The following is a 52,547-nucleotide window of genomic DNA, read 5'->3' as shown; positions in this document are numbered from 1 at the left end:
TCAGCCCGCACACGGTCCACTTCGCGTGTATCCACACATTCGGAATGCCCGCCCCCGAGCAGCCCGAACCGCAAGACCTAACGGAGTCCTACTAGTGCCGTGACCGGAAAGGTTCACCGTGTCACGGCGCCCGGCACGGCACCTCGCCGCGTCGGGCCATGTTCGCCCGTTCAGGAGCGGCGTCCGGTGCGTGCTCTCGCCGTGCCGGCCGTAAGCCCTCGTACTGGACGTACTTGGGCTTTCGGCCGGTGCGGCGAGAGTGCGTGCCGGACGCGCGGAATGTCCGGCGCCGTGCGCGCGTTGCAGCGACCGCACACCCACGACGACCGAGCAGGCCGGACGGACCGAACGGTCCGGCAGGGCCGGGAGGAACCGATGGACACGCCGATGGACCCGACGCCGACCGCGCAGGACCGGGCCCAGGCCGGGGCCGCGGCCCCCGCCGCGTACTACGAGCAGGGCACGGCGGCCGAGCGCTGGACCCGCGCGGGGCTGTTCTTCGACGCCAAGGAGTACGTCCCGGCCGCCCGCGTGCTGGAGACGCTGACCGCCGAGGCCCCCGAGCAGCTGGCTCCCCGGCTGCTGCTGGCCCGCACCTACTACCACTCCGCCCGGCTCTCGCTCGCCGAGCGCGAGCTGCGCGGCCTGCTGGAGCGGTGGCCGGTGGAGGACTACGCCCAGCTGCTGCTCGGGCGCACCCTGGAGCGCCAGGGGCGGGCGGCCGAGGCGGCCCCGCACCTGCGCATCGCCGCCGCGATGGCCGGCGAGTTCCCCGAGGCCCGGGAGGCGGACCGGGCCGGGGAGGCCCGTACGGACGCACCGGCGCCGCCGGGTGCGGGCGCGGACCGCGCACTCGGTTAGCCTGGGTCCCATATGAACCGCCTCACCACGCCTTTCGGCTCCCACCAGCTCACCCGCTTCCCCGAGGACCCCCGCGACCGGCTCCGCGCCTGGGACGCCGCCGACGAGTACCTGCTGCGGCACCTCGCCGCCGGTACCGGCGAGCGCCCGCCGGTGGAGCTGGACGGGCAGATCACCGTCCTCGGGGACCGCTGGGGGGCTCTGGTGACGGCGCTGGCCGCGCACCGGCCGGTCCAGATCACGGACTCCTCCCTCGCCCACGAGGCGACCCGCCTCAATCTGGCGCGCGCCGGGGTGCCCGAGGCCGATGTCCGGCTGCTGACCACGCAGGACGCCCCGCCGGAGCGGATCGACGTCCTGCTCGTCCGCGTGCCCAAGAGCCTGGCGCTGCTGGAGGACCAGCTGCACCGGCTGGCCCCGCACCTGCACGCGGACACCGTGGTCGTCGGCACCGGCATGGTCAAGGACATCCACACCTCCACGCTGCGGCTCTTCGAGCGCATCATCGGCCCGACCCGGACCTCCCTCGCGGAGAAGAAGGCCCGGCTGATCTTCGCCACGCCCGGACCGCAGGCCGCGCGCGAGGCCGCCGGGCCCGGGCCCTGGCCGCTGACCTACACCCTGGACGAGGACTCGGGCGTGGCCTGCGGGCTCACCGCGGTCAACGAGGCCGGGGTCTTCTGCGCGGACCGGCTCGACATCGGCACCCGCTTCCTGCTCCAGCACTTCCCCCGGCGCACGGGCGCCGCCCGGATCGTGGACCTGGGCTGCGGCAACGGCGTGGTCGGCACGGCCGCCGCGCTCACCGAGCCCGGCGCCGAAGTGATCTTCACCGACGAGTCGTACCAGGCGGTGGCCTCGGCGGAGGCGACGTACCGGGCCAACGTCCCGGAAGGCGACCGCAGGGCCGAGTTCCTGGTCGGCGACGGGCTCGCCGGGGTGCCGGACGGCTCCGTGGACCTGGTGCTGAACAACCCGCCGTTCCACTCGCACCAGGCGACGACCGAGGCCACCGCGATGCGGATGTTCGCCCAGGCCCGCCAGGCCCTGCGGCCCGGCGGCGAGCTGTGGGTGGTCGGCAACCGCCACCTCGGCTACCACGTCCGACTGCGCCGGCTCTTCGGGAACAGCCAACTCGTCGCGAGCGACCCGAAGTTCGTGGTCCTGCGCGCGGTCAAGCAGGCCCCCGCGCCCAAGGACCGACCCGCGGGAGAGTGAGCGCCCCCACCGGACGGCGACCGGTGGGTACCCGCCGGTACCGGCCGGGAGCGTCCTGATCACGTCCTAGACTCGGCCCGTGAGCAGCAGCAGGGTCGGGCCGACCCCATCGGCGGGCGAGCGCGCGGGGCACCGCGACGACGGGCCCGCGGCCCGCTACCGCCGGGAGGAAGTCGCCCTCGCGGCGGGCGTGAAGGTGCGCAACCTGCGCTACTACCAGGAGCGCGGCCTGCTCCCGCCGCCGCTGCGCGAGGGCCGGATCGCCTGGTACTCCGACGACCACCTCGCCCGGCTGCGACTGATCAGCGACCTCCTGGGCCGGGGCTACACCGTCAACGGCATCGCGGAGCTGCTGCGCGCCTGGGAGGAGGGCGGCGGGATCGGCCGACTCCTGGGCCTGGAGCGGGAGATGACCCGGGGCTGGGTGCACGAGGACCCGGTCACGATGACCCTGGCCGAGCTGCGCGCGCTGTTCGGCGCGGCGGCCACCGCGCAGCACACCCGGCGCGCGGCGGCCCTGCGGTACGTCACGATCGAGGGCGACACGGTGACCTTCCCGAGCCGCGGGCTGCTGGAGGCGACCGTGGCACTGGTGCGGCAGGGGGTGCCGCTCACCGAGATCCTGGACGCGGGGGACTTCGTACAGACCCAAGCGGCAGCGCTCGCGGACCGGTTCGTGGGGCTCTTCCGATCGTATGTGATCGGCCCGGCCGGGCTGGAGCACCTTTCGGCCACCCAGGTTCAGCACATCACGGATGCGGTGGCCGCCCTGCGTCCGGTGGCGGGCGAGGTCGTGGCCGCCGAGTTCGCCCGTGCGATGGCCCGGCGGGTGGAGGCCGAGGCCGCCGAACTGCTGCGTACGGAGCAGTAGGAGTCGGCCGAAACCGGGCGTTCCCGCAACCTTGCCAACCACCATTGGCACTCTTACATTCAACTCGTCGGTAACAACGGTGCACAGCCGATATATAGGGGCATCCGGTGGAAGATTCCCAGAACTTACCCGACAACGCTGTCAACAGCGCTGACGGCCGGGTCAGATGGCGGCGCTTCGCCGTCCTGACCCTCCCGGCGGTCGCGGTCACGGCGGGGCTCGGGATAGCCCTGGCGCAGGGGGCGCTGGCCGCCTCCTTCGCCGTCTCGGGGCAGCAGTTCAAGGTCTCGGCGCAGAGCCTGGAGGGCGAGGGCTTCGCCCAGTACGGCAGCGTCGACGTCAACGCCCGCAACGAGCTCATCCCGGTGGCGGTCACCGCCATCAAGGAGGCCAAGCTCCACAGCCTCTGCCAGTCGGTGGTCACCACGCTCCCGCTGATCGGCGACATCTCGCTCAACCTCACGGCGGGCCAGAAGACTCCGGTCGAGGCCAGCAACCTCTTCGTGGACGCGACCCAGCTCTCCGGCGACGCGGTCTTCAGCAACATCGAGATCGGCCGGGACGCCTCCACCCTGGACAAGGGTCCGACGGAGGCCGTGGGCATGCAGGACCTCTTCGCCCAGCAGGCCGACAGCGTCGCCATCAGCAACCTGCACCAGACGGCGTGGGCGACCAACGCCGGCACCTTCAAGCTCTCCGGCCTCAACATGAACATCAGCAAGGGCAAGAAGGAATGCTTCTGACCCGGGGCGGCGCCCGGGACGGCACCGGCCCGGAGACCGGCGCCCCTTCCGGCGGCGGCCGGCCGCCCGGGCGGTTCCGTCGCTGGAGGCGGAGCAGACCCTTCTGGGGCGGCTTCTTCACCCTCCTCGCCGGAGCCGAGATCTGCGCGCTGCCGCTGGCACCGCTGAAGATCATGCTCCAGCAGGGCGTGGCGGGCATCCCGTCCGTCCTGATGGGGATCGTCATGATCGTGATGGGGCTCTCCGCCTGGTTCTCCCCTCAGCACCGCACCCTGGCGGGGATCCTCACGACGCTCATCGCCACTGCCGCGCTGGTCCTGTCGAATCTGGGCGGGTTCCTCATCGGCACCCTGCTCGGCATCCTCGGCGGCGGTCTGATGTTCGCCTGGCAGCCTTCCGCCGCGCCCCGCCGCACGTCCGCCACTCCCCCCACGGACACCTCTCCTCCCCCCTCTCCTGCGCCCCCCACGCAGGACACCGATCCCCAAGGAGCGCAGTCATGACCCGTACGCGCACCCGCACCGCACTCGCCCTGGCCGCCGGTCTCGCGGCCGCCGGGGCCCTGACCCTGGGCTCCGTCCCCGCGACGGCGAGCCCCTTACCCCTGGCGGGCTCGACCACCGTCTCGCCCGCCGGACACGCTTTCAAGGCCACGCTCAGCGGCAAGGCCACCCTCAAGGCCGGTTCGGTCACCGTGACCTGCTCGGTCTCCGTCTCGACGGGTTCGGTCCCGGCCGCTCCCGGCAACCACAACGCGGCCGGGCCCGTCGCCTCGCCCATCTCGCCGCCGACGTACAGCTCGTGCACCTCCAGCATTCCCGGGGTCACGCCGACGGTCACCACGAGCGGCGCGTGGTCCGTCTCGATGCAGAACGGCTCGCCGATCACGGCCACGATGACCGTGCCCACCGGCGGTCTGGTCGTGCACACGACCGGCCTCGCGACCTGCACCGTGACCACCGCCCCCAGCGGTCCGGCCGCGGTCGCGGGCACCTGGACCAACGGCGCCCCCTCCAGCCTGACCTTCACGAACGCCACCGTGCCGGTCACGGTCACCGGCGGCTTCGGCTGTCCGACGAGCGCGACCAGCTCGACCTTCAACGCCGTGTACAAGGTGACGGACACCACCGACCCGGCCCAGCAGATCACCGTCGCTCCCTGACCCGCGCACGGTGAACGCGGCCCCGCCCTCCCCGGTGCGCACCGGGGAGGGCGGGGCTTCGCGCGGGGTCGGGCCGGTTCAGCGGTGCGTCGGGAACTCCACCACCTGCTGGTAGGTCGGCCGGTTCTGCCAGGTGGTCATCGGGTGGGTGAGCCCGCCGACCGGACGCTGGACGATGCCGTCCGCGCACCACTGCTTGCCGGCAGCGCAGGTGCCGTCGGCCGGGTAGACCGCGGCCGGGGTCGCGGCCGCCGCCTGCTTCAGGGTGGCGAGCAGGACGTCGCGGCAGCCGCTCAGCGAGCCGCCCCCGCAGTAGACCCGGGACGGCGGATCGGCCACCGGCCGCCCGAGGACCATCCGCAGGTCCTCGTCCGCGTAGCTCCACCAGCCGTACTGGAAGGCGGAGCCGGCGTGCGAACCGGTGGGCCCGTGGCCCGCGTTGGGTGCCTCGTCGATGGTCAGCGAGGCCCGCAGGGCGTCGTACAGGGGGGCGCCGAGACCGGGCTTGAACTCGGCTTCGATCAGCAGCGGCCACCACGCGTCCATGATGCGGATCGCGTCGGCGTTCGCGTAGGTCTGCGAGCCGGGGCTGGTCTCCTTGCGTTCGCTGCCGGCGTCGCGCCAGGCGGTCAGCTTCTGCACGGCGGCGGCCGCCGCCGGGTCGGTGACGGGCGAACTGGCGAGGACGTCGATCAGCTCGGGCAGCAGGTTCTCCCCGCGCAGGTCGGTGACCGCCGCGTCCTCCATGGCCCGGGTGAGCGAGGCCCGGGTGACCCCGCCCGCGGCGACGAGCGGTTTGACCCGGTCGTCGAGGAGGCTGGCGCGGTGCACCGCGCCCATCCCGAAGCCGGCCGCCCCGTACCCCTTGGCCTGCTTGTTGTTCCAACTGATGTAGTAGTCCTGCCCGATGGACTGCGGGTGCTGGGCCGGCGGCGTGTAGGCGGCCGTGTTCACGACGGGGTCGAAGCCCTGCCACTCGTAGGCGGCCCGGCCGAGGACGGGCAGTGCGGGATCGACCCCGGCGGCCCGGACGGGGTTCGCCCCGCTGTTGTAGTAGGCGGCTTCGCGGGAGTCGGCGTAGAACCAGTTGAAGGCGTAGCCGATGTGCTGGGCGGCCTGCTGGAAGGTGCGGGCGTCCGTCACGTACGCCGGGTCGTTGAGCATCTGGAAGCCGATCATCGAGTCGGCCTCGTGGCGGTAGGTCGAGCGCAGCGCGGTGTAGGCGACGGGCTTTCCCGCGACGCTCGCGCGGTGCGTGACGATGCCGTAGGCGGTGCGCCACACCTGCATCCGGTAGGAGCCCGCCGCGGTGCCGTCGGCGACGCTGGGGGTCCAGGCGTTGCTGTGCTCCAGCTTCTCCATGGGCGTGCAGGTCCCGCGGAACAGGTAGGAGGCGGAGGCGGTGGTGGGCGCGGCGCCGCCCGGTTCGCACAGCTCGACGGCGAAGGTGTCGGTGATGTCCTGCCCGGCGGAGGTCGCGCTCCAGGCGTAGTCCTGGCCGCGCCCGAGCTGTACGTACATGCTCACGCCCGCGAAGGAGGCCCCGCGCGCGCTCAGGCCCGGGCCCTGGAGCTCCTGGAGCATGAGCAACTGGGGTGCCAGATAGCCGGTTTGCGGACCGAAGACGGCGACGGGGTGGCCGCTCGCGGTCTTCGCGCCGGAGACGAGCAGCGCGTTGGACATGCTCTGCTTGACCGGTTTGGGCGGCGTCGCCGCGGCCGCGGTGGTCGCGGCGCCCTTACGGTCGTACACCAGCGGTTCGGCGACGACCGAGCCGGCGTCCGGGAGCGCGGCGCCCTGGGGGTTCGCCGGCTTCTGGGCGTAGGGGAAGCTCGTCCCGTCATGGACCGTCAGCACGGCCTCGGGATCCTCGCGTTCGCGGAAGGACTCCCAGACCCGGGTTCCCTCCTCCAAGCCGAACTTCTGCTGCGCGGCCAGGAGCGAGACCGCGGCCTGCACCTCGCCGCCGCCACCGCCGCCGAAGAGTCCGCCGACGACGGAGGCGAGGGCGATCAGGTCGGTGAGCTTGAAGGGTTGGATCTCCCCCGCGTTGGTGATCGAGTCGATGTGTCCGGTCAGGACGTACTCGCCGGGGAAGTAGCGGCCGTTCTTCGACTGCGTCCGGTAGTCGTTGATGCCGTCGACGTACGCCTGCGCGTCCGCCATCGCCTGGCGACCGCGCTCGCCCTCGGTGGTGCGGATCCGGTCCACCTGGGCCTGCAGGTCCGCTTCGGTGTAGGGGGCCTGGGGCCAGAACTCCTGCTCCAGGCCCTGGTTGGCGAGGGCGCCGCCGGCGAAGGGGGTCAGGTCCCCGCGGCCGACGTGCCGGAAGAGGTCCATCTGCCACAGTCGGTCCTGGGCGGCGGCGTAGCCCGCGCCGTACTCGGTGCCGTAGCGGGTGGTGCCCTTGATGTGGGGCACGCCGGACTTCTTGTCCCGGGTGATGGTGACGTCGGGGCGCGGGCTGATGGTGGAGGCCACCTGGTCGGAGGGGACGCCGAAGGAGGCGTCGTTGAAGAAGTCGTTGATCTTCGCATCGGTGAGGCCCGGGTAGCCGCCCGCCAGCGAGGCGTAGCGCGCCAGCTGGTCGGAGGTGTGCTCGGGCAGGGTGCCGAAGGCCTTGTGGAGCAGGATCTGGGCGAGGGTGGCGTTGCCGCTCTGGCCGGGCGGCAGGATGTCGGAGCACTGGCCGCCGCAGTGGTCCGCCACGGGGAGCGGGACGGGGTCGGCGACGGCCCGGGCCGCCGAGGCGGTCGCGAGGGGGGAGAACAGGGCGGCGCCCAGGGCGATGAGCCCGCCGGCGACGGCGGTGCGCAGGCGGGCGGTGGGGCGATTCATGGGTGCTCCTCCGAGAGGCGGGGAACGGTTCCCGGAGGGTACTGGCGGGGACTACCACTCAGTAAGATGAAGGAGCGTCACTTTTTGTCGCACGGGAGAAGCGGGCGCGGGAAAACCGGTTGCCCGGGGCCCGGCCGCCGGGTCAAGCTGCCCCTCATGTCCGAGAACGCGACGCAGCACCCGCCCCGTCCGTCCGCCCGCGCCGAACGCAGCCCCGTGGCCGACCTGTTCTCCGCCACGGGTCGCCTCAAGGCGGTCCCCCGGAAGCCGGCCCGCCGCGAACAGCTCCTGCGGCACCTGGCCGAGACCCTGTTCGCCCCGGACCGCGACTACACCGAGCCCGAGGTCAACGGGGCGCTGCGCTCCGTGCACGACGACAGCGCCGCGCTGCGGCGCTACCTGGTCATCGCGGGCCTGCTGACGCGGACCCGCGACGGCGGCAACTACCGGCGCGCGACGCTCCCGACCTAGGTCCTGTCGTCAAAGTGCCGTCGTCGCCCGAAGGGCGGCCCCGCGGCACTTTGACGACAGGGCCTGGGCGGTCTCTTTCGGATCTTGCCGGTTGGGCCTCAGGCGCCCGGCGGGCCCGGAGCGTCCGGTGTGCGGCGGCCCCTGCGGGCGAGCAGCCAGCCGCCACCGGCCAGGAGCGCCGACGCGGCGGCGGCCAGGGCGGTGACGGTGACACCGGTGGACGCGAGTGCGCCACCCGCGGCGCCGGAACCACCGCCGCCGACCGTGGAACCGGAAGCCGAGCCCGACACCGCCGGGTCGGACGCCGGAGCAGCGCCCGACCCGCCTCCCGCACCGCCCGCGATGCCCGGACCACCGGCGTCGCCGGTCGTGGTCACCGGCACCGGTCCGCCGGTGGACGCGGACGGGGCGGGTGAGGGCCCCTGCGGGCCCGTGGGTTCGGGCGTGGACGTGGGCGAGGGCCCCGGATCCGGGGTGGCCGGCGGCGAACTCCCGTCCGTGGGACCAGGGGTGAGCGTCGGGGTCGGCTCGAACCGCTCCAGCCGGGTGATCCGGGCTCCGGCCGGGTCGGACACGAACACCACCCCGGCACCGGGGGCCACCGCGACGGCGGCCGCGCCCAACTGCCCCTGGTTGCCCGGCAGGACGACGGGCGGCGCGGCCTCCTTCAGGTCCGCCGAGCGCAGCACGGTGAGCGTACCGTCGCCGTCGCTGCCCGGCCGGCCCGGATCCCCCGCGTCCTGCCAGACCACGAAGACCTGGTGGGTGGCGCGGTCGAAGGCGGCCGCCCGGGGCAGGTCCACTGCGGTGACCGCGCCGAGGGGCGCGCCCGTACGGTCGTACACGAGCACGGAGTGGTCGAGCCCGACCCACACCGCGCCGGTCTCCGGGTCCACCTCGACGAATCCGCCGAAGCCCTCCCCGGCGGGGAGCCGGACCGTGGCGGCGAGCGTGAACGACGCGAGGTCGACCCGGTACAGCGCGCGGCCGGCGTAGTCGACGAACCAGGCCGCGCCGCGCGCCGCGTCGACGGCGAACTCCGTTCCGCCGTCGAGCGCGAGGGAACGCCCGACCGTCACCTTGGCGGTGTCGACCTCCTCCAGTACGGAGCCCTGCGCGACGAGGACCGTGCCCGGGGTGACGCCCGGGCCGACGTCGGTGACCGTCGCCCCCGGGAGCCAACCGCCCGTCACGGCCGGATCCCCGTCCTTGGCGGTGCCGATGCCGCGCAGCGGATAGAAGAGGGCGGCGCCGTCGCCGGGCAGCGGGCCCGCGAACCGGCCGACCGCGCGCGGGCCGAGCGCGCCGGTGGGTCCGGGCGCCCGGCCGACCGTACTGCGCACCTTCCCGTCGGCCGGGTCCAGTACGTACAGCCCGTTCTCGTTGACTCCGGTGGTGTCGGGCAGATCGGCCGAACCGACGTAGAGCTTCCCGGAGTCGGGGTGCAGGAGCAGGTCGCGGGGCCGCCCCGTGGTGGTGAACTGCGCCACCGCCCGGTAGCCCGCGGTGGCGGCGGGCTCGCCGGGCGCGCCGCTCGCGGCGGACACCGCGGCGCCCGTCGCGAGCGCGCCGAGGGCGACGGCGACCGAGGTGACGGCGGTGACCGTGACGGTGACGCCGGCGGCGCTCCGATGGCGGAGTGTCATGGGGATCGACCGGTCGACCGGGGCGGCTAGTTGAAGGTCACCGGGGCGTGCACGTCGTACGCGCGGTTCCCGGAGTTGAAGTGGTCGGCGCGGGTGACGACCGCGCATTCCACCGTCTCGCCGCAGACCTGGCCGTTGCCGAGGTCGGCCTTGACGTGGAGGGTGACGCTGAAGCTGCCGCCGGGCCCGAAGGCGGAGGTGTTGGGGAGGGCGGCGCCGCCGACGTTGGAGACCCAGTGGGAGGCCCCGGTGGTGCCGGCCTGGTCCGAACCACCCAGGCACGGCGTGGGCTTGGCGGCGCCCTGGGCGCCGCTGACCGCGCAGAGACCGACGTAGACGCCCTTGGCGGTGTTGTAGCCGCTGCCGGTGACGGTGATGTTCTGGCCCGTCGCGGCGGCGGCGCCGGGCGCGGTGAGCGAGAGGTGGTAGGTCGCGCCGCCGTCGGTGACCGTGCGCGTCGACGTGGCGGCCGAGGCTGCGGTGGCCGTGCCCAGGGCCACGGCGATGGTGGCGGTGGCGGCGACGGCCGTGCGGACGGCGAGGCGGGCGGCGGTGCGGGGCATGCGGGCGGCACTCATCGGGGGAACACCTTTCGGGCGCGGGAAGTGGGGCAGGAAGGCCGAAGGACGGCTCGGAGCACGCCCCGACCATCTCGACTTAGGTAAGGCTAACCTAATGTCGATCAAGATGGGAAGGGTGGTTCCGGCCGTCCGGAGCTCGTGCCGCAGCGCGCCGCTGGGGCCGTGGCCCTATCGCGGGTAGTACCGGGCGACGGTCTCCCGCACCTCCTCGAAGAGGGCGGGACCCTCCTGCGGCACGGGCGGTCGCCCGCTGCCCGGCCGGATGCCGGCCAGCTGCTCACCGGACAGCGCGAACACCACCCGGCGCAGGCCCGCCTGTTGGATGACCGCCGCGCACATCCCGCACGGCTCGCAGCTGGTGTACAGCGTGGTGCCCGCCGCCGTGACCGCGTCCAGCTCCCGCGCGGCCCAGCGCGCCAGCTTCAGTTCCGGATGCGCGGTGATGTCCGCGTCGCTGCGGGTCGTGTTGCGCTCCTGCGCCAGCACCGCCCCGTCCGGCCCGGCCAGCAGTGATCCGAAGGGCGGATCGCCGCGCTCGCCCGCCTCTCCCGCGAGCGCGATGGCCCGCCGCAGGAGGGCCCGGTCCTCGGGTGTGGTCATGACTGCCGCTCCGTTCCCGTGCGATGCGAGGGGTGCAGGTGCGCGGCCACCGTCGCCAGCGCCTGCCAGGCCGTTTCCGGGTGGCACGTCTGGCGGGGATCGCCGCCGTAGGGGTCGAGGATCACGGATTCGGCGCCCAACAGCCGTATGGCGTCGAGGTCTTCGAGGATCTGCCCGATCGTTCCCTGCCCGGCGAGCCGGTCCGGCCCGACGGCCGGCCGCTCCGTGAGCCCGAGGGCGATCCGGGGCGCGAGGGCGGGCGCGGGCCGCCCCAGGTCGTCCGCGTGCGCGGCGAGCCGCACCGCGGCCTCGCGCAGCCACGCCACGGTGGGGCGCAGCGGATGCCACGCGTCCCCGAAGCGCACGGCCCGGCGCCGGCCCGCGTCGCTGTTGCCGCCGACCCACACCGGGATCCGGCGGTCCCCGTAACCGGCGGTGTCCGCCCAGGCCTCGCGCAGGCCGCGCAGGTGGTCGTCGGTCAGCCGGCCCCGCCGCTCGAAGGGGATGCCCAGGGCGGCGAACTCCTGGCGCGCCCAGCCCACTCCGACGCCCAGGACCAGCCGGCCCCCGCTCAGTTCGTCGACGTTGGCCGCCATCCGGGCCGTGAGCAGCGGGTGCCGGTAGGGAGCGATCAGGACCGTCGTGCCGAGCCGGACCCGGGTGGTCAGGCCGGCCAGCCAGGACAGGGTGGTGAACGGCTCGTAGAAGGGCGCGGGGTAGCGTGCGGCGACGTCGGGCGTGATGGCCACGTGGTCCGAGACCATCAACAGGTCGTAGCCCAGGTCCTCCACGGTCCGGGCCCAGCCGCGCAGGACTCCCGGATCGGTGCCGGGGCCGAAATTGGGGACGTTCACTCCGATCTTCACACCGTCGAGCCTAGCCAGGCGGCGGGCCCCCCAGAAGTGACTCCCGCCTGCGCAAAGGCAGTTCGGCCGTGGATCCGCCGGTATTCTGGCCCGATGACCGAGACTCTTGACGCGACGGACTGGGCGATCCTGCGGGAGGTCCAGGGGGAGGGCCGGATCGCCTTCACGGAGCTGGCCCGACGGGTGAACCTGAGCGCCTCCGCGACGAAGGAGCGGGTGCGGCGGCTGGAGGAGGCCGGGGTGATCACGGGGTACCGGGCGGACGTGGACCTGGAGCGGACCGGGTACGGCGTGCTGGCGGTGGTCCGGCTCAAGTACCCGGGACCGGGCACCCGGCACGAGCCCCTGCGCCGCCTGCTGGAGGCGCGCCCGGAGATCCTCGAATGCCTGCGCACCACGGGGGACGACTGCTACGTCCTCAAGGTGGCGACCACCTCCATGGGCCACCTGGAGGAGGTGGTCGACGAGCTGGCCGCCTTCGGCAGCACCACCACCAACCTCGTCCTCAGCCGCCCCCTCCCCCTCCGCGGCCCACGACCCCCCGGACCGGCCACGCCCTAGGCCCTGTCGTCAAAGTGCCGTCTGCCTCGCGACGCCTGGCACGCACTCTCGCCGCACCGGGCGAAAGCCAAGTACGTCCAGTACGCGGGCTTCCGCCCGGCACGGCGAGAGCACGCACCAGACGCCGCGGGGCCGCCCTTCGGGCGACGACGGCACTTTGACGACAGGACCTAGGAACCGCCGGCGCCGTCCCGGTAGGTCTCCAGCAGCCGCAGCCAGATCTCGCTCATCGTCGGGAACGCGGGAACCGCGTGCCACAGCCGGGCGATCGGCACCTCCCCGACCACCGCGACGGTGGCCGCGTGCACCAGTTCGGCGGTGCCCGGGCCCACGAAGGTGGCGCCCAGGAGGACCTCGCGGTCGAGGTCCACGACCATCCGTGCCCGGCCCCGGTATCCGTCGGCGTACAGCCCCGCCCCGGACACCTTCGCGAGGTCGTAGTCGACGGCGCGCACCCGGTGACCCGCCCGCTCGGCCTCCGCGGCGGTCAGCCCGACGGCCGCGGCCTCCGGGTCGGTGAAGACCACCTGCGGCACGGCGGCGGTGTCCGCGGTCGCCGCGTACGGGCCCCAGCGCCCCTCGTCCGCCCCGGTGGCGGTGCCCGCCGCGCGGGCGGCGATGGCGGCCCCAGCGATCCGCGCCTGGTACTTGCCCTGATGGGTGAGCAGCGCCCGGTGGTTGACGTCCCCGACCGCGTACAGCCAATCGGTTCCGGACACCCGGCAGCTCTCGTCGACCGCGATCCAACCACCGGGCTCCAGCCCCACGGTGTCGAGGCCGATGTCGTCGGTGCGCGGGACCCGACCGGTCGCCATCAGCAGTTCGTCGCCCTCCAGGGTCTCCCCGCCGGTGAGCACGACCGTGACGGGCCCGGTCGCCCCGTCGCGCACGACGGCCTCCACGTCCACGCCCGTACGGACCACCGCGCCCGCTTCCCGCAGCGCCTCGGCGACCAGTTCCCCGGCGAAGGGTTCCATCCGGGGCAGCAGCCGCGCGCCGCGCACCAGCAGCGTCACCCGCGAGCCGAGGGCCTGCCACGCGGTGGCCATCTCGACCGCCACCACCGAACCTCCGACGATCAGCAGCCGCTCCGGGGCCTGCCCGGCCGAGGTCGCCTCGCGACTGGTCCACGGGCGGGCCTCGGCCAGCCCCGGCAGATCGGGCAGCAGGGCCCGGGTGCCGGTCGCCACGACCACGGCCTGCCGGGCGGAGAGCACCGTGTGTTCCCCCTCGGGGCTGGTGACGGCGATCTTCCGGATCCCGTAGAGGCGGCCGTGCCCCCGGTAGAGGTCCACGCCGATGGACGCGAGCCAGTCGCGTCCGCCGTCGTCCTTCCAATGGCTCGTCCAGTAGTCCCGGTGGGCCAGCACGGCCGCCGCGTCGAGCGGCCCGCGGACGGCGTCGGCCAGCCCCGGCACCTTGCGCGCGTCCGCGCGCGCGAGCGCCGGGCGCAACAACGCCTTGCTGGGCACGCAGGCCCAGTACGAGCACTCCCCGCCGACGAGTTCGCTCTCCACCAGCGCCGCGCTCAGCCCGGCCGCCCGGACCCGGTCGACGACGTTCTCCCCCGCGGGCCCCCCGCCGAGCACCAGGACGTCGTACTCCACCGCTTCGGTCATAGCCACCTTCCAGGGGTTCCACCGATGTCCACGCGAACCCGTCGGAATCCCGGCCAGGGGCTCGCGCCCCGTCACCTTACGCGGGGCGGGCGGGACATCGAACGGACGGCGCCGGTACCCGGCGTGGTGCCCCGCCACCGGGTGGCGGGGCATCGCGGCGGGGCCGGCGCCGTCGGCGTGCGGCTATGCCTCGGTGGGGGGCTGGGTGGGGTCCGGAGCCTCCGTCTTCGCCTTCTCCTCGGCGATCTTCGTGCGGACCTCGTCCATGTCCAGCGCGCGGGCCTGGCCGATGACGTCCTCCAGCATGGCCTCGGGCAGCGCCCCCGGCTGAGCGAAGATGGCCACCTGGTCCCGGATGATCATCAGGGTCGGGATCGACCGGATGTCGAAGGCCGCCGCCAGCTCCTGCTGCGCCTCCGTGTCCACCTTCGCGAAGACCAGGTCGGAGTGGGTCTGCGACGCCTTCTCGTAGACCGGTGCGAACTGCCGGCAGGGACCGCACCACGACGCCCAGAAGTCGATCAGCACGAACTCGTTCTCGCTGACCGTCCGGTCGAAGTTCTCCTTGGTGAGTTCGACTGTAGCCACGGTTTCCAGACCTCCGTATGTCACGCTTCCTGTCCCTGGAACGAACGGGGCGCCCCCAGCATTCCGCCGCCGCGCGACCGGGTCCGGCCCGGTCAGAACGGGTGGCCGGCCGGGGTGCGGCGGACCGTCGTCCAGCGCAGCTCCGTGAAGGCGTCGAGATTGGCCTCGCCGCCGAACCGGGCCCCGTTGCCGGAGGCACCCACACCACCGAAGGGGGCGACCGCCTCGTCGTTCACCGTCTGGTCGTTCACGTGCACGATCCCGGTGGGGATCCGCTCGGCCAGCTCCAGCCCGCGCGCCGCGTCACGGGTGACCACGCCCAGGGAGAGGCCGTACGGGCCGGCCGAGGCGAGGCCGATCGCCTCCTCCTCCGTGGCGAAGGAGCGTACGGGCGCCACCGGCCCGAAGACCTCCCGCGCGTACGCGGGGGTGTCGTCGGCGACGCCCGCGAGCACCGTCGGCCGGTAGAAGAGGTCCTGGTGGGTGCCGCCGGCGAGCAGCTTCGCGCCCCGCTCGGTGCTCGCCTCGACCAGCGCGTGGACCCGCTCCAGCTGGGCGCGGTCGATCAGCGGCCCCAGGTGCACCCGCTCCCGGTACGGGTCCCCCACCGCCAGCGCCTCGGCCCGGGCGGCGAGCCGCTCGACGTACTCGTCGTACAGCGAGGCGTGCACGAGGTGTCGGCCCGCGGTCATGCAGATCTGGCCCTGGTGGAAGAAGGACCCCCAGGACGCCTGGGCCACGGCGGCCTCGACGTCGGCGTCGGCGAGCACGATCAGCGCCGAGTTGCCGCCCAACTCCAGGTGCGCGCGCTTGAGGTGACGGCCGGCCGACTCCCCGACGGTCCGGCCGCTCGCGGTGGAGCCGGTGAACGAGACGACGCGCACCCGGGGGTCGGCGACCACCGCCGCCCCGGTGTCCGCGTCCCCGGGCAGGACGTGCAGCAACCCGGCCGGCAGCCCGGCGGCGGCGAAGACCGCGGCGAGCGCGAGCCCCCCGCACACGGCGGTGCGCCGGTCCGGCTTGAGCAGCACGGCGTTGCCGAGGGCGAGCGCGGGCGCGACCGAGCGGATGGCGAGGATCAGCGGGGCGTTGAAGGGGGCGATCACCCCGACGACCCCGGCCGGGGTGCGCCGGGTGTACGAGAGCCGGGGCGCCTCGGTCGCCAGCACCTGCCCGGTCGGGCGCGAGGCGAGCGCCGCGGCCTCGTAGCACTCCTGGGCCGCGACGTGCAGTTCGAAGTCCGCCTTGCCGGGGATCGAGCCGGATTCACGGATCAGCCAGGTGCGCAGTTCGTCGGCGTGGGCGGTGAAGAGGTCGCCCGCCCGGCGGAGCACCGCGGCGCGCTCCAGGTGGGTGGCGCGCGCCCAGTCCCGCTGCGCGGCCAGGGCCCGTACGGCGGCCTCGGCGACGTCGGGGGCGGAGGCGAGGTCGAGGGTGGCGAGGGTACGGCCGGTCGCCGGTTCGACGACCGGTGCCGTGCCCCCGGTCAGAGTGGGTCCGTCCTGCCAGAACTGCGGGTCGAGGAGCGGCATGACGCGGGGCCTCCGTTGGCTGGGGCGGAGCGGTGGGGGTGGGGGGCGGCACGCGTCATCGTGCCAGAACGGAGTTCCCAATTCTGTTCACTTATTGGGCAGTTGCCGGCGGCACGTGTCCGGAATCGATCGCGCGTCCGTGCGGCCCGTCGACGACCCGCCCCGACGGCTCCCCGCCCCCGCCCCGGCCCGTCAGCGCTCCAGCACGAGGGCGATGCCCTGACCCACCCCGATGCAGAGCGCGGCCATCCCCGTGCCCGAACCGGCCGCCGCCAGCTGGTGGGCGACCGAGCCCGCGAGCCGGGCCCCCGAGGCGCCCAGCGGGTGGCCCAGCGCGATGGCCCCGCCGCGCGGGTTGACCACGTTCCGGTCCAGCTCGGGCCAGGCCTCCAGGCAGCCCAACGCCTGGGCGGCGAAGGCCTCGTTGAGCTCCAGGGTGGTCAGGTCCGCGAAGCCGCGGCCCGCCTTCTCCAGGGCCCGCCGGACCGCCTCGACCGGCCCCAGCCCGAAGAGCTGCGGCTCGATCCCGGTGACCGCGGAGGACCGGATCCGGGCGAGCGGCTCGCGCCCGGTCGCCGCGAGCCCCGCCTCGTCGGTGAGCAGCAGGGCCGCGGCCCCGTCGTTGAGCGGGGAGGCGTTGCCCGCGGTGACCGTGCCCCGGCCATCGGTGCGGAAGGCCGGCTTCAGCCGGGCGAGGGCCTCCATGGACGACCCCTCCCGGACGCACTCGTCGCGCGTCAGCTCGGCTCCCGGGTACGGGACCACCTCGGCGTCGTACTCCCCCGCCGCCCAGGCAGCCGCGGCCTTGCGGTGGCTCTCCAGGGCGAAGGCGTCCTGGGCCTCGCGGGTGAGGGCGTACTTGTCCGCGACCAGTTCCGCGCCCTCGCCCAGTGAACCGGTCCACTCCTCGGGCATCCGGGGGTTCGTCATGCGCCAGCCCAAGGTGGTGGACCACATCTGCTGGTGGGCCGCGGGGAAGGCCCGCTCCGGCTTCTGCACCACCCAGGGGGCGCGGGTCATGGACTCCACCCCGCCCGCGATCGCCACGGAGGCGTCACCGAGCGCGATGGCGCGGGCAGCCTGGATGACGGCCTCCAGACCCGATCCGCAGAGCCGGTTGACGGTGACCCCGGGGACCGTGACCGGCAGGCCGGCCAGCAGCACCGCCATGCGGGCGACGTCCCGGTTGTCCTCGCCGGCGCCGTTGGCGTCGCCGAAGACCACGTCGTCGATCCGCGTGGGGTCGAGCGCGGGCGTACGGTCCACCAGGGCGCGGACCACGTGCGCGGCCAGGTCGTCCGGGCGGACCCCGGCGTAGGCACCGCCGAACTTGCCGATCGGGGTACGGACGGCGTCGACGATGTAGACGTCGCGGATGCGCATGCGGGGTCTCCTGGGCAGATCCGTGCGGGCGCGCCGGTGGGCGCGCCCGCAGTCTCCGTCCCCGGCTCGCGGCCTGTCAACGCCCCCCCGGCGCCGCCCTGACCTGGCCGGCCGTCCCCCAGGGCTCAGGTGGACTCGCGGGGGACGGCGCGCGCGGCCAGCAGGTCGCGGCGGGCCGGGGCCTCCGAGGGTTCCCGGACCGCCCGGTCCACCAGGGACGCGAGGTGATCGCCCGTGGGCATCTCGATCCGCACCGTGCTCAGGCGCGGCCGCAGCAGGCGGCCGAGCAGCAGGTCGTCGGCGCCCATCACGGCCACGTCCTCGGGCACCCGCAGCCCCGCGTCCTGGAGGGCGCGCATGAGGAGCATCGCGTACTCGTCGTTGTAGGCGAAGACGGCATCGGGGCCTCTTTCCGGCCACGTGGCGGCGAGGGCCCGCGCCGACTCCTCGGTGTAGGCCATCGGCAGCGGCTCGATCGCGGCCGCGCCGGCGGCCGCCGCCCGGGCGCCGTCCAGCCGCGGGGCGGAGAAGAGCTCCAGTCCCGCCTCCTCGGGGACGATCACACCGATCCGGCGGTGGCCGCGCTCGACGAGGTGGGCCGCGGCCCGGGCGCCGACCTCGGCCTGGTCCATGACGAGCGCGTGCGCCCCGGCGACGCCGGCCGGCCCGAGCGTGATCACGGCGCGGGCACCGGCCCGCTTGAGGGTCTCGACGTTGTGGGGGCTCAGCACGATCTCGCCGAGGGAGATCACCGCCACGGGCCGCAGCTCGGCCCAGGCGCGGGCGGCCTGGTCCCCGGTGAGGCCGAGGCTGCCGTACTGGACGACGGTGTAGTCGAGCCGGCGCAGCGCCCACTGGAGCTCGTTGAAGAAGGCGCTGTACAGCGGCCCGGCCGGGACGTGCGAGGTGGGCAGCAGCACGATCCGGGTGTGCCCGGCCCGCAGGCTGCGGGCGGCGGCGTGCGGGACGTAGCCCAACTCCTCCGCGGCCTCGCGCACCTTGCGGCGGGTCGGCTCGCTGATGCGCACGGCTTCGGCGTTGTTCAGGACGTACGAGACCGTGGCGCGCGAGACGCCGGCCAGCCGGGCCACGTCGGCACTGGTCGGCGCGGCGGCGATGGCGGGCGCGGGGGCGGCGGGCGCGGCGGCGATGGCGGGCGCGGGGGCGACGGGTCGCGCGGGCGCGGCGGCTTCGACGGCTTCGACGGCCGCGGCGGGTCCCGCCGCCGTGGACCCCGCAGTGGGCGGCGCGGGCGGCGCCGATCGGGCGGACGACTTCGGCGACGGTCGCTTCGGGGACGACTTCGGTGAGGGAGGCATTGCCGTGGCATCTTTCCAGACCGGTCGGGCTCGGGGGCTAGCGGATGGCCGGAATCGGATGCTACACAGTGGTTACACGATTCATTGACACGTGTAACCCGGTCGTCACAACCCCTGCACCGACCGTGCCGCAGCCCGTGTCGCACCGTGCCGCCGCCCCGTCGTGTTCCGACGCACCCCCGCCGTCACGACGGGGCGGCGCGCACCCCCTCACCCGCCCGACACCCCTGCCCAGGAGGGCACCGTGGCCGTCTCCTCCCCCGGCACCGGCACCGCCGACGCCACCCCCGCCGCATCCGCCGCCGCGCCCTCGACACCCGCGCCCGGACGCGGTCTGCTCCCCCTGCTCCTCATCGGCAACACCGCGATGTACGCGCTCTACATCGGAGTCGCCGCAATCCTGCTCGCGCTCCAGGTCGAGGACATCGACCCGGCGAACAAGGTCGCCAACTTCGGCCTGATCGCGGGGGTCTCCGCGGTCTTCGCCACAGTGTTCAACCCGGTCGCGGGCGCCCTCTCGGACCGCAGCGGCCGCCGCAACCCCTGGATCCTGGGCGGCGGCCTGGCGGCGGTCCCCGCGATGTTCCTCCTCGGGCTCGCCGACACGATCCTGCTGATCACCATCGCCTGGTGCCTCGGCCAGGCCGTGATGAACGTCTACCAGGCCGCCCTCACCTCCGTGGTCCCCGACCGGATCCCGGTCGGCGCCCGCGGCAAGGCCTCGGCCGCGGTCGGACTCGGCCTCCCCTTCGGCTCGACCCTGGGCGCCCTGCTGGGCGCGGCCTTCTCCAACGACTACCGCACCGGCTACCTGGTCTTCGGCGCGGTCGTGGCGGGCGCCGCCGTGCTCTTCACGGCGAGCAGTCGCGAGCAGCGCCTCCCGGCCCGCGCCCCGCTGCCCCTCCGCGCCCAACTGGCCGCCTTCACCGGGGCGTTGCGCGACCACGACTTCCGGTGGGCCTTCATCGGGCGCGCCCTGCTGGTCCTCGGGTACTTCTCGGTGAGCGGCTACCAGCTGTACATCGTCCAGGACCACACCCTGCTGCCCGCGGGCATGGAGCCGCAGGAGGCGGTGGCCCTCCTGATGCCGCTGACCAGCGTCGCGATGGTGGTCTCGACGGTCCTGGGCGGTTACCTGTCCGACCGCTTCGACCGCCGCAAGCTGTTCGTGGGCGCCTCCGCGCTGCTGTCGGCGCTCGCGCTCCTCATCCCGGCCCTGTCGTCGAGTTGGTCGGCGATGCTCGCCTTCTCCCTGGTCAACGGCCTCGCCTTCGGCAGCTACATGGCCGTCGACACGGCGCTGGTGACGATGGTGCTCCCGAAGGCCGAGGACGCGGCGCGGGACATGGGCGTCCTCAACATCGCCAACGCCGGACCGCAGATCGTCGCGCCGTTCGTCGCCTCGGTGATCGTGTCCGTCAGCGGCGGGTACACCGCCCTGTTCGTCATCGCGGCGCTGCTCTCCGTCGCGGGCGCGCTGGCCGTGAAGCCGATCCGCGGCGTCCGCTGACGACCGCTGACGACCGCTGACGACCGCTGACCGGCAGACTCGTACGGCACACCCGCACCACGCAGCCCGCACAACGCACCGCGCAGCCCGCACCGCGCGTCCCGTAGAAAGGCACTCCGTGCAACTCCACACCCACACCTGGGGCGAGGGCGACCGCGTCGCCCTGCTCGTCCACGGCATCATGTCCGACCACCGCACCTGGCGCCGGGTCGGTCCCGCGCTCGCCGACCTCGGGTACCGCGTCATCGCGGTCGACCTGCGCGGCCACGGCGCCAGCGGCCGGGGCGACTACACCCCGCAGGGCTTCGCCGACGACCTGGTCGACACCCTCCCCACCGGGGCCGACCTCGCCCTCGGCCACTCCCTCGGCGGCCTGACCCTCTCCCTGGCCGTGGACCGGCTGCGGCCGCGGCGCGCGGTCTACTCGGACCCGGCCTGGCACCTGGCCCCGCTCGGTGAGGGCTTCGGGCCCGAGGTGTTCGCCGCCTTCAAGTCGGCGTCCAGGGAGCGGATCCGGGCGCTGAGCCCGCGCTGGGAGGAGGCCGACGTGGACGTCGAGCTGCTCACCCTGGCGGCCTGGGACGAGGCCACCGCGCTGTGCCTGGCCCCCCTCGCCGGTACGGACCTGCTGCCCGCCGCGCCGGTGGTGCCGTCCCTGGTCCAGCTGGCCGATCCCAGCTTCCTGATCGACGAGGAGCGCGCCGCCGTCCTCAAGTCCCGTGGATTCGAGGTCCGTTCGGTGTCGGGCGCCGGTCACACCATCCACCGCGACGACTTCGAGGGGTTCATGACCTCGCTTGAAGGATGGATATAGCAAGCGTCGAGATCTCCCCGTTACGGTCGACATACCGATGAGTAACGGGGAGGTCCGGTTTCGATGACCACAGTTCCTGGCACGGTTCCTGGTAGGGCTCCTGGCACGACGACCGCGGTCCTGGCTCCGGGCACCACGGCCGACCCGGCTCCCGGCCCGCCGCCGGGCCCGCACCCCCTGCCGACCCCGCACCGGGTGCCCGGCCTCGCCGACATGGTCCGGGCGCTCGCCGACGGCAGCGTGACCTCGCGCTGGCTCACCGAACAGTGCCTGGAGCGGATCGAGGCCTCGCAGCCGGAGCTGAACGCCTTCCGGATCGTGCACTCCGAGGCGGCCCTCGCGGAGGCGGACGCGGCCGACCGGCGGCTCGCCGCCGGGGAGCGGCTCCCGCTGCTCGGCGTGCCGCTCGCGGTCAAGGACGACATGGACGTGGCCGGGCTGCCGACGGCCTTCGGCTGCGCCGGGGACTTCCCGCCGAAGGCCGAGGACAGCGAGGCAGTACGCCGCCTGCGCGCCGCGGGCGCGGTCATCGTCGGCAAGACGCAGACCCCGGAGCTGGGCCAGTGGCCGCTCACCGAGGGGCCCGCCTTCGGCGCGACCCGCAATCCGTGGAACCCGGCCTTCACCCCCGGCGGCTCCTCGGGCGGATCGGCGGCCGCCGTGGCCGCCGGCCTGATCCCGGCCGCGCTGGGATCGGACGGCGCCGGTTCCATCCGCATCCCGGCGGCCTGGACGCACCTGGTCGGCATCAAACCGCAGCGCGGCCGCATCTCCACCTGGCCCGAGCCGGAGGCCTTCCGCGGGCTGACGGTCAACGGCGTGCTGGCGCGTACGGTCGCGGACGCCGCGCTGCTGCTCGACGCGGCCAGCGGGTCCCACCGCGGCGACCTGCACCGGCCCGCGCCGATCTCCGCCTCCCGGGCCGCCCGCACCGAGCCGGGGCGGCTGCGGATCGCGCTCGCCTTCGCGATGCCGTTCACCGGCACCTCCAAGTCCCTGGACCCGTCGATCCGCTCCGCCGTGGAGCGGCTCGCCGGGCGGCTGGAGGCGCTGGGTCACGAGGTGGCCCTGGAGGACCCCCGGTACGGGCAGATCGGGCTGAGCTTCATACCCCGCGCGACGGGGGGCGTACACGAGTGGGCCGCCCGGGTGCCGGATCCCTCGCTGTTGGACCCGCGCACGAGCGAGGCGACGCTCATGGGGCGCATCCTCAGCGGGCTGCCCCTGCGGGCCGCCCGCCGCGCGGAGGCCCTGCACCAGCACCGGATCGGGGAGATCTTCAACCGCTACGACGTGGTCCTGACCCCCACGACCGCCACCGCCCCGCTGCGCGTCGGCGCCCTGGAGGACCGGGGTTCCCTGGACACCGAGCGGGCGATCATCGCGGCCTGCCCGTACGCCTGGCCCTGGAACGTCCTCGGCTGGCCGGGCGTGAACGTCCCGGCGGGCTTCACCCCCCAGGGGCTCCCCGTGGGCGCCCAGCTCCTGGGCCCGGAGTCCTCGGAGCCGCTCCTCGTCTCGCTCGCGGCCCAGCTGGAGGCGGCGGAGAACTGGCAGTCCCACTGGCCGCGTTGGTCCGCCCCGCTCAGAACGGCGACGGCATAGGTCACGGGTTCGCCGTAGGCCCTGTCGGGGCACCGCCGCGGCACGTCCCGTGCCGGCCGCGCCGGCACACCGCTAACCTCTGCCGGATGACGGCACTTTCGCACCACACCCCGCACACCGACCAGCCCCACCAGCCCGGCCGCGACGGCGCCGGGGCGACCGCAGAGGTCGATCCGCGCGCCATCGGGCCCGTGCGCACCTCCTACGCCCCCGACCACGACGGGGACCCCGACCCCGGCGAGATCGTGTGGACGTTCGTCCCCTACGAGGAGAACGACGGGCGGGGCAAGGACCGGCCGGTGCTGGTCGTGGCCCGCGAGACCGACCGCGGCACCGTGTTGGCCGTACAGCTTTCCAGCAAGCGCCACGACCACGACCGGGAGTGGGTCCCGATCGGGACCGGCCCCTGGGACGCGGCCGGACGGGAGTCCTGGGTGGACGTGGACCGGGTGCTGCGCGTGCACGACGCCGGCATGCGGCGCGAGGCGTGCGCCCTGGACCGCGGCCGCTTCCACCTGGTCGTCGACCGCCTGCGCGAGCGGTACGGCTGGGCCTAGGTCCGCCGCGAGTGCCCGCTGTCAGTGCCCGCTGTCAGCATCCTTCTCATGACGGACACAGGGGCATTCGACTGGCGGTCCTTCCTCCTCAGGTGGAGCGGGGAGTGGGCGGACTCGGTGACGGGCCGCGAGGGGCTCACCGATGACGACGAACTCGCCCTTCGTGCGCGGTGGTTGGGGAACGAGCCCGCCTCCGAGGAACGGATGGCGGCCATGGAGGAGCGCCTCGGCCGCCGGATGCCCCCGTCCTACCGGGAGTTCCTGGCGGTCAGTGACGGGTGGCGGCACGCGGGCGGGTTCGTGTGGCTCCTCGCCGGCACCGCGCAGGCGCGCTGGCACCACGACGCCTCCGGGCTCTCGGAGCTGTTCGAGGGGTACCTCGACGAGGACGCCGGGGCCGAGCAGCGGCGGGAGGCGGCCCTCTGGCGGCGCGGGCTCCAGCTGAACGTGCGGTCCGACGCCACCCACGTCCTGATGGATCCCGATGACGTCGACGAGGACGGCGAGTGGGCCGTGTACACCTGGGCGAGCTGGCGGGCCGCCCCGCCCGAGCGGCACGCCTCTTTCCGGGCGTTCATGCGGGACATGCACCGCGAGTTCCACCATCTGCGGGCGACCCCGGGGGACGGAGAACCGGAGTTCGTCAACGACACGACGCGCGCGCTGGACGCCCTGGTGGACGACGCCCGCCGGGAGGCGTTGCGGGGCGGGTGGGAGTCGGCCCTGGCCGCGTTGGACGAGGCCAAGGGGTACGGCAGGCCGGGCGCCGCGGGGCTCGGCGACCAGATCCGGCGCCTGCTCGGGCACGCCTACGGGGTGGACTTCGGGGGCCTGGCGGCGGACCCCCGGTACGCGTCGGAGCTGTTGCCGCCGCTGCTGGCCGCGGAGGCGGACCGCGATGCCTCCACGCCGGGGTACGCCGTGCCGGGCGCCGACGAGGACGTGTCGACCCTGGCCCGCGCGACCCTGAAGCGTCTGCGGGGCGGTACCTACCGGTACGCGGCGGCGGGCGCGTTCGGGGAGGCCGTCGAACGGGCCCGGGAGCTGGCCCGGTGGGGCGACACGGACGGGGCGTGGCGGACGCTGCGGGAGGCCGTGCCCCTGTGGGAGCCGTGCGGGCCGGACCACCTGGCGCCGCTGGGCTGGGTGGCCGACCCGCTCCTCGGGCCGTTGCTCACCCCGGAGCGGGGCCGTGAGCTGCTGGCCACTGCGAAGATCGGGCGCGCGGGCGCGGTCCCGGAGCCGACGGCCGGGCTCGACCCGGGGGACCTGGCGTGGCTCGCGGAGCCGGACCCCGGCGGTCACCGCACCTCCTACCGGTTCGTGCTGGTGGAGGGGGTGGAGCCGGCGGAACTGCCCGGCCGGCTCGCGGACGGCGACACGGAGGGGGAGGGCCTCCTCCTCCAGCTGCCGATGACCTCCTGGGAGGCGCGCCACAGGGCCCTGCGGGGCCAGCGGGAGTTCTCGTCCTACGACGACCGGGCCCTGGTGTCGGTCGGGCGGGCGGGCAACGGCTGGAGCTTCGCCTTCGACGGCGACCCGGCCCCCTTCGACCGGCGGCGGCTGCGCTCCCCCGCCGCGGCCGCCAGCGCGGGCACCCGCGCGGTGGTGGTGTGGAGTGGGCTGCGAGCGGGCCGCGGTGCGCCCTCGTTCCACCTGTCGGTGGCCCGGGACGGGGTCGAGCGGTACGCGTTCACGTACGCGGAGGGTGGGCTCCGCACCGCCGGAGCGGTACCGGCGGGGCTGGACCCGTACCGGTTCTTCGGCGACCCGCGGGACGGCGCCGCGACGGAGCGCGCGCTGCTGGAGGCGGTGGCCCGGGAGTTCGGCGTCCTGCTGCCGCGGCACTCGCTCACGCACGGGCGCCTGCACACCTTCACCACCCGTTCCTGGACGCGGCCGCCGGCGGACGGGGAGACGTACACCGGGTTCACCTGGGTGAGGGGGTGACCGTCACGGCGCCCGGCACCGCGCCGGGAGGCCGTTCTCAGCCGGGGAAGGCCGCCTCGAAGGCCCGGCGCGGGCCCGGTGCGCGGTCCAGGATTCCGAACGCCACCCGGTCGAAGACGCCCGCGAAGCGGCCCGTCAGCAGGGCCCGGAAGGCCTCGGCGACCTCGGCCGGATCGTTCATGAACACCCCGCACCCCCACGCCCCCAGCACCAGGTGCGGGTAGCCGTGCAGGGCCGCCACCTCCAGGACCCGCTCGGCCCGCCGGGCCAGCGCCGCCGGGATCTCGTGGGTCCGCTCGGGTTCCTGGCGCCGGATGGTGCCCGCGTTCGGAGCCGGGGAGGTGAGGAAGCCCGCCCGGAAGGGCACGTCCAGCAGTTCGCCCCGGTCGTCGCGGAAGACCGGGACCCCGGGCGAGTGAATCACCCGGTCGGTGTAGAAGGTGCTCGGCTCGGCGCGGTGGACCTCGTAGTACTCGCGCGCCTCCAGCAGCGTCTCGTAGAGCGCCGAAGCGCGGCACAGGGCTTCCTCCTGCGCCTTGGCCCCGCGGACGTAACCGCCCCCGGGATTGCGGGCCGAGGCGAAGTTGAGGACCGCGACCGGTCCGCCCGGCGCGAGCCTGCGGGCGGCGACCGTGCTGCTCTCCCCGGTCACCTCGAACACGGTCTCCCGGCTCCGCACCGCTTCCGGTTCACCCTGGATGACCGGATTAGGTCCATATATTCTGGTTCCCGCCTTGGCTTCCGCCACGGCGGCGGCGAGCGCCACCTCCCGCCCCGACCGCGACCGGTACCCCCCGGCCGCCACGATCTGCGCGTTTTCCAGCGCGATGGCCCTCAGTCTGCTGCTCATCCACCGATCCTCCGGAACGGGCACCGCAAGTGGCAACGCAATTATTTGCGCGAATCGACACGGCTTTGCGCGATCTTGATGCGATCCGCACGCTTCACGGCCCGACCACGACGGGTAGGCAACGGTGACGTCACGGCTCACGACAGGAGAAGAGGATCCGGTCATGCCCCAGGACTCACCCCTGACGCACCTGCGCGCACATCCGCCGGGGTGTCCCCCCGGACACGCCGCCGAGCACGCCCCGCGGCCGCTCACCGAGACCGCCGCCGAGGACCTCGTGCGCGGCATCTGTTTCAAGACGGGCCCGCCCCGACTGCTCGGCGCCGAACTGGAGTGGCTGCTGCTGGACGCCGAGGACCCCGCGCGGCCGCTGTCCCCGGACCGGCTCACCGCCGCCCACGACGCGGCGGCCGCACTGCCCCTGCGCTCCCGGTTCACCGTCGAGCCGGGCGGTCAGCTCGAACTCAGCTCACCCCCCGCCACCTCCCTGATGGGGTGCGTGGGCGACCTCCAGGCCGATCTGGACGCCGTGCGCGCCGCCCTGGGCGCCCAGGGCGTCGTGCTCGACGGGCTCGGGCACGATCTGCGCCGGCCGCTGCGGCGGCTGCTGGACAGCCCGCGCTACCGGGCCATGGAGACCTACTTCGACCGCACCGGGCCGGCCGGGCGCGCCATGATGCGCGCGTCCGCCTCCGTGCAGGTCTGCGTCGACGCGGGACACGAGGAGCCCGGCCCGCTCGGCCACGGCCGGCGCTGGCGCTCCGCGCACCTGCTCGGCGCGGTGCTGGTGTCGGCCTTCGCGAACTCCCCCGCCCACAGCGGCCCGTACGCGGGCTGGCGGTGTTCCCGCCAGGGCGTCTGGAGCGACCTGGACACCGCGCGCACCCTCGCCCCACCGCTGGACGCCGACCCGCGCGGGGCCTGGGTGCGGCACGCGCTCGACACCGCGGTCATGTGCGTCCGCCCGCAGGAGCCGACCGGCCGGGACGGCGCGGCCGGCGCGGGCGAAACGGGCGACACGGGCGCGGCGTGGGAGGTGCCGCGGGACCTGAGCTTCCGTGCCTGGGTGCGCGGCGCCGGCCCCAGGCCGCCGACGGCCGCGGACCTCGACTACCACCTGACCACCCTGTTCCCGCCGATCCGGCCGCGCGGGCACCTGGAACTGCGGATGATCGACGCGCAGCCGGGCGCGGACGGCTGGCTGGTCCCGGTGGCCGTGGTGCACGCCCTGTTCGACGACCCGGAGGCCGCGGAGACGGCCTACCGCGTGGCGAAGGGGCTGGCCGACACCTACGGCCCGGGCCCCGCGCCGCACAATCCGCTCTGGCGCTCGGCGGCCCGGTACGGGCCGCGCGATCCGGAGCTGCGCGCGGCGGCCCGCGCGTGCTTCCGGGCCGCGACCGAGGCGCTGCCCCGGCTCGGCGCGGACACCCGGGTGCGGGACGCCGTCGGGGAGTTCACCGAACGGTTCGTGCGCCGCGGCCGCTGTCCGGCCGACGAGGTCGACGGATTCGCCGACGCGCGGGCCCGGTCCGCCGCCCCGCCCCTCCCCGCCTCGGCCCCCGCCCCCGTGCGCGCACCCTCGCGCATCCCCGTCCGCAAGGAGGACCGCCCGTGAGCGCCGCGACCGCCCCGACCGGCGGGACCGACCAGCAGCCGCCCGGCGACCTGCGCGAGCGGGCGGCCGCCGCGCTGATCGCCGCCCGGGCCCGGACCGCGGCGCTGACCGATCCGGTGACCGACGCCGACCTGAGCGCGCAGCACTCGCCGCTGATGTCCCCGCTGGTGTGGGACCTCGCGCACATCGGCAACCAGGAAGAGCTGTGGCTGCTGCGTCGCGTCGCCGGGCGGGATCCGATGCGTCCCGAGATCGACCCGCTGTACGACGCCTTCGCGCATCCCCGCGCCCAACGGCCCGCCCTGCCCCTGCTCGGGCCGGCCGAAGCGCGCGGCTACAGCGCCGAGGTGCGGGGGCGGGTGTTCGACCTGTTGGAACGCACCCCCTTCGAGGGTTCGGCGCTGCTCGACGACGGCTTCGCCTTCGGCATGATCGCGCAGCACGAACAGCAGCACGACGAAACGATGCTGATCACCCATCAGCTGCGACTGGGCGGGCCGGTGCTGACCGCCCCGGATCCCGGACCGGCGACCGGACCGGCGCCGTCGGCCACCGAAGTCCTGGTGCCCGGAGGCCCGTTCACGATGGGCACCTCCACCGAGCCGTGGTCGCTGGACAACGAGCGTCCCGCGCACACCCGCGAGAGCGCACCCTTCTGGATCGACACGGTCCCGGTCACCAACGCCGCCTACCTGGCTTTCATGGCGGACGGCGGCTACCGCGAGCCCCGCTGGTGGGCGGCCGAGGGCTGGGACCAGATCCGCGACCACGGCATCGAGGCCCCGCTGTTCTGGTACCGCGAGGCCGGCCAGTGGCTGCGCCGGCGCTTCGGCGCGGTGGAGCCGGTGCCGGCCGACGAGCCCGTGCTGCACGTCAGCTGGTACGAGGCGGACGCGTACGCCCGGTGGGCCGGCCGGCGGCTGCCGACCGAGACCGAGTGGGAGAAGGCCGCCCGTCACGACCCGGCGACCGGCCGCTCGCACCGCTACCCGTGGGGCGACGCCGATCCCACGCCCGCGCACGCCAATCTGGGCCAGCGGCACCTGCGGCCGGCCGCCGCGGGCAGCTACCCGGCCGGAGCCTCCGCGCTCGGAGTGCGCCAGCTGATCGGCGACGTGTGGGAGTGGACGGCGAGCGACTTCCTTCCGTACCCGGGCTTCAGGGCGTTCCCGTACCGCGAGTACTCCGAGGTGTTCTTCGGCCCGGAGCACAAGGTGCTGCGCGGCGGTTCGTTCGCGGTGGACCCGGTGGCCTGCCGCGGCACCTTCCGCAACTGGGACCTGCCGGTGCGCCGCCAGATCTTCGCCGGTTTCCGTACGGCGAGGGATGCCTGATGTGCCGTCACCTCGCCTGGCTCGGGCCCGTGGCGCCGCTCGGCCGGCTACTGACCGAGCCGGAGCACTCCCTGGTGCGCCAGTCCTGGCAGCCGCGCCACCAGCGGTACGGGACGGTCAACGCCGACGGCTTCGGCGTCGGCTGGTACGCGGAGGGCGACCCGATACCGGGCCGCTACCGCAGGGCGGGCCCGGTGTGGGGCGACGCCACCTTCGGCGACCTCGCCCGGGTCGTGCGCAGCGGGGCCGCGCTGGCCGCCGTCCGCGACGCGACCCTGAGCGGCGCGGACGGCGAGGCCGCGGCCGCGCCCTTCACGGCCGGGCCCTGGCTGTTCAGTCACAACGGAGCGGTCCGGGACTGGCCGGACTCGGCCGCCGCGGCCGCCGCGGCGCTGCCACCGCTGGAGCTGCTCCAGTTGGCGGCCCGGTCCGATTCGGCGCTGGTGTGGGCGCTCGTCCTGCGCGCCCTGCGGGCCGGTGCGAGCCCGGGCGACGCGCTGATGGGGCCGGTGCGGGAGCTGGCGGCCGCCGCTCCCGGGTCGCGGCTGAACCTGCTGCTCACCGACGGCCACACGATCGCCGCGACGGCCTGGGGCGATTCCTTGTGGTACCTCGCGGACACCGCCGCGAGCCGCACGGTCGTCGCGTCCGAGCCCTACGACGACGACCCGCGGTGGTGCGAGGTGCCCGACCGGACCCTGTTGACCGCCTCCCGCACCCGTGTCGACCTGAGCGCGATCAAGGAGATCCCGCCGCACGCGAGCACACCGGAACCGAGCAAGGAGAACCAGGACAGTGAGTGAATTCCCCATGGGCGACTTCCGGTTGACCCGGACCCTCGACGAGAACGCGGCGGAGGCGGCGCTGCGCACCGATGTGCGCGAGGGGCTGACCGGCTCGCCCAAATCACTGCCGCCCAAGTGGTTCTACGACGCTCGGGGCAGCGAACTCTTCGAGGAGATCACCCGGTTGCCCGAGTACTACCCGACGCGCGCGGAGCGGGAGATCCTGCTGGAGCGGGCCGGGGAGATCGCGGCGGTCAGCGGCGCGCGCACGCTGGTGGAGCTGGGGTCCGGGTCCTCGGAGAAGACCCGGCACCTGATCGAGGCGATGCCCGCGCTGGACACCTACGTCCCGGTGGACGTGAGCGAGAGCGCCCTGCGGGGCGCGGCCGACGTGCTGCTCTCGGACCGGCCCCGGCTGCGGGTCCACGCGCTGGTGGCGGACTTCACCCGGCCGTTGGCGCTCCCGCCCACGCCCGGGCCCCGGCTCGTGGTGTTCCTGGGCGGGACGATCGGGAACCTGCGGCCGGCCGAGCGGGCCGCCTTCCTGGCGTCCGTCCGGGCGATGCTCTCGCCCGGGGACGCGCTGCTGATGGGGACCGACCTCGTGAAGGACGAGGCGGTGCTGGTCGCGGCGTACGACGACGCGCAGGGCGTGACGGCCGAGTTCAACCGGAACGTCCTGGCCGTCATCGACCGGGAGTTGGGCGCCGATTTCCACACCGCCGATTTCGCGCACGTGGCGGTGTGGAACCGGGAGCGGGAGTGGATGGAGATGCGGCTGCGGGCGCGGACGGACGCCGTGGTGAAGATCCGGGCCCTGGATCTCGTGGTGCCGTTCGCGGCCGGCGAGGAGATCCTCACCGAGGTCTCCGCGAAGTTCCGTCAGGAGGGGGTGCGTGACGAGTTGGCCTCCGCGGGGCTCGACCTGACCCACTGGTGGACCGACCGGGAGGGCCGGTTCGCGCTGTCGCTGTCCGTCGCCGCGGCGACGGACGACGGTGAGGTGCGCGAGGGCGCTCGGCGCGGGGTCGGGACCCCGCCGAGCGGTGCCGGCGCGGACGTGACGGCCGCCTGAGCCGCCGCCGCGAGTTCCCGCCGGTCCGCGTGGCGGCCCGGCGGGATCCGCGGCAGCAGGGTGAGCTCGGCCCGCACCCCGCGGGACCGGGCGATCCGCCACAGCGAGGCGGTGAGCGGATCGTCCCCGACGAAGGCGGGCGCCCCCGCGAGCCGCCCGTCGGCCAGCCGGTAGGCGATCCGGACGGGCTGTACGGCGGCCCCCGCGTCCAGCGCCGCCTGGAAGGCCGCCCGGCGGAAGGGCCCCTGGCCGCGGCCGCACCAGGTGCTGCCCTCGGGGAACACCGTCACCCGGTCCCCGGCCCGCAGCGCGGCGGCGAGCGCCCCCACGGTGTCCGGCAGGGCCCGGATCCGCTCGCGTTCGATGAACAGGGTCCCGGCGCCGGTGGCGAGCCGGCCCAGGCCCGGCCACTGCCGGACCTCGCTCTTGGCCAGCATCCGGGAGGGCAGGGCGGCCGCGACCAGCGGGACGTCGAGCCAGGAGATGTGGTTGGGGACGACGAGCCGGGCCCCCTCGGGCCCGGGGTTGCCGTGGACGGTGATCCGGATGCCGAAGGACCGGACGAACCCGCGCGCCCAGGCCCGTACGAGGGCCCCGCGGGGCCCGGCGGGCAGCAGCCGCAGGGCCGGCGCGGCCAGGATGCCGACCAGCAGCACCAGCACGGCGGCGGCCAGGCGCGCCGCCGCGCGCACGGCGCCCGCCGCCGGGCCGTGGTGGGCGGCGCAGGCGTCGGGGGTGCAGGGCGAGGTGGGCAGCCAGGCGCTCATGCGCCGGGGGCGAGCGCGAGGAAGTGCCGCAGGTAGCGCGGGTTGGTGCGGCGCAGCGAGAGCAGGACGTACAGGTCGGCGACGCCGAACTCGGCGTCGAGCGCGGGCTCCCCGCACACCCAGGCCCCCAGCCGCAGGTACCCCCGCAGCAGTGGCGGCAGCTCGACGCGGTGGGGGAAGGCGATGCCCTCGGGGCTCCACGGGTGGTGCGGGGTGACCCGGTACTCCTGGGGGGCCAGGTTGCGGGCGAGGACGGTCTCACGGGTGGCGGCCGCCAGGACCCCGCCGTCGGCGAGCGGGACGGAGCAGCAGCCGGCCAACCAGTTGTGCCCGGAGCGGTCCATGTAGCGGGCCAGCCCGGCCCAGATCAGGGCGATGACGGCGCCGTTGCGGTGGTCGGGGTGGACGCACGAGCGGCCGACCTCGACGAGGTCGGGGCGGATGGGCGCGAGTGCGGAGAGGTCGAACTCGCCCTCGGAGTAGAGGCGCCCCGCGATCGCGGCGCGCTCCGGGGGGAGCAGCCGGTAGGTGCCGACGACCTGTTCGGTCTGCTCCTCGACGACGAGGAGGTGGTCGCAGTAGGCGTCGAAGGAGTCGACGTCCAGTCCCGGCTCGGGGCCGTCGAGGCGGGCACCGAGCTCGCCCGCGAAGACCTGGTGGCGCAGCCGCTGGGCGGCGCGGACCTCGTCCTCGTCGCGGGCCAGGCGGACGGCGTAACGGGGCGCGGGGTGGGCGGGGGCGGCCTGCGGGGGTGCGGGGCGCGGGGCCGCGGGGAGGTTGGTGAGGTCGACGGGGGAAAGGGGGGCGATGGTCATGACGGCTCCTGATCCGGAAGCGGGAGCCGGGCCGGCGGCGTATCGGCCCGTCTCCCTTACTTCTTCCGTGACCGGCTGGATTCGACATGACCGAGCGGCGGCACTCGGATGTGCGAACGCTGAACTCAGCGGTCGGAGCTGAGGACCTTGCTGATGGCCTCGGAGGCGGTCTTGGCGGCTTCCTTGGGGTCCTGTCCGGACAGGACCGCCGTCATGTAGGGCTTGATGGGGTTCTTGGCCTCGACCTCGGCCCAGCGCGCGGACTTCGGGGTGGCCCGGCCCTGGGCGGCTCCGGGGGCCATCGCGGTGGCGCCGTCGTTGCCCTCGACGACGTGCGCGAGCGTGGTCTTGTTGGGCACGTAGCTCATCTCGCGCGCCAGCTCGGTCTGCCACTTCTCGCTGACCAGGGCCGAGATCACGTCCACGGCGGCCTTCCGGTCGGTGGTGTGGTCGGGAATGATCAGGTCGGAGCCGCCGGTGAAGACGGCGCCCGGCTTCTCGGTGGTCTTCCCGGGTATCGAGAAGAAGCCGAGCTTGCCCTTGAGCGCCGGGTTGAGCTCCTCGATCTGTGCGGCCTGCCCGGGCGGGGCGATGATCTGCGCGATCTGGCCGCGCGCGAAGACCTCGGCCTGCGAGGGGGTTTCCTCGTCGGAGCTCTTGGGGCCGTCGCCGAGCGCCTGGAGCTGCTTGTAGAAGTCCATGCCGGCGAGCGCCTCGTTGGTGTCGAGGGTGCCGACCCACTGGCCGCCGGTCTCCACGGCCAGGTCGCCGCCCTCGTCCCAGATGAACCCGGAGAGCACGTACCAGTTCTGGCCCGGCAGGTAGATGCCCTGCTGGGCGCCCTTGTCGAGCTTCTGGGTGGTGGAGATCCACTCCCCGCGGCTCTTGGGCGGCGTCTTGATCCCGGCGCTCGCGAACATGTCCTTGTTGTAGATCACCACCCGGTTGGCCGCGTACCAGGGGACGCCGTACTGGGCGCCGCCGACGCTACCGGGATCCGCGAGGCCCTTGAGCCAGTCCTTGCTGCCCCACTCGCGCAGCCCTTCCAGGGTGACTTCGGACAGGCCGCCGGTCTCGATGTACTGCGCGACCTGGGTGTTGCCGACCTCGATGACGTCGGCCTTCTCCTTGCCCTTGCCCTTCAGGACGCCGTTGACCTTGTCGCCGATGCCCGTCCACTCCTGGATCTTGACGTCGAGGTCGATCCCGGGGTGGTCCTTCTCGTAGGAGTCGGTGAACTTCTTGATGAAGTCGTCCGACGCACTGCCCTTCATGAGCCACAGGGTGACCTTCTGGGGCCCTCCGCCCGATTCGCCCAGCACGCTGCAGCCGGTCAGCGCGGTGGCGGCCACCAGGGCGGTGCACACGGCGAGGAAACGCATTTTCACGAAGGTCACCTTCTGGGGGGTTGATCTCAGATGGCTTGAAATTGGCATGGACCAATGGGCGGGTCAAGGGGCTCGGGCTCTGGATTCTCTGCACAAAAGCGGCGAACCGGTACGACCCCTCCACCTGGCGCACACAACGGGTTCACAGGAACACCGCATACGGGCCGTACGGACCCCCGCGCCGCCGCCGCGCACCCGCACCTCCGCGCGCCCTCGGCCACCGCCTCCGCCTCGCGGACCGGGACGTACTGGGGCACCGTGGAACGAGGCACCAGTCCCCACCCTCGGGAGAGCCCCATGTCCAACCACACCTACCGGGTGACCGAGATCGTCGGCACCTCCACCGAGAGCATCGACCAGGCCATCCGCAACGGCATCGCCCGCGCGGGCCAGACCGTGCGCAACCTCGACTGGTTCGAGGTCTCCCAGGTGCGCGGACACATCGAGAACGGCGAGGTCGCGCACTTCCAGGTGGGGCTCAAGGTGGGCTTCCGCCTCGACGGCGAGGACTGAGTCGGGCCCCGGCCCGATCAGGTACGCCCCTCGCCCTCCTGCGCCTCGCGCAGCTCCGGCGCGTCCGCCGCCCAGTCGGCCCGCACGACGCGGAACCCGGCGGCGCGCGCCGCCTGGCACACGAGCTCGTCGTCGTCCACGAGCATGCGCACCTCCCGGCCCCGGGCGATCCGGCGCAGCACCTCCAGCTTGGTCGTCCGCGCCGGACGCCGGTCCTGGTTCCCGCGCATCCACACCCGCCCCTCGGGCAGCCCGTGCCGGGCCAGCCATTCCAGGGTGTCCGCCCGACACCGCTCGGGCCGACCGGTCAGGTACACCACCTCGCAGTCGGCGCCGCTCTCGACCGCCAGCGCCACGCCCCGCGCGAGCGGCGGGTCGTCCTTCGCCGCGCCGAAGAAGCCGTCCCAGTCCCTGGGGCGGCCTTCGAGGAAGTGCTGGCGGTGCGCGGTGTCGGCGAGGGTCCCGTCGATGTCGAAGACGGCCAGGGGGCGGCGGGTGGCGTGATCACTCATGCGGGCCAGCCTAGGCCGCCCCGCCGACAGCGGCCGCGAACCCTTCGCCTCCGCGAATTCCGCCCACTGCGCGCGTTGCATACGCACGGGCGATTCCGTCAGCACGCAATGGGTCGGCGTCGCCCAGGAAATTCGATCTTCATTCCTGAGGGTGAACTTGCGCGGCCCTTCCCGAGCCTTCCTCGCACCCGAACCTCCGCTGCGCAAAGCCCCTTTCGGCGCCCGCAGGACCCGGGCCAGGACGTATCGGCCGGATTGACAACAGTGGGCCGATCATAGGGAGATTCGAATTCCCATGAGGGGCACCCTTGCACGATCTGCTGGGACGTCACTTCCGTTGAGGAGACGGTAGATTCGGCTCCGCATTCAACACAGCAAGACGGCCCTGAGCGTTGGCGCGCCCAGGGCCGTCCGTCAAGCGAAGGGAAAAGGAATCACCTTGCTCAACCCGCTACGCCGGGGGGTCCTCGCATGGAACCCGGTGCACCGTAAGCGCAGTATCCCGCAGCCATCCGGCGGGCAAACCCTCCTGCGCCTCGCGCTGGCCATGGTCCTCGCCCCCCTCTGCCTGCTCGTCGCCCTGCTCCTGTACCGGTGGGGCGGTTCCGCGACCCTCGACGTCGTGGGCTTCGCACTGACCCTGGTGGTGCTCCTCTTCGCGATCGCCCTGTGGGTCGCGCGGGAACGCCGGGTCCGCAGGATCCGGCGCGAGCGCCGGGAGCGCGCCCGGCGCCGAGCGCCCTGACGGCCGCCGCTCCGGCGGTCCCACGGGACCGCCGGACGCGATCCCGCGCGACCCCCGCCCCCGCGCGCCCCGGTTTCCACACCTTCAGGTGACGGCGCGGGCCCCGCATCCTCCCTAACATGGTCAGTTGTGACCGGAACAACTCCTGGCAAGGGTTGAGGGGGACGGATGCACCATGGTGTGCGCACGCCGAGCGTCGCGCGGATCTACGACCGGTTGCTCGGGGGGGTCGACAACCATCCCGTGGACCAGAAGGTCTGCGACGACCTGATCGGCATCGCACCCGGGTCCCGCGCCCTGGCCCTCGCGAGCAGGTCCTTCCTGCGCCGCGCGGTCCGGGTGCTGGCCCGGGACTACGGCGTGCGCCAGTTCCTGGAGCACGGCTGCGGCCTGCCCGCCCGTGACAACGTGCACGAGGTCGCCGGGGCCGTCGCCCCCGAGGCCCGCGTGGTCTACATCGACAACGATCCGCTGGTGCTGGCCCACGCCCGGGCCCGGCTGGTCGAGAACCCGTGGACCGCCGTGGTCGGCGCCGACGTCCGGGACACCGCGGCCATCTTCGACTGTGCGCAGGTGCGCGACCTCGTCCGGCCCGACGAACCCACGGCCGCCCTGTTCGTCGCCGTCTCCCAGTGCCTGCCCGACGAGGACGTCGTTCCCATGCTGGAGCGGGTCAAGGAGCGCCTGGCGCCCGGCAGTTTCCTGGTCGTGTGCCAGTACACCAGCCGCTGTCCCGAGGTCCGCGAACAGGTCACGTCGCTCATCAGGGGCGCCACGCAGGGCAGATGGGGCCGCGTGCGCGAGGAGCACGAGGTCCGCGGCTTCCTGCGCGGACTGGAGATCATCGACCCCGGGCTGGGGGACGTCGCCGACTGGCGCCCGGACCCGGTCCGACCGCCGCTCCCCCGCGCCACGGACCTGATCGCGTGGGGCGGGGTGGGCCGGATCCCCTGAAATCAGCGCCCGGCCGGGGCCGGTTCCGCCGGCTGGGACCGCTCCGCCTGCCGCGCGTAGTCCCGGATCCGCTCGTCGAGGAAGTCGACGCTCTCCCGCCACGGCAGGGCGCGCTCCATCAGGTGGTCCATGACCTCCCGGTAGCGCCGGACGCGGGCGGGCGCCGTCACGTAGTCCGCGCTCTCCAACTGCTCGACGTACACCAGCTCGGCCGGCCCACCGTCGACGAACTGCAGGTGGGTGACGGGGAACCCGGGCGCCGTGCCGACCTGTTCGTGGTCGAAGCGCAGGATCCGGATGTGCGCGTCGGTGGATCCGTCGGAGGCGAAGTTCCTCAGGTGCCGCATCTGGTCGCACATCACCCGGGGTCCGCCGACGGGCCGGTACAGGACGCTCTCGTCCAGGATCATGATGAGTTCGGGGCGGTGCGGGCGGTGCAGCAGCCGCTGGCGCTCCTCGCGGACCCGGACGTGCCGGCTGATCTCCACCGGGTCCGCTTCCGTGGCCTGGCCCACCAGCACTTCGGCGTACTCCTTGGTCTGGAGCAGCCCGGGGACCACGTGGGTCTCGTACGCGCAGATCCGTTTCGCCTGCGCCTCCAACGAGATGAGCCGGCGCAGGAAGTCGGGGGTCAGGTCCTCGTACTTGCGGGCACGGCCCTCCAGCCGTACCTGGCCGAGGAGTTCGTGGATCTCGTCGTACTCGGTCGCGGGCAGGCCGTAGTGGCGCACCAGGTCCCAGACGTCGTTGGTCTTGGGCGGGCTCTCGCCCCGCTCCAGTCTGCTCAGCTTGGACGCGGACCCCCGGATGAGGGCGGCGGCGTCCACGAGGGACATCTTCTGGTCCTCCCGCAATCTCCGCAGCCGTTCGCCCAACAACCGTGATGCGGGACCGCGTTCGGCGGGGGCAACGGCGGGGGACGGACCGGGGGGCAGGGGGGCGGTGGCCCCGCGCCGTGGTCGCGGACGACCGGGCATGCGAGCTCCTTGCTGACTGAAAAGCGCCATCAGCGGCCCAGTCTGGATCTCGCATGCCCGTTTCATCAAGCATTGGCCAGGAATTTACCCTAGGCACTCGCTCCGTGCAGGTGATCGAACTCCCCCGCGCCCGCGCCCGCCACGAACGCCGTCATCTCGTCCTGGGTGAAGACCAGCGCGGGACCGCCCGGGAACCGCGAATTGCGCACCGCGAACCCGCCTCCCGGCAGGGCCGCCACTTCCACGCAGTTCCCGATTCCACTGCTCGCGCTGCTCTTCACCCAGCGCACCGATGTGATGCCGTCCGCCGCCATGCCGTTCTCGAACCCCACGGGCCACCTCTTCCCGATATCCCATACCCGACACTCCCTCCATCCCATATGCAATTGCATGGGGGTGGATTCAGGGACGAGCGTAGTCAGTGGTCCCGGCGAAGTAAGTCCCCCTAACGGGTGTCCCGGCGCCCGGCGCGGTGACCCGGACCCCGTAAAATGTGATGAATGCGCCAGTCGACCGATCCCCCCGCCCGTGATTCCTTCGTCCGCGTGCGGGGCGCCCGGGAACACAATCTGCGCGGGGTCGACGTGGACGTCCCCCGCGATGCCCTGACCGTATTCACCGGGGTCTCCGGATCCGGAAAGAGCTCGCTCGCCTTCGGCACCCTCTACGCCGAGGCGCAGCGCCGGTACTTCGAATCCGTGGCGCCCTACGCCCGTCGGCTCATCCACCAGATCGGCGCGCCGCGGGTGGACTCGGTGACCGGTCTGCCGCCCGCCGTCTCCCTGGAGCAGCGGCGCTCCACGCCGGGCTCCCGTTCCTCCGTCGGGACCGTGACCCTGCTGTCGAACTCCCTGCGGATGCTGTTCTCCAGGGCCGGGACCTATCCGCCGGGCGCGCCCGCGCTGGACTCGGACGCCTTCTCGCCCAACACGGCCGCCGGGGCCTGCCCCTCCTGCCACGGGCTCGGCCGGGTCCACCGCACCAGCGAGGAACTCCTGGTGCCCGATCCCGGCCTGTCGATCCGTCAGGGCGCCGTCGCCGCCTGGCCGGGGGCCTGGCAGGGCAAGAACCTGCGGGACATCCTGGAGGTGCTGGGCCACGACGTGGACCGTCCCTGGCGGGAGCTGCCGGCGCGGGACCGCGAGTGGATCCTGTTCACCGAGGAGCAGCCGGTGGTGACCGTGCACCCGGTGCGGGACGCCGACCGGATCCAACGTCCCTACCAGGGGACGTACATGAGCGCGCGGCACTACGTGATGAAGACCTTCGGCTCCACGAAGAGCGCCACCCTGCGGGCGCGCGCCGAGAAGTTCCTCGCCGATTCCCCCTGCCCCGTCTGCGCGGGCGCCAGGTTGCGCCCCGAGGCGCTCGCCGTGACCTTCGCGGGCCGCACGATCGCGGAGCTCGCGGCGCTGGCGCTGACCGAGCTGGACGCCGTACTGGCCTCCGCTCCCCCGACCGGCGAGGCGGCCCGGGTGCTGGCCGCGGACCTGCGGGCGCGGATCGGCGCGGTGACCGAACTGGGCCTGGGGTACCTGAGCCTGGACCGGACGGCGCCGACCCTGTCGGCGGGCGAACTGCAGCGGCTGCGCCTGGCGACGCAGCTGCGGTCCGGGCTGTTCGGCGTGGTGTACGTCCTGGACGAGCCGTCGGCCGGGCTGCACCCGGCCGACACGGAGGCGCTGCTCGGCGTGCTGGACCGGTTGAAGGAGGCTGGCAACACCGTCTTCGTCGTGGAACACCACTTGGACGTGGTGCGCCACGCGGACTGGCTCGTGGATGTCGGGCCGCGGGCCGGGGAGCACGGCGGCCGGGTGCTGTACAGCGGGCCGCCGCAGGGCCTGGCCGGGGTGCCCGATTCGGCCACGGCGCGGTTCCTGCACCCCGCACCGGGGAGCGCGGGGGCCGGCGGGCGGGCCGAGCGGGTGCCGCGGACGGCGACCGGTGAGGTGCGGCTGTCCGGGGTCACCCGGCACAACCTGCGGGACCTGTCGGCCGCGTTCCCGCTGGGCGTGTTCACGGCGGTCACCGGGGTCTCCGGATCGGGCAAGTCCACGCTGGTGGGCCAGGTGCTGGCCGAGACGGTGCGGGAGCGGATCGCGGCGGCCGGGCCCGGGTTCCCGGTCCGGCGGCTGGTGGAGGTGGACCAGAAGCCGATCGGCCGAACCCCGCGGTCCAACCTGGCGACCTACACCGGCCTGTTCGACGCGGTCCGCGCCCTCTTCACGGCCACCCCCGAGGCCCGGGCGCGCGGCTGGAAGGCCGGCCGGTTCTCCTTCAACGTGGCGGGCGGGCGCTGCGAGACCTGCCAGGGCGAGGGCTTCGTCTCGGTGGAGCTGCTCTTCCTGCCCAGCACCTACGCCCCCTGTCCGCTCTGCGCGGGCGCCCGGTACAACGAGGAGACCCTCCAGGTCCGCCGCGCGGGCCTGAACATCGCCGAGGTGCTGGAGCTGACCGTGGAGGCGGCGGCCGCGTACTTCGCGCAGGTTCCGGCGGCGGACCGCGCGCTGCGCGCGCTCACCGACATCGGCCTGGGCTACCTGCGGCTCGGGCAGCCCGCGACGGAGCTGTCGGGCGGCGAGGCGCAGCGGATCAAACTGGCGACCGAGCTGCAGCGGGTGCGCCGCGACCACACCCTGTACGTGCTGGACGAGCCGACGACCGGACTGCACCCGGCCGATGTGGAGGTGCTGCTGGACCGGCTGCACGGCTTGGTGGACGCCGGGCACTCGGTGGTGGTCGTGGAGCACGACATGACGGTGGTGGCGGGCGCGGACTGGGTGATCGACCTGGGCCCGGGCGGTGGTGGGGACGGTGGCCGGGTGGTGGCGGCCGGCCCGCCGGCCCGGGTGGCGGCCGGGGAGGGGCGCACGGCCGGCTATCTGGCGCGGGCTATGCGTCTCCGGTGAGCAGGTGCTGCGGGAGCTCGCGGAAGCTCCAACGGCCCTGGCGGCGGGCCAGCAGCCAGACGAGGTCGTAGCGGTCGGGCCAGCCCGCCGGGATCCCGAGCACCTGGTCGGCGCCGAGGGCGCTGACCAGCCGCGGGACGCCGGTGTGCTCCCAGCAGACGAGGACGGGGGCCCGGGCGGCGAGCACGGCGCGGGCCAGGTCCGCTTCGCGGCCGACGGCGAGGTCGGCCCGTACCGGTGTGCGCAGCGCCTCGGCCAGCGGGGCGACGGTCTGGCGGGACCGGGCGGCGCCGGCGGCGCCGCCCGCGAAGATCACCGTGGGCCGGGGCAGGAGGGCGCCCGGGGTGGGCGCGAAGAGCTGCGGCAGGGCCTCGGCGCGGCGGCGGCCGCGCACGGCCAGGGATCCGGTGTCGTCGTTGCCCTCGTCGTCCTCGCCGGTGTCGCCCGCGTACGGCTTCTCGGCATGCCGGATCACCATGACCAGGGCGTCCTTGGCGGGCGCCTGCGGGCCCGGTGCGGGGGTGAGCGCTCGCTCCTCGGCGGCGCAGCCGGCCAGGGCCAGCGGGGCGATCGGGGCCAGTGCGGCGAGCACGGTCCGGCGCCGCGGTCCGCTGCGGGCGAGTTCGGGTGCTTCTGCCATGCCGATCACTGTCACCCATGACCGTGCGCGGTCAGGGACGCGGCGCGGTGCGGGCCGCCCAGGTCAGCCGATCGGCGCAGGCTCGGGGGCCCGCTGCCCCTCGTCCGCCGGCACGGGCGCGGACTTCTCGTAGGGGGAGAGGACCGGGAAGTACGCCTCCAGGAAGGCGGTGACCGCCCGGTGCTGTTCGTCCGCCGACAGCTCCGTTCCGCAGTCGTCGGCGAGGCAGAAGGCGTCGGTGCGCCGGTCGTGGACCAGCTCCGGCAGCCGTTCGATCTCCTGCGAGCGATCGGTGGAGACGTAGGCGAGGGTCAGTTCGCCCTCGACGGCCCGGCCCTCGGCGAGCGCGAGGTGCGCCGCCAGGGTGATCGGTGCGAGGTCGGTGGCGCTGCGGAAGGCGGAGCGGCTGGTGGCCTCGAGCCGGCCGGGGAGACGTTCCTCCAGCCGGGCGAAGAAGGAGCGGCGCATCGGGTACGGCGCGTGGGCCAGGATGCGCGGGTAGGTGCGCTGGGCGACCTCCTCGACGGCGCGGCGCGTGGCCCGCTGGGAGGCGGTGAACACGTCGTCGTGGGTCTCCGGCGAGCTGGGCGGGACGGCCCGGGTGTCGTGGAAGACCCGGGGCAGCCCGGAGGGGAGGAAGTAGCTCTGGGGCCGCTGGGGCCGGCCGAGGAAGATGTCGTCGTTGAAGTAGAGGAAGTGCTCGGCGAGACCGGGTATGCGGTGCAGTTGCGTCTCGATGGCGTGCGAGTTGAAGACCGGCAGCACGCCGGGGTCGGCGAAGAGCTCGCGGTGGGAGACGACGGTGACCTGCGGATGGTCGGTGACCAGCCAGTCGGGCACCTGATCGTCGGTGACGAGGAAGATCCGCCGGATCCAGGGGGCGTGGGCCGCGATGGAGCGCAGGCAGTAGCGCAGCTCGCCGCGGTCCCGGTAGCGGTGGTCCGCGTCGTCGACGGCGGGGACGCCCGCGCGGCCGCCGGCCGCGGAACCGTCGTGCGCCGCACCATCGGCGTGCGCGGCGTACTCGGCCTTGGTGCGGTCCCTGCGGCGGCGCCAGACGGGGTCGGCGGCGTCCACCCAGGTGATCACGGCGTCGATCGGGAAGTCGATGTCGTCGGGGAAGCGCCGCGCGAGGGCGTCCACGACGGGGTACTCGCGGTCGCCGACGCGGTGGGTCAGGGTGGCGGCGAGAGAGGGCACCCACCAGCCGAAGGGGGTGTCGCGCAGCGAGGCGATCCCGCCCGAGCCGGACGCCGGAGGATCCCAGAACTCCAGGTCACAGCCGTGGTCGGCGCCGAGGTAGAGGGTCCGCCCGGAGGTCACCACGGGCTGGTGCAGGCGCACGCCCTTGACCTTGTGGTAGGGGTCCTCGTCGTCGGGGGCGGCATCGGGGCGGCGCTCGGCCTCCTTGGCGGCGACGGCCGCGGGGAGCGCCTCGGCCAGGGTCACGCCGAGGGTTCCGCCGTCGCCGAGCAGTTCGGCGTAGACGGGCCGGCCGGTGAAGGCCCGCGCGCAGGCCGCGAGCGTGGAGGTGCGCGCGCCGGGGGCGAGGGCGACCCGGTGCAGCAGGCCGCCGTCGGGGATCAGTCCGTAGTCGATGCCCGCGGTTTCGAGGGCTTCGGCCGCGGCCCGGAGGTTCACCGCGCGCATGTCGGCGGGCAGCAGGTCGTCCCGGACGAGGGCGAGTCGTCCCCGGTAGCGGACGGCGCCCTCGCTCGCGGCGAGGACGGCGAGCAGCTCCTCCTCGCGGTCGGGCGGGCGCGGGGCCGGCGCCGCGCCGTCGAGGCGTTCGCGCTCCGTGCGGCCCGGTTGCTTGGGAACGCGGGCGGACGGGCGCAGGACGCGGACGAGTCGGTGCAGGCCGGTCCAGCGCAGGCGCCTGCGGAAGCCGCTCATGCTCACACCTCGGGGGTCGCGGTCGTGTTTTCCCTCGGCCGTGAACGGCGGTTCCGCCCAGGTCAACATCACAATAAGCCGAGATGGCTGAATGTTGAACAGGACCTTGGACCTTTGGCGTTCCGTACAAGTCAATGCAGGTCACAGGCCCCGCACAGGAATCTCGCACCCGCCCCGTCGACAAGCCTTCGACAAACCGGACTTTCCCGAAACGCCTCCGGAAAAGCCCGGCGCCGAATGTCCGCCCGACCCCGATGAACGGCCCTAATGACCGCCCTTGCGGACGGCCCGGAGCCATTCCTTGTTCATCGCCGCGATCGACGGGAGCGGGATGCCCTTGGGGCAGGCGGTGGCGCACTCGCCGGTCAGGGTACAGCCGCCGAAGCCCTCGCCGTCCATCTGGGCCACCATGTCCAACACCCGGGTCTCCCGCTCCGGGGAGCCCTGCGGCAGCACGTTGAGGTGGTTGACCTTGGCGGCGGTAAAGAGCATCGCCGAACCGTTCGGGCAGGCCGCCACGCAGGCGCCGCAGCCGATGCACTCGGCGTTCTCGAAGGCGTGGTCGGCGACGGGCTTGGGCACCGCCGTGGCGTGCGCCTCGGGCGCGGCTCCCGTCGGCGCGGTGATGTAACCGCCCGCCTGGATGATCCGGTCGAAGGCGCTGCGGTCCACGACCAGGTCGCGGACCACCGGGAAGGCCGCGGCCCGCCAGGGTTCGACGTCGATGGTGTCGCCGTCGGCGAAGGAGCGCATGTGCAGCTGGCAGGTGGTGGTGCGTTCCGGTCCGTGCGCGTCGCCGTTGATGACCAGGCTGCAGGCGCCGCAGATGCCCTCGCGGCAGTCGTGGTCGAAGGCGACCGGGTCCTCGCCGCGCAGGATCAGGTCCTCGTTGAGGGTGTCGAGCATCTCCAGGAAGGACATGTCCGTGGAGATGCCGTCGACCTCGTAGGCCTTCATGGCGCCGGGGGCGTCGGCGTGCTGCTGGCGCCAGACGCGCAGGGTGAGCTTCATGCGTAGCTCCGCTGGGTGGGGTGGACGTACTCGAAGGCGAGCTGTTCCTTGTGCAGGACGGGGGCGCCGGCGGTCCCGGTGAACTCCCAGGCCGCGGCGTAGGAGAACTCCTCGTCGCGGCGCTCGGCCTCGCCGTCCGGGGTCTGGGACTCGACGCGGAAGTGGCCGCCGCAGGACTCGGCGCGGTGCAGGGCGTCGAGGCACATCAGCTCGGCCAACTCCAGGTAGTCGACGACCCGGTTGGCCTTCTCCAGCGTCTGGTTGAACTCCTCGCCGCTGCCCGGGACCTTGATCCGCCGCCAGAACTCCTCCCGGATCTCCGGAAGCCGGTCGAGCGCCTTGCGCAGCCCCTCCTCGGTGCGGGCCATGCCGCAGTACTCCCACATCAGCTCACCGATCTCGCGGTGGAAGGAGTCGGGGGTGCGGTCGCCGTCGACCGCGATGAGCCGCGCGATGCGCGCCTCGGTCTCCCGCACGGCGGCCACGGCCTCGGGGTGGGTGTCGTCGAGGGCCTCGGTACGGGGATGGCGGGCGAGGTAGTCGTTGATCGTGGACGGCAGCACGAAGTAGCCGTCGGCCAGGCCCTGCATGAGGGCGGAGGCACCGAGCCGGTTGGCGCCGTGGTCGGAGAAGTTGGCCTCGCCGATCGCGAAGAGGCCGGGAACGGTCGTGGCCAGGTCGTAGTCGACCCAGAGGCCGCCCATCGTGTAGTGCACGGCGGGGTAGATCCGCATGGGGACCTCGTAGGGGTTCTCCGCGGTGATCCGCTCGTACATCTCGAAGAGGTTGCCGTACTTCTCGGCCACCTTGTCCTTGCCCATGCGACGGATGGCGTCGGCGAAGTCGAGGTAGACGCCCTGACCGCCCGGGCCCACGCCCCGCCCCTCGTCGCAGACGTTCTTCGCGGCGCGGGAGGCGATGTCGCGGGGCACCAGGTTGCCGAAGGAGGGGTAGATCCGCTCCAGGTAGTAGTCGCGCTCCTCCTCGGGGATCCGGGCGGCGGGACGGGTGTCCCCGTGGGCCTTGGGCACCCAGATCCGGCCGTCGTTGCGCAGCGACTCGCTCATCAGGGTCAGCTTGGACTGGTGGTCGCCGGTGCGCGGGATGCACGTCGGGTGGATCTGGGTGAAGCAGGGGTTGGCGAAGTGCGCACCGCGGCGGTGGGCCCGCCAGATCGCGGTCGCGTTGGAGTTCATGGCGTTGGTGGAGAGGTAGAAGACGTTCCCGTAGCCGCCGGTGGCCAGGACGACGGCGTCGGCGAAGTGGGTCGAGATCTTCCCGGTGATCAGGTCGCGGGCCACGATGCCGCGCGCCTTGCCGTCCACCACGACGAGGTCGAGCATCTCCGTGCGCGCGTGCATCTCGACGGTGCCGGCGGCGATCTGCCGGGAGAGCGCCTGGTAGGCGCCGAGCAGCAGTTGCTGGCCGGTCTGACCGCGGGCGTAGAAGGTCCGGGAGACCTGGACCCCGCCGAAGGAGCGGGTGTCGAGGAGGCCGCCGTACTCGCGGGCGAAGGGCACGCCCTGGGCCACGCACTGGTCGATGATCTCCACGGAGATCTGCGCGAGGCGGTGCACGTTGGACTCGCGGGCGCGGAAGTCGCCGCCCTTGACCGTGTCGTAGAAGAGCCGGTGCACGGAGTCGCCGTCGTTGCGGTAGTTCTTTGCCGCGTTGATGCCGCCCTGCGCGGCGATGGAGTGGGCCCGGCGCGGGGAGTCGGAGAAGCAGAACTGGACGACGTGGTAGCCCTGTTCGGCGAGGGTGGCGCCGGCCGCGCCGCCGGCGAGGCCGGTACCGACGACGATGACGGTGTGCTTGCGACGGTTGGCCGGATTGACCAGCTTGGCCTCGAAGCGGCGGCGGTCCCAACGGTCGGCGACCGGACCTCCGGGGGCCTTGGCGTCGGCGATCGGCTCGCCGGTGCGGTAGTCGGTGTAGGTGTTCGCGCTCATGGTCAGCCCACCATTTCGGTCATGACGGCGACGGGGACCGAGACGAATCCCACGAAGAGGGCGAGGGCCAGCAGGTCGGCGAGGGCCTTGAGCGTCCGGTCGCGGCGGGCGTTGCCCGCGCCGAGGGTCTGGGCCGCGCTCCAGAAGCCGTGCCGGACGTGGAGGGCGAGGGCCGTCATCGCGGTGATGTAGATGACGTTGCCGTACCAGGTGGAGAAGGTGGCCACGACGTTCTCGTACGGATGCCCCTCCAGCGCCCGCTCGTTGACCGTCAGGGTGGTCAGGTCGAGGATGTGCCAGACGATGAACAGCCCGAGGATCACCCCGCCCCAGCGCATCGTGCGGGTGGCGTAGCTGGCGCGCCGCCGCTTGTGGGCGTACTTGACGGGGCGCGCCTTGATGTCGCGGCGGCTCAGCTGGTAGGCGGAGACGGCGTGCGCGACGACGGCGGCGACCAGGGCGATCCTCGCGATCCACAGCCCCCAGTGGCTGTGCAGGACCGGCGCGCCCATGTGGCGCAGCCAGGCCGCGTAGCCGTTGAACTCCGCGGCCCCGAAGAAGATCTTCAGGTTGCCGAACATGTGGACCACGAGGTATCCGAGCATGATCAACCCGGACACCGCCATGACGGTCTTCTTGCCGACGGTGGAGTCCCAGAGCGTGCGCGTGGTGGACGGCCGTCGGCCCGTCCGCGTTGCCAGAGCCATGGGTCCAGACGTTAGGGACCAAGGATCCCAAAGGTCCAAGACATGATGAGGCTCATCTTGATAGGTCATGACTATGAGCTGGTCTAAGCTGGGACGATGCAATTCCAGCAACTCGTGTACTTCGTGGCCGTCGCCGAGACCAAGCACTTCACCCGGGCGGCGGAGCGGGTGCACGTCGCCCAGCCGTCGCTCTCCCAGCAGATCAAGGCGCTGGAGCGGGAGCTGGGCGCCGAGCTCTTCAGCCGGGCACGGGGGAACATCACGCTGACGGACGCGGGCGAGACCCTGCTGCCGCTGGCGCGGCGGATCCTGGCCGACGCGGACACGGCCCGCCTGGAAGTGCAGGAACTGGCGCAGCTGCGGCGCGGGCGGGTGCGGCTGGGGGCCACGCCGAGCGTGTGCACGGGCCTGCTGCCGGACGTCCTGCGCGCCTTCCACACCGCGCACCCGGGGATCGAGCTGATGATCGAGGAGAGCGGGTCGCTGGACCTGGTGCGCGAGCTGGCGCGGGGGGCCCTGGATCTGGCTCTGGTCACGCTGCCGTTGCCGCCGTCGGCGCCGGCGCTCACGACCGTGGAGCTGCTGACGGAGGACCTCGTGGTGATCTCCTCGGCGGAACTCCCGCCGCCGGGCGACGGCGGTCCGCTGCACATCCGGGACCTGCGCGAGCAGCCGATGGTGATGTTCCGGCACGGCTACGACCTGCGGGAACTGACGGTGGCCGCGTGCCGGGCCGAGGGCTTCGAGCCGGTGTTCACCGTGGAGGGGGGCGAGATGGACGCGGTCCTCGGTTTCGTGCGGGCCGGGCTGGGGCTGGCCGTGGTCCCGGCGATGGTGGTCGACCACGCGGGGCACGGGCTGCGCACGACCCCCCTGGCCGGTTCGCCCCTGCGTCGCACGATCGCCCTGGCCCACCGCACGGACGTGGCCCCGCCGCGCGCGGCCCGGGAGTTGAAGCGGATCCTGGTGGGCTGAACGAGGGACGGGAAGTGGGCTAGAAAGGTCCGTATGGAACTGACCCAGATACGCCTCTTGGTTTCCGACTTCCCCGCCGTCTACCGCTTCTACCGGGACGTGCTCGGGCTCACGCCGCAGTTCGACGCCGAGAACGGCCCGTACGCCAAGCTCAGCCCCGACACCGGACACGCCGCGATCGCGCTGCAGGACCGCGCGCAGATGGCCGACGTGCTGGGGCGGTTGGGGGCGGAGCCGCAGGGATACCGCGCGCTGGTGGTGTTGCGGGTGGACGACCTGGACGCCGCCCACGCCGAACTCGGCGCACGGGGCGCGCAGTTCACCCGGGCGCCGGGCCCGATGGGCGACCGGATGCGGGTCGCCTACCTGGAGGACCCGGAAGGGAATCTGATCGAGCTCCAGGAGTGGCTGGCGCTGCGCGAGCAAGCGGGCAACGCCTAGGAGCTTTGGCTCAGCAGGCATCGCCGCAGCCGGCTGAGCAGCGGAAATCGGGCTGCCGAGGGCTGGACGACACCCGTACTGTCCCCCCATGAGTGCTCCTTCCTATCCGCCCAAGCCCGTACCGGGCGACCGCATCGCGGTCATCTCCCCTTCCTCCGGGCTGCCGGGGATCCTTCCGCTTCCCTACGAGTTGGGGCTGGCGCGACTCCGGGAGGAGTTCGCGCTGGAGCCGGTGGAGTATCCGGCGACCCGGAAGATGGGATCCACTCCCCGGGAACGCGCCGACGACATCCACGCCGCGTTCGCCGACCCGACGGTCAAGGCGGTGATGGCGAGCATCGGCGGCGACGACCAGCTCACCGTCCTGCCGCTGCTGGACCGGGAGCTGATCCGCTCGCACCCGAAGCCGTTCTTCGGCTTCAGCGACAACACCTGCCTCCTGTTGTTCCTGCGGAACCTGGGCATCGTGGCCTACCACGGCGCCTGCGTGATGACCGAGCTCGGGCGGCCGTACGCGCTCCACCCGATGACCGCCGCTTCGATCCGCGCCGCCCTCTTCTCCTCGGGCCCCTACGAGATCCGGCCCGCCGAACGCTTCCGGGACACCGACCGGGACTGGGCCGATCCCGCCACCTTCGACTCCGCGCCCGACGCGCGGGACGGGGCTGGGTGGATCTGGCACCGCCCCGACCGGGTGGCCGAGGGGCGCGCGTGGGGCGGCAACCTGGAGGTCCTCTCCTGGCTCCTGATGGCCGACCGGGAGGTCGCGACCGCGCAGGACGCGGCCGAGGGCGGGGTGCTGTTCCTGGAGACGTCCGAGGAGATGCCTCCGGCGCAGGAGGTGTTCCGGATGCTGCGCGGCTTGGGCGAGCGGGGGCTGCTCGCCCGCTTCTCCGCGCTGATGATGGGGCGCCCGAAGGCGTGGTCCCTCGACCGGCCGAACGACCCCGAGGACAGGCTCCGTTACGCCGAGGAGCAGCGGGAGGCCGTGCTGCGGGCGCTGGGGACCTACGCCCCGGACATGATGGCCGTCTTCGACGTGGACCTGGGGCACACGGATCCGCAGGTGGTGATCCCCTACGGCGGCCTCGTCCGGATCGACGGCCCCGAGCGGCGGATCACCGTGACCTACTGACCCGACGGCCTCCCGCCCCGACGACCCGTTCAGCCGCTGCCCTACTGGCCGGCTCCGGGCGTGGCGGATATCGGGGCCGGGTCCACGGTCGGGGCGGCGGGTGATGTGGGCCGGACCCGGGCGGGCAGGGTCCGGTTCAGCCCCTCCCCCAGCATGGCGAAGGCCGTGTCGGCATCGGCCACAGCGGCCGCGTGCGCCTCGGCGGCACTCTGCCCGGCGTCCATGCGGAGCCAGTTGGCCCGCCCCAGCTCATGGCGGGCGGTCACCAGGTACAGGGCGGCGAGCCGGGCCGGCAGCAGCTGGGCCTTCGCCCCGGACCCCGCCGCTTCGGGGTCCGCCTCAACCTCCGCTTCCGCTTCCGCTTCCAGCACCGCGGCGAGCAGGTCCACCTCGCGCTCGGTGTAGTGGGCCAGGCGCGACTTCAGGCTGGCGGTCGAGTAGAGCAGCCGCTGGAAGACGACCACATTCGGGTGGTCGCAGAGGCCGGTGATCGGGTCGTGGGCGGCGAGGGCGGCGATGAAGTGGTCGTGCAGGGCTTCGACCGGCGTCTGCCCGGCCGGTCGCTCCCGCACGACGCGCGCCGCTTCGTCCTGGTGGTCGGCGAAGCGGTCCAGCAGCAGGTCCTCCTTGCTCGGGTAGTACCGGAAGAGGGTGGGCTTGGAGACCTCGGCGGCGGCCGCGACGTCCGCGACCGACACCGCGTCGAAGCCGTGCTCCAGGAAGAGCTCCAGCGCGGTCGCGGCGAGCTGCTGCCGCGTGCGCTGCTTCTTCGCCTCGCGCAGCCCGTTCGTTGGGGGGGCACTCGTGTTGTCCATGCCACCAAGCTAGCACAGATTTCACAACCTGGTTACTTTTGTGACTCGGTTGCTTTTTCTCCGTGGAGGCGCTTCACTGGGACCACGACGACGACAGCGACCGCCCCGGCGGCGCCAATGCCGCTACGGAGCAAAGGACTTCTGATGAACGACGCACTGACCGACGTACTGATCGTGGGTTCCGGGCCGACCGGCCTCACCCTGGCCTGTGACCTGGTACGCCGCGGGGGCCGGGTCCGGGTGATCGACCAGCGCTCCGCACCCCACCGCGAATCCCGGGGCAAGGTGCTCCACCTCACCAGCCTGGAGGTCTTCGAGACGCTCGGGGTGGCCGAGCGGACGACCTCGACGGGCAGCGCCGGCCTGACCTTCCGCAAGTACTTCGACGGGGAGTACATCAACGACACGCCCCTCGCCGCCACCGCCCTCTTCATGGGCCAGTGGCAGATCGAGGAGATCCTGCGCGACCGACTGGCCGAGCTCGGCGTCGCCGTCGAGTACGACGCCGAGGTGAAGGCCGTGGACCAGGACGCCACCGGGGTGCGGGTCACCCTCGCCGACGGGCGGACCCTGCGGGCCGCCTACCTCGCCGGCTGCGACGGGGGCCGCAGCACCGTCCGGCGACAGCTCGGCATCGCCTTCGAGGGGCGCACCTCCGACGAGGAGGCGATGGTCGTCGGGGACGTGACGGCGGAGGGGCTGAGCCGTGAGTACTGGCACCAGTGGTTCACCTCCGACGGCGGCGCCATGATGCTCTGCCCGATACCGGGAACCGAGACGTTCCAGCTCCAGGCGTCACCGGAGACGGACGAGGGGGGACAGCGCCTGGCCCCCTCTTTGGAAGGCTTCCAGCGGCTGTTCGACCAGCACGCACGGATGCCCGGGATCCGGCTCACCGAGGCGACCTGGCTCTCGACCTGGCGGGTCAATGTGCGGATGGCCGAGCGGATGCGGCAGGGGCGTTGCTTCCTGCCAGGAGACGCGGCCCATGTGCACCCGATCGCGGGCGGGCTGGGCATGAACACCGGCATCCAGGACGCGGCCGCCCTCGGGCGGATCCTGGCCGAGGCGCTGGCGGGGTCCGATGAGGAGCGGATACTGGAGGCCTACGAAGCCGAACGGATGCCGGCCGCCGCCCACTTGCTGGCCGACACCTCCGCCCGCCACGACCGCGTCCGCGAGGCGGTCCGCGAGCCCGGCCGGGGCATCGAAGCCGCCCTCAACTGAACCCCGGACGCCGTGTACACCGAGTACGCCCTGAACGCCACGCCCGGCCTCGCCTCAGGAGTCGGGCGGGGGCGGCGAGGTCAGGGAGTGGGTACGGCGTCGCAGAGGGACAGGGTGTGGATCCGGTCCGGGGCCCCGGGCCGGGCGTAGTACCACCCCTGGGCCGTGTCACAGCCCAGCGCGCGGAGCTGGGCGGCCTGGGCGCCGGTCTCGACGCCCTCCACGGTCACGGCGAGTTCGAGGCTGTGGGCCAGGGCGACGATCCCCTCCACGATCTTCACGTCGACCGGGTTCGCCGGTTCCTGCTGCATGCCCTGCGTGAAGGAGCGGTCCAGCTTCAGGACGCTCACCGGGAGGCGGCGCAGGTTCGCCAGGTTCGAGTAGCCGGTGCCGAAGTCGTCGAGCGCGATGTCGACGCCGAGGGCGGCGAGTCGTCGCAGCGGTTCGAGGAGTTCGTCGTCGGCCCCGATCAGGGCCGATTCGGTGACCTCCAGGCACAGCGCCCCCGGCGCCAGCCCGGAGTTCTCCAGCACCGCGACCGTGTCGGCGACCAGACCCGGGTGGTGGAGCTGGGTCGGCGAGAGGTTCACGTTGATCCGCAGGGCCGAGTCACCGTACTCGCGCTGCCACTTGCGGGCCTGGCGGACCGCCTCCTCCAGCACCCAGCGCCCGAGCGGCACGATCAGGCCGGTCCGTTCGGCGAGCGGGATGAAGCGGTCGGGGCCGAGCACCCCGTACTGCGGGTGCGACCAGCGCACCAAGGCCTCGGCGCCGTGCACGCTGCCGTCGTGCATGTGCACCAGCGGCTGGTACTCGATGAAGAACTCACCGCGTTCCAGGGCAGCGGGGAGCGCGTTGGTCAGACCGTGCCGGGTGATCGCCCGGGCGTCGGCCTCCTCGTCGGCGAACTCGAAGCGGTTGCCGCCGGCCGCCTTCGCCCGGTACATCGTGATGTCGGCGCTGCGCAGCACCTCGGCGGCGGTCCGCGAGCCCGCCGGGCCCTCGACGATGCCGATGCTGCCCCGGACCGTCAGCTCGCGGCCCTCCAGCCGGATCGGGGTGGCGAGGGCGGAGAGGATCCGCATCGCCAGGTCCGTCACCTTCTCCTCGGTCTCGGGCCCGGTGGTCAGCGCCACGAACTCGTCGCCGCCCAGCCGGGCCACGACCTCGCCGGGGCCGGTGGCGCAGCTCTGCAGCCGGTCCGCGACCTC

The 52,547-nt window shown here is 73.5% G+C and carries 47 protein-coding genes and 2 pseudogenes (1 of these 49 cut by a window edge); 25 read left to right on the top strand and 24 right to left on the bottom strand.

The features are described 5' to 3' along the window. Positions 1 to 387: 387 nt before the first annotated feature. The 6 genes and pseudogenes from ACZ4UB_RS11630 to ACZ4UB_RS11605 all read left to right on the top strand — a co-directional run. Positions 388 to 777 (top strand): annotated as a pseudogene (locus ACZ4UB_RS11630) (tetratricopeptide repeat protein); the annotation flags it as partial. A gap of 96 nt (positions 778 to 873) precedes the next feature. Further along, positions 874 to 2,079: a methyltransferase gene (locus ACZ4UB_RS11625; RefSeq protein ID WP_468069944.1), complete on the top strand. Its 1,206-nt coding sequence runs from the start codon at positions 874 to 876 to the stop codon at positions 2,077 to 2,079. A 79-nt stretch (positions 2,080 to 2,158) separates the two neighbouring features. Then, positions 2,159 to 2,950: a MerR family transcriptional regulator gene (locus tag ACZ4UB_RS11620; RefSeq protein WP_468069943.1), complete on the top strand. Its 792-nt coding sequence runs from the start codon at positions 2,159 to 2,161 to the stop codon at positions 2,948 to 2,950. A 107-nt stretch (positions 2,951 to 3,057) separates the two neighbouring features. Further along, complete coding sequence (locus ACZ4UB_RS11615; protein ID WP_468069942.1) at positions 3,058 to 3,693, top strand: DUF6230 family protein; 636 nt, start codon at positions 3,058 to 3,060, stop codon at positions 3,691 to 3,693. Next, a complete protein-coding gene (locus ACZ4UB_RS11610) occupies positions 3,684 to 4,196 on the top strand; it encodes a DUF6114 domain-containing protein (RefSeq protein WP_468069941.1) in 513 nt (170 codons plus the stop codon). Before ACZ4UB_RS11615 ends, ACZ4UB_RS11610 begins: the two co-directional genes overlap by 10 nt. Continuing rightward, positions 4,193 to 4,855, top strand: coding sequence for a hypothetical protein (locus tag ACZ4UB_RS11605; protein WP_468069940.1), 663 nt, complete (start codon positions 4,193 to 4,195; stop codon positions 4,853 to 4,855). Before ACZ4UB_RS11610 ends, ACZ4UB_RS11605 begins: the two co-directional genes overlap by 4 nt. Positions 4,856 to 4,933: 78 nt before the next feature. On the opposite strand, the gene ACZ4UB_RS11600 is transcribed toward ACZ4UB_RS11605, so the two are convergent. Beyond that, complete coding sequence (locus ACZ4UB_RS11600; protein ID WP_468069939.1) at positions 4,934 to 7,693, bottom strand: penicillin acylase family protein; 2,760 nt, start codon at positions 7,691 to 7,693, stop codon at positions 4,934 to 4,936. 156 nt (positions 7,694 to 7,849) lie between these two features. On the opposite strand from ACZ4UB_RS11600, the gene ACZ4UB_RS11595 reads away from it, so the two are divergent. Then, complete coding sequence (locus ACZ4UB_RS11595; protein ID WP_468069938.1) at positions 7,850 to 8,164, top strand: DUF2087 domain-containing protein; 315 nt, start codon at positions 7,850 to 7,852, stop codon at positions 8,162 to 8,164. Between the two features lie 98 nt (positions 8,165 to 8,262). Here the strand turns inward: ACZ4UB_RS11595 and ACZ4UB_RS11590 are convergent, their stop codons facing one another. The 4 genes from ACZ4UB_RS11590 to ACZ4UB_RS11575 all read right to left on the bottom strand — a co-directional run bounded on the left by ACZ4UB_RS11590 (position 8,263) and on the right by ACZ4UB_RS11575 (position 11,857). Then, a complete protein-coding gene (locus ACZ4UB_RS11590; RefSeq protein ID WP_468069937.1) occupies positions 8,263 to 9,810 on the bottom strand; it encodes a YncE family protein in 1,548 nt (515 codons plus the stop codon). A gap of 26 nt (positions 9,811 to 9,836) precedes the next feature. Beyond that, a complete protein-coding gene (locus ACZ4UB_RS11585; protein WP_468069936.1) occupies positions 9,837 to 10,388 on the bottom strand; it encodes a hypothetical protein in 552 nt (183 codons plus the stop codon). Between the two features lie 171 nt (positions 10,389 to 10,559). Beyond that, a complete protein-coding gene (locus tag ACZ4UB_RS11580) occupies positions 10,560 to 10,991 on the bottom strand; it encodes a nucleoside deaminase (protein ID WP_468069934.1) in 432 nt (143 codons plus the stop codon). Next, complete coding sequence (locus ACZ4UB_RS11575) at positions 10,988 to 11,857, bottom strand: LLM class flavin-dependent oxidoreductase (RefSeq protein ID WP_468069933.1); 870 nt, start codon at positions 11,855 to 11,857, stop codon at positions 10,988 to 10,990. Before ACZ4UB_RS11575 ends, ACZ4UB_RS11580 begins: the two co-directional genes overlap by 4 nt. Before the next feature lie 93 nt (positions 11,858 to 11,950). On the opposite strand from ACZ4UB_RS11575, the gene ACZ4UB_RS11570 reads away from it, so the two are divergent. Continuing rightward, complete coding sequence (locus ACZ4UB_RS11570) at positions 11,951 to 12,418, top strand: Lrp/AsnC family transcriptional regulator (protein ID WP_468069931.1); 468 nt, start codon at positions 11,951 to 11,953, stop codon at positions 12,416 to 12,418. Positions 12,419 to 12,588: 170 nt separating this feature from the next. On the opposite strand, the gene ACZ4UB_RS11565 is transcribed toward ACZ4UB_RS11570, so the two are convergent. From ACZ4UB_RS11565 to ACZ4UB_RS11545, 5 genes are all read right to left on the bottom strand, one after another. Further along, positions 12,589 to 14,037: a dihydrolipoyl dehydrogenase family protein gene (locus tag ACZ4UB_RS11565; RefSeq protein WP_468069929.1), complete on the bottom strand. Its 1,449-nt coding sequence runs from the start codon at positions 14,035 to 14,037 to the stop codon at positions 12,589 to 12,591. 183 nt (positions 14,038 to 14,220) lie between these two features. Beyond that, positions 14,221 to 14,625, bottom strand: coding sequence for a thioredoxin (trxA, locus tag ACZ4UB_RS11560; RefSeq protein ID WP_468069928.1), 405 nt, complete (start codon positions 14,623 to 14,625; stop codon positions 14,221 to 14,223). 92 nt (positions 14,626 to 14,717) lie between these two features. Then, positions 14,718 to 16,157: an aldehyde dehydrogenase family protein gene (locus ACZ4UB_RS11555; RefSeq protein ID WP_468069925.1), complete on the bottom strand. Its 1,440-nt coding sequence runs from the start codon at positions 16,155 to 16,157 to the stop codon at positions 14,718 to 14,720. A 192-nt stretch (positions 16,158 to 16,349) separates the two neighbouring features. Further along, positions 16,350 to 17,540 carry a thiolase family protein gene (locus ACZ4UB_RS11550; RefSeq protein WP_468069923.1) on the bottom strand — a complete coding sequence of 397 codons (1,191 nt, stop codon included), beginning with the start codon at positions 17,538 to 17,540 and terminating at the stop codon, positions 16,350 to 16,352. Between the two features lie 125 nt (positions 17,541 to 17,665). Next, positions 17,666 to 18,859, bottom strand: a complete 1,194-nt coding sequence (locus tag ACZ4UB_RS11545) for a LacI family DNA-binding transcriptional regulator (RefSeq protein ID WP_468069921.1) — start codon at positions 18,857 to 18,859, stop codon at positions 17,666 to 17,668. A gap of 244 nt (positions 18,860 to 19,103) precedes the next feature. Here ACZ4UB_RS11545 and ACZ4UB_RS11540 point away from each other — a divergent pair, with 244 nt between their 5' ends. The 5 genes from ACZ4UB_RS11540 to ACZ4UB_RS11520 all read left to right on the top strand — a co-directional run bounded on the left by ACZ4UB_RS11540 (position 19,104) and on the right by ACZ4UB_RS11520 (position 25,295). Then, positions 19,104 to 20,369, top strand: coding sequence for an MFS transporter (locus ACZ4UB_RS11540; protein ID WP_468069919.1), 1,266 nt, complete (start codon positions 19,104 to 19,106; stop codon positions 20,367 to 20,369). A 118-nt stretch (positions 20,370 to 20,487) separates the two neighbouring features. Then, positions 20,488 to 21,183, top strand: coding sequence for an alpha/beta fold hydrolase (locus ACZ4UB_RS11535; protein WP_468069917.1), 696 nt, complete (start codon positions 20,488 to 20,490; stop codon positions 21,181 to 21,183). Positions 21,184 to 21,396: 213 nt separating this feature from the next. After that, on the top strand, positions 21,397 to 22,788 hold the full coding sequence (locus tag ACZ4UB_RS11530; protein WP_468069955.1) for an amidase: 1,392 nt from the start codon (positions 21,397 to 21,399) through the stop codon (positions 22,786 to 22,788). An 86-nt stretch (positions 22,789 to 22,874) separates the two neighbouring features. Further along, complete coding sequence (locus ACZ4UB_RS11525) at positions 22,875 to 23,345, top strand: type II toxin-antitoxin system PemK/MazF family toxin (RefSeq protein ID WP_468069915.1); 471 nt, start codon at positions 22,875 to 22,877, stop codon at positions 23,343 to 23,345. 48 nt (positions 23,346 to 23,393) lie between these two features. Then, a complete protein-coding gene (locus ACZ4UB_RS11520) occupies positions 23,394 to 25,295 on the top strand; it encodes an SMI1/KNR4 family protein (RefSeq protein WP_468069914.1) in 1,902 nt (633 codons plus the stop codon). Positions 25,296 to 25,332: 37 nt separating this feature from the next. Here ACZ4UB_RS11520 and ACZ4UB_RS11515 read toward each other — a convergent pair whose 3' ends face one another. After that, complete coding sequence (locus ACZ4UB_RS11515; RefSeq protein ID WP_468069912.1) at positions 25,333 to 26,145, bottom strand: TIGR02452 family protein; 813 nt, start codon at positions 26,143 to 26,145, stop codon at positions 25,333 to 25,335. A gap of 163 nt (positions 26,146 to 26,308) precedes the next feature. Here ACZ4UB_RS11515 and egtA point away from each other — a divergent pair, with 163 nt between their 5' ends. From egtA to egtD, 4 genes are read left to right on the top strand one after another with little or no spacing between them, the layout of a single operon-like run. Next, positions 26,309 to 27,763, top strand: coding sequence for an ergothioneine biosynthesis glutamate--cysteine ligase EgtA (egtA, locus tag ACZ4UB_RS11510; protein WP_468069910.1), 1,455 nt, complete (start codon positions 26,309 to 26,311; stop codon positions 27,761 to 27,763). Further along, entirely contained in the window at positions 27,760 to 29,097 is a 1,338-nt protein-coding gene (egtB, locus tag ACZ4UB_RS11505; protein ID WP_468069908.1) for an ergothioneine biosynthesis protein EgtB, read from the top strand. The genes egtA and egtB overlap by 4 nt, the downstream gene beginning before the upstream one ends. After that, positions 29,097 to 29,900, top strand: coding sequence for an ergothioneine biosynthesis protein EgtC (gene egtC, locus ACZ4UB_RS11500; protein WP_468069906.1), 804 nt, complete (start codon positions 29,097 to 29,099; stop codon positions 29,898 to 29,900). The genes egtB and egtC overlap by 1 nt, the downstream gene beginning before the upstream one ends. Positions 29,901 to 29,907: 7 nt before the next feature. Continuing rightward, positions 29,908 to 30,957 carry an L-histidine N(alpha)-methyltransferase gene (egtD, locus tag ACZ4UB_RS11495; protein ID WP_468069954.1) on the top strand — a complete coding sequence of 350 codons (1,050 nt, stop codon included), beginning with the start codon at positions 29,908 to 29,910 and terminating at the stop codon, positions 30,955 to 30,957. A 236-nt stretch (positions 30,958 to 31,193) separates the two neighbouring features. Here egtD and ACZ4UB_RS11490 read toward each other — a convergent pair. The 3 genes and pseudogenes from ACZ4UB_RS11490 to ACZ4UB_RS11480 all read right to left on the bottom strand — a co-directional run. Continuing rightward, positions 31,194 to 31,724: pseudogene (locus tag ACZ4UB_RS11490) on the bottom strand (lysophospholipid acyltransferase family protein); the annotation flags it as partial. Further along, on the bottom strand, positions 31,721 to 32,539 hold the full coding sequence (locus tag ACZ4UB_RS11485) for a GNAT family N-acetyltransferase (protein ID WP_468069904.1): 819 nt from the start codon (positions 32,537 to 32,539) through the stop codon (positions 31,721 to 31,723). The gene ACZ4UB_RS11485 and the pseudogene ACZ4UB_RS11490, both read right to left, overlap by 4 nt. A gap of 125 nt (positions 32,540 to 32,664) precedes the next feature. Continuing rightward, on the bottom strand, positions 32,665 to 33,927 hold the full coding sequence (locus tag ACZ4UB_RS11480) for an extracellular solute-binding protein (RefSeq protein ID WP_468069902.1): 1,263 nt from the start codon (positions 33,925 to 33,927) through the stop codon (positions 32,665 to 32,667). A gap of 297 nt (positions 33,928 to 34,224) precedes the next feature. On the opposite strand from ACZ4UB_RS11480, the gene ACZ4UB_RS11475 reads away from it, so the two are divergent. Continuing rightward, positions 34,225 to 34,440: a dodecin gene (locus ACZ4UB_RS11475; RefSeq protein WP_330333846.1), complete on the top strand. Its 216-nt coding sequence runs from the start codon at positions 34,225 to 34,227 to the stop codon at positions 34,438 to 34,440. A gap of 17 nt (positions 34,441 to 34,457) precedes the next feature. Here ACZ4UB_RS11475 and ACZ4UB_RS11470 read toward each other — a convergent pair whose 3' ends face one another. Beyond that, complete coding sequence (locus ACZ4UB_RS11470; protein WP_468069900.1) at positions 34,458 to 34,952, bottom strand: phosphatase domain-containing protein; 495 nt, start codon at positions 34,950 to 34,952, stop codon at positions 34,458 to 34,460. 481 nt (positions 34,953 to 35,433) lie between these two features. Between ACZ4UB_RS11470 and ACZ4UB_RS11465 the strand changes: the two genes are divergently transcribed. Together ACZ4UB_RS11465 and ACZ4UB_RS11460 are read left to right on the top strand one after the other, a co-directional pair. Beyond that, positions 35,434 to 35,697 (top strand): hypothetical protein, encoded by a 264-nt coding sequence (locus ACZ4UB_RS11465; protein ID WP_468069899.1) that lies wholly within the window; start codon positions 35,434 to 35,436, stop codon positions 35,695 to 35,697. Between the two features lie 180 nt (positions 35,698 to 35,877). Further along, positions 35,878 to 36,651 (top strand): SAM-dependent methyltransferase, encoded by a 774-nt coding sequence (locus tag ACZ4UB_RS11460; protein WP_468069897.1) that lies wholly within the window; start codon positions 35,878 to 35,880, stop codon positions 36,649 to 36,651. 2 nt (positions 36,652 to 36,653) lie between these two features. Here ACZ4UB_RS11460 and ACZ4UB_RS11455 read toward each other — a convergent pair whose 3' ends face one another. Together ACZ4UB_RS11455 and ACZ4UB_RS11450 are read right to left on the bottom strand one after the other, a co-directional pair. After that, positions 36,654 to 37,628 carry a helix-turn-helix domain-containing protein gene (locus ACZ4UB_RS11455; RefSeq protein WP_468069895.1) on the bottom strand — a complete coding sequence of 325 codons (975 nt, stop codon included), beginning with the start codon at positions 37,626 to 37,628 and terminating at the stop codon, positions 36,654 to 36,656. Positions 37,629 to 37,717: 89 nt separating this feature from the next. After that, positions 37,718 to 37,960 carry a DUF397 domain-containing protein gene (locus ACZ4UB_RS11450; protein WP_468069894.1) on the bottom strand — a complete coding sequence of 81 codons (243 nt, stop codon included), beginning with the start codon at positions 37,958 to 37,960 and terminating at the stop codon, positions 37,718 to 37,720. A gap of 168 nt (positions 37,961 to 38,128) precedes the next feature. On the opposite strand from ACZ4UB_RS11450, the gene ACZ4UB_RS11445 reads away from it, so the two are divergent. Then, entirely contained in the window at positions 38,129 to 40,537 is a 2,409-nt protein-coding gene (locus tag ACZ4UB_RS11445; protein WP_468069892.1) for an excinuclease ABC subunit UvrA, read from the top strand. Here the strand turns inward: ACZ4UB_RS11445 and ACZ4UB_RS11440 are convergent. The 5 genes from ACZ4UB_RS11440 to ACZ4UB_RS11420 all read right to left on the bottom strand — a co-directional run bounded on the left by ACZ4UB_RS11440 (position 40,521) and on the right by ACZ4UB_RS11420 (position 46,743). Then, positions 40,521 to 41,177, bottom strand: coding sequence for a hypothetical protein (locus ACZ4UB_RS11440; RefSeq protein WP_468069891.1), 657 nt, complete (start codon positions 41,175 to 41,177; stop codon positions 40,521 to 40,523). The two genes, ACZ4UB_RS11445 and ACZ4UB_RS11440, sit on opposite strands and share 17 nt — an antisense overlap. A gap of 63 nt (positions 41,178 to 41,240) precedes the next feature. Then, positions 41,241 to 43,073, bottom strand: coding sequence for a stealth family protein (locus ACZ4UB_RS11435; RefSeq protein WP_468069889.1), 1,833 nt, complete (start codon positions 43,071 to 43,073; stop codon positions 41,241 to 41,243). A gap of 264 nt (positions 43,074 to 43,337) precedes the next feature. Next, positions 43,338 to 44,084: a succinate dehydrogenase/fumarate reductase iron-sulfur subunit gene (locus ACZ4UB_RS11430; RefSeq protein WP_468069887.1), complete on the bottom strand. Its 747-nt coding sequence runs from the start codon at positions 44,082 to 44,084 to the stop codon at positions 43,338 to 43,340. Further along, positions 44,081 to 46,036, bottom strand: a complete 1,956-nt coding sequence (locus ACZ4UB_RS11425) for a fumarate reductase/succinate dehydrogenase flavoprotein subunit (RefSeq protein WP_468069884.1) — start codon at positions 46,034 to 46,036, stop codon at positions 44,081 to 44,083. Before ACZ4UB_RS11425 ends, ACZ4UB_RS11430 begins: the two co-directional genes overlap by 4 nt. 2 nt (positions 46,037 to 46,038) lie before the next feature. Continuing rightward, positions 46,039 to 46,743 carry a succinate dehydrogenase gene (locus tag ACZ4UB_RS11420; RefSeq protein WP_468069881.1) on the bottom strand — a complete coding sequence of 235 codons (705 nt, stop codon included), beginning with the start codon at positions 46,741 to 46,743 and terminating at the stop codon, positions 46,039 to 46,041. Positions 46,744 to 46,839: 96 nt separating this feature from the next. Between ACZ4UB_RS11420 and ACZ4UB_RS11415 the strand changes: the two genes are divergently transcribed. The 3 genes from ACZ4UB_RS11415 (at position 46,840) to ACZ4UB_RS11405 (ending at position 49,294) form a co-directional block, all read left to right on the top strand. After that, positions 46,840 to 47,718 carry a LysR family transcriptional regulator gene (locus ACZ4UB_RS11415; RefSeq protein ID WP_468069879.1) on the top strand — a complete coding sequence of 293 codons (879 nt, stop codon included), beginning with the start codon at positions 46,840 to 46,842 and terminating at the stop codon, positions 47,716 to 47,718. Positions 47,719 to 47,751: 33 nt separating this feature from the next. Then, the gene (locus tag ACZ4UB_RS11410; RefSeq protein ID WP_468069877.1) at positions 47,752 to 48,159 is read left to right on the top strand and encodes a VOC family protein; all 408 of its coding nucleotides are present in this window, start codon (positions 47,752 to 47,754) and stop codon (positions 48,157 to 48,159) included. 88 nt (positions 48,160 to 48,247) lie between these two features. Then, positions 48,248 to 49,294 carry a S66 family peptidase gene (locus ACZ4UB_RS11405; RefSeq protein WP_468069874.1) on the top strand — a complete coding sequence of 349 codons (1,047 nt, stop codon included), beginning with the start codon at positions 48,248 to 48,250 and terminating at the stop codon, positions 49,292 to 49,294. 41 nt (positions 49,295 to 49,335) lie between these two features. Here ACZ4UB_RS11405 and ACZ4UB_RS11400 read toward each other — a convergent pair whose 3' ends face one another. Continuing rightward, the gene (locus ACZ4UB_RS11400) at positions 49,336 to 50,109 is read right to left on the bottom strand and encodes a TetR/AcrR family transcriptional regulator (protein WP_468069872.1); all 774 of its coding nucleotides are present in this window, start codon (positions 50,107 to 50,109) and stop codon (positions 49,336 to 49,338) included. Positions 50,110 to 50,253: 144 nt separating this feature from the next. Between ACZ4UB_RS11400 and ACZ4UB_RS11395 the strand changes: the two genes are divergently transcribed. Next, positions 50,254 to 51,336 (top strand): FAD-dependent monooxygenase, encoded by a 1,083-nt coding sequence (locus ACZ4UB_RS11395; protein WP_468069871.1) that lies wholly within the window; start codon positions 50,254 to 50,256, stop codon positions 51,334 to 51,336. A gap of 80 nt (positions 51,337 to 51,416) precedes the next feature. Here ACZ4UB_RS11395 and ACZ4UB_RS11390 read toward each other — a convergent pair whose 3' ends face one another. Beyond that, positions 51,417 to 52,547, bottom strand: the final stretch of a protein-coding gene (locus ACZ4UB_RS11390; protein WP_468069870.1) for a putative bifunctional diguanylate cyclase/phosphodiesterase. The gene runs 1,221 nt beyond the window's last position; only the last 1,131 of its 2,352 coding nucleotides appear in the window; its start codon lies beyond the right edge, outside the window; it ends in the stop codon at positions 51,417 to 51,419.

The sequence above is a fragment of the Streptomyces sp. NPDC028419 genome, assembly GCF_055565515.1.
This window is presented reverse-complemented; position numbering and strand designations above follow the sequence as displayed.

What these genes read in the sequence shown, in the direction of transcription:
- ACZ4UB_RS11625 (WP_468069944.1), top strand. Translation starts at nt 874, where the DNA reads ATGAACCGCCTCACCACGCCTTTCGGCTCCCACCAGCTCACCCGCTTC.
- ACZ4UB_RS11565 (WP_468069929.1), bottom strand. Translation starts at nt 14,037, where the DNA reads ATGACCGAAGCGGTGGAGTACGACGTCCTGGTGCTCGGCGGGGGGCCC.
- ACZ4UB_RS11425 (WP_468069884.1), bottom strand. Translation starts at nt 46,036, where the DNA reads ATGAGCGCGAACACCTACACCGACTACCGCACCGGCGAGCCGATCGCC.
- ACZ4UB_RS11515 (WP_468069912.1), bottom strand. Translation starts at nt 26,145, where the DNA reads ATGAGCAGCAGACTGAGGGCCATCGCGCTGGAAAACGCGCAGATCGTG.
- egtA (WP_468069910.1), top strand. Translation starts at nt 26,309, where the DNA reads ATGCCCCAGGACTCACCCCTGACGCACCTGCGCGCACATCCGCCGGGG.
- ACZ4UB_RS11420 (WP_468069881.1), bottom strand. Translation starts at nt 46,743, where the DNA reads ATGGCTCTGGCAACGCGGACGGGCCGACGGCCGTCCACCACGCGCACG.
- ACZ4UB_RS11580 (WP_468069934.1), bottom strand. Translation starts at nt 10,991, where the DNA reads ATGACCACACCCGAGGACCGGGCCCTCCTGCGGCGGGCCATCGCGCTC.
- ACZ4UB_RS11470 (WP_468069900.1), bottom strand. Translation starts at nt 34,952, where the DNA reads ATGAGTGATCACGCCACCCGCCGCCCCCTGGCCGTCTTCGACATCGAC.
- ACZ4UB_RS11405 (WP_468069874.1), top strand. Translation starts at nt 48,248, where the DNA reads ATGAGTGCTCCTTCCTATCCGCCCAAGCCCGTACCGGGCGACCGCATC.
- ACZ4UB_RS11600 (WP_468069939.1), bottom strand. Translation starts at nt 7,693, where the DNA reads ATGAATCGCCCCACCGCCCGCCTGCGCACCGCCGTCGCCGGCGGGCTC.
- ACZ4UB_RS11530 (WP_468069955.1), top strand. Translation starts at nt 21,397, where the DNA reads ATGGTCCGGGCGCTCGCCGACGGCAGCGTGACCTCGCGCTGGCTCACC.
- egtC (WP_468069906.1), top strand. Translation starts at nt 29,097, where the DNA reads ATGTGCCGTCACCTCGCCTGGCTCGGGCCCGTGGCGCCGCTCGGCCGG.
- ACZ4UB_RS11415 (WP_468069879.1), top strand. Translation starts at nt 46,840, where the DNA reads ATGCAATTCCAGCAACTCGTGTACTTCGTGGCCGTCGCCGAGACCAAG.
- ACZ4UB_RS11550 (WP_468069923.1), bottom strand. Translation starts at nt 17,540, where the DNA reads ATGCGCATCCGCGACGTCTACATCGTCGACGCCGTCCGTACCCCGATC.
- ACZ4UB_RS11485 (WP_468069904.1), bottom strand. Translation starts at nt 32,539, where the DNA reads ATGACCATCGCCCCCCTTTCCCCCGTCGACCTCACCAACCTCCCCGCG.
- ACZ4UB_RS11475 (WP_330333846.1), top strand. Translation starts at nt 34,225, where the DNA reads ATGTCCAACCACACCTACCGGGTGACCGAGATCGTCGGCACCTCCACC.
- ACZ4UB_RS11610 (WP_468069941.1), top strand. Translation starts at nt 3,684, where the DNA reads ATGCTTCTGACCCGGGGCGGCGCCCGGGACGGCACCGGCCCGGAGACC.
- ACZ4UB_RS11430 (WP_468069887.1), bottom strand. Translation starts at nt 44,084, where the DNA reads ATGAAGCTCACCCTGCGCGTCTGGCGCCAGCAGCACGCCGACGCCCCC.
- egtD (WP_468069954.1), top strand. Translation starts at nt 29,908, where the DNA reads ATGGGCGACTTCCGGTTGACCCGGACCCTCGACGAGAACGCGGCGGAG.
- ACZ4UB_RS11410 (WP_468069877.1), top strand. Translation starts at nt 47,752, where the DNA reads ATGGAACTGACCCAGATACGCCTCTTGGTTTCCGACTTCCCCGCCGTC.
- ACZ4UB_RS11395 (WP_468069871.1), top strand. Translation starts at nt 50,254, where the DNA reads ATGAACGACGCACTGACCGACGTACTGATCGTGGGTTCCGGGCCGACC.
- ACZ4UB_RS11545 (WP_468069921.1), bottom strand. Translation starts at nt 18,859, where the DNA reads ATGCCTCCCTCACCGAAGTCGTCCCCGAAGCGACCGTCGCCGAAGTCG.
- ACZ4UB_RS11555 (WP_468069925.1), bottom strand. Translation starts at nt 16,157, where the DNA reads ATGCCGCTCCTCGACCCGCAGTTCTGGCAGGACGGACCCACTCTGACC.
- ACZ4UB_RS11605 (WP_468069940.1), top strand. Translation starts at nt 4,193, where the DNA reads ATGACCCGTACGCGCACCCGCACCGCACTCGCCCTGGCCGCCGGTCTC.
- ACZ4UB_RS11400 (WP_468069872.1), bottom strand. Translation starts at nt 50,109, where the DNA reads ATGGACAACACGAGTGCCCCCCCAACGAACGGGCTGCGCGAGGCGAAG.
- ACZ4UB_RS11440 (WP_468069891.1), bottom strand. Translation starts at nt 41,177, where the DNA reads ATGGCAGAAGCACCCGAACTCGCCCGCAGCGGACCGCGGCGCCGGACC.
- ACZ4UB_RS11595 (WP_468069938.1), top strand. Translation starts at nt 7,850, where the DNA reads ATGTCCGAGAACGCGACGCAGCACCCGCCCCGTCCGTCCGCCCGCGCC.
- ACZ4UB_RS11585 (WP_468069936.1), bottom strand. Translation starts at nt 10,388, where the DNA reads ATGAGTGCCGCCCGCATGCCCCGCACCGCCGCCCGCCTCGCCGTCCGC.
- ACZ4UB_RS11570 (WP_468069931.1), top strand. Translation starts at nt 11,951, where the DNA reads ATGACCGAGACTCTTGACGCGACGGACTGGGCGATCCTGCGGGAGGTC.
- ACZ4UB_RS11525 (WP_468069915.1), top strand. Translation starts at nt 22,875, where the DNA reads ATGACGGCACTTTCGCACCACACCCCGCACACCGACCAGCCCCACCAG.
- ACZ4UB_RS11445 (WP_468069892.1), top strand. Translation starts at nt 38,129, where the DNA reads ATGCGCCAGTCGACCGATCCCCCCGCCCGTGATTCCTTCGTCCGCGTG.
- ACZ4UB_RS11455 (WP_468069895.1), bottom strand. Translation starts at nt 37,628, where the DNA reads ATGCCCGGTCGTCCGCGACCACGGCGCGGGGCCACCGCCCCCCTGCCC.
- ACZ4UB_RS11520 (WP_468069914.1), top strand. Translation starts at nt 23,394, where the DNA reads ATGACGGACACAGGGGCATTCGACTGGCGGTCCTTCCTCCTCAGGTGG.
- ACZ4UB_RS11590 (WP_468069937.1), bottom strand. Translation starts at nt 9,810, where the DNA reads ATGACACTCCGCCATCGGAGCGCCGCCGGCGTCACCGTCACGGTCACC.
- ACZ4UB_RS11435 (WP_468069889.1), bottom strand. Translation starts at nt 43,073, where the DNA reads ATGAGCGGCTTCCGCAGGCGCCTGCGCTGGACCGGCCTGCACCGACTC.